We start from the raw sequence: 54,382 nt of genomic DNA on the forward strand, positions 1-54,382 counted from the left end.
CGAGGCATCGACCTGCGTGACCGGGGCCACGATGATGTTGGGGCTGGCGAAGGACACGCCGGCGCCGCCGAGGATCGCGTTGACGCCATTGTTCAGGAACAGGCTGCCGCCGCGCACGGCGCCCATCTCGGCATGGTCCAGGTCTTGTTCGAGGGGCAGGTTCTGGATGGTGAGGGACATGATGTAACTCCTTGGGTGGCTGGTCTGGCTTGGGTTAGAGAGCATCTGGTGTTGCGCTCGAGGTCATATACGCATGGGGTGTGCCAGCTGCTGTCGCAGCGGCAAAATGCGTAGCTAACCGGTTGAATTTAAATAAGAAAATGCGACGATGGCCGCGTGGCCATGCCGGTCTCCACGCCAGTGGCTGTACGCCAATCCCCAACACATCTCCCCTCTCTGTTTGCGCCCCGACGACATATCGGTCGGCGAGGGTCCGTGGATACCCACATTGACGGTGCTTTTCAGCTGCGTAAAAATAAATTCATAAATATGAATATCGCCTGGTATTGGCCAAGGTGGCCGACCAGGTCAACGCCGCACTGGAGACAACTTTATGAAGCCGAATTTCCGTCGCCGCCTGATGCTCTGCGCTGCCGTGCTGGGCGCAATGCCCGCACTGGCCTGGAGCGATACGTATCCGAACAAGCCGATCCGGATGGTGGTGCCGTTTGCCCCGGGCGGCGCGACAGACGTGGTCGCGCGCCTGATCTCGCAGAAGCTCGGCGAGGCGCTCAGGCAATCGGTGGTGGTGGAGAACCGGCCCGGGGCGAACGGCATTATCGGCACCGACGTCGTCGCGCGCGCCGCGCCGGACGGCTATACCTTGCTGCTCAACACGGCTGGCGCGCAGACGCTCAGCCCGCTGATCTACAAGGCCAGCTATGACCCGCTGAAGAGCTTCGAGCCGATTTCGCTGATCTCCAATATCGGCTTTGTGATGGTGGTGCATCCATCGGTGCCGGCCAAGTCCGTGCAGGAATTCGTCGCGCTGGCCAAGTCCAAGACCCGGCCGCTGAGCCTGTCGGCGGGCAGCAGCATGATCGAGCTGATCGGTGCGAGCTTCAAGGCGACCGCCGGCACGCCGGATGTGGTGAGCGTGTCTTATCGCGGCACCGGCCCGCAGATGCAGGCCGTGGTCGCCGGAGAAGTGGACATGACCATCGATCCGTTCAATTCGATGGCCATGATCAAGGCCGGCAAGCTGCGCCCGCTGGCCGTGCTGTCGGACAAGCGTTCGCCCGCGCTGCCTGATGTGCCGACGATGCAGGAGGCCGGCTACAGCGGCATGGCCTTCGGTTCATGGGCAGGCCTGCTAGCCCCGGCGGGGACGCCGAAGGACATCGTCGCGCGGCTGGGCAAGGAAGTGACCCGGATCGTTGCGCAACCCGACATCCGGGAAAAGCTGGCCGCCATCGACTACGAGGCCGTTGGCAGCACGCCGGAACAGTTCGCCAGGACCATTGCCGACGATACCGCGCGCTGGAAGAAGCTCGTGAAGGAGACGAACTACAAGGCGGGCTCGTAACACCTGGCGCCCGCGCCGCCCCGCATCGCCGCAAGCGTGCGTGTGCGCTCGTGCTGGACCTGACCTCGGTCATCATGGGTCCGGTCTGCCCTAAGGTGCTGGCCGATTACGGCGCCACGGTTGTAGTCCTTGAGCGAGGCGATGCCAATTGTCACGAAAAGTGGCCTACCGCACGCAAGCGGCAATGGGAGCTTGGAGCGCCCACAAACCATCGACTACGGTTAAAAGTCCGCATCGCTGCTTTGAGGGCTGACGATGGTGAGACGCAATGGGCGCCTGGTCCAGATTTTGGCGGGGCTGCTGGGCTTGTTGGCAGTGCAGGGCGCGCGTGCGTCCGATATCCCGTGCAACGCCCCGGTCGGCGGGCCGGGGGCGCGTTGCGAGGAACCCTACGGCGCAGGCGTGGGATGCGAAACGCATCCCGCCCAGGGTGTTCGCAAGGGCCACCTGATCTGCGAGTACACCATGCTGTCGCAGCGCTACGAGCGCATCTATGCGGAACAGCAGAGGATGCTGCAGAAGGGCAAGCTCCAGCCAGCCGATCTTGCGGCATGGCGCGCCCGGCGCGATGCATGCGATTCGGTGCGATGCCTGGATGGTGTCTTCCATCAGTTCTGGCGCCAGCGCGACGCCATGCCGCAGGCGGCGGGCAAGCCGGCCATGGCCCGGCAGGGTGCCGCGCAAACGCAGGGCAGTGCAAGACATGAGCCGGCTTCGCGGCCGCCCCCCGCGCCAGCGAAGGTGGCATCGCGCGAGACACCGGCCTCCGCGCCCGCGGCTGTGGTGGAACCCTCCGTTGCCGAGGCCTCCATCGCTCCCGATGCGCCGTTGGCACGCAGGGCGTCTGTCACCCATCCCATATCGACAGCGCACAAGGCCTCCGCGGTAACCACGCTGGAGATCTTCCCCGACGCCAACGTCGCCGCGGTGCCGGTTTCCCTGGTGACGCCCCCGCCGCGCAGCCCGCGCCGGCCGCCGCCCCTGGTGGTGGAAAGCCTGGTCTCCGGCCTTGCTGTCCTTGGCCTGGGAGCCGGCCTGGTATGGAAGCGCAGGCGGGCCGCGCCTCAGGCTGGCAGCGAAGCGACGCGCGCGCGGATGCCCCCGGTTATGAAGATCACGTATGGGCTGCTCCTGGTGAATGCCGTGCTGTTGCCATTCACGCTTGGCCTGCGGTAGGGCGTACTCGCACTGAAGCTCGGGCACCGGCCCGACGCAGGCGTCACCGGCGAATGCCGCTCGCAATCTTTTCATCTTCCGATCGAAAAGATTCACTTCTGCTGACAAATCACATCGGTCACGATTCCCCTGCTTGGGCACCATGCAATGCGCGCGGAGGCGCGCGCGATGCGCGTCGATTGGCGCGGGACTTCGGCTGAATGGATTCCGCGCGCCCTGTTCGAGGAAATTCAGATGCTCGCAAAGATCGTGGCGACGTACCGCTACTTCATGTCGGTGGTGCCATTCCGGCTGACGCCGGCCATCATCAGTACGATCGTGCTGATCACGCTGCTGCTGATACCGCCGCCCGCGGGCCTGAAGGCCAACGCCTGGGATCTGGTAGCCATCTTCCTGACCACCATTGTCGCCATCATTCTCAAGGTGATGCCGATCGGCGTCATGGCGATGATGGCCATCGTGATCGTGTCGCTCGCGCAGGTGACCTCGGGCTCGTCCAAGGGGGCCATCGCCGATGCGCTCAGCAGCTTCTCGAATCCGCTGATCTGGCTGATCGTCGTGGCGATCCTGATCTCGCGCGGGCTGAAGAAAACGGGCCTGGGCAACCGCATCGGCCTGATGTTCATCGAGCTGCTGGGCAAGCGCACCATCGGCATCGGCTATGGCCTGGCGATCTGCGAGCTGGTGCTGGCGCCCTTCACGCCGAGCAACACCGCGCGCGGCGGCGGCATCGTGCACCCCATCATGCGCTCGATCGCCGGCGCGTTCGACTCCGATCCCGCCAAGGGGACGCAGGGCAAGGTCGGCACCTATCTGGCTCTGGTCAACTACCACGCCAACCCGATCACTTCGGCCATGTTCGTGACCGCCACCGCGCCGAACCCGCTCGTCGTCGACTATGTGGCCAAGGCCACCGGACAGTCGCTGCACCTGAGCTGGACCACCTGGGCGCTGTGCATGCTGGTGCCCGGCCTGCTCTGCCTGTTCCTGATGCCGCTGGTCATTTTCCTGCTCTGCCCGCCGGAGCTGAAGGCAACTCCCAATGCCATCGCCTATGCCAGGGGCGAACTCGCCCGCATGGGTCCGCTAAGCGGCAAAGAGCGGGTCATGATGGGGGTCTTCGCCGTGATGCTGGTGCTGTGGGCCAATGTGCCGGCGATGATCTTTGGCCCAGCCTTCACGCTCGATCCGACCGTGGTCGCCTTTCTCGGCCTGTTCGCGTTGATCATCACCGGCACGCTCGACTGGGACGACGTGCTGTCGGAAAAGAGCGCCTGGGACACCCTGATCTGGTTTGGCGCCCTGGTGATGCTTGCCGAGCAGCTCAACAAGCTTGGCGTCATTGCATGGTTCTCGAACAACATGCGCGATGCCATCGTCGCCAGTGGCGTGGGCTGGCTGCCGACTGCCGCGGTGCTGGTGCTGGCGTTCGTGTTTTCGCACTACCTGTTCGCGAGTACGACCGCCCACATCAGCGCGATGATGCTGGCCTTCCTTACCGTCGGTGCGCACCTGATCCCACCGCCGTATGTCCCGCCGTTCATGCTGATGATGGCCGCGGGCTCCGCGATCATGATGACGTTGACCCACTACGCCACCGGCACCTCGCCGATCATCTTCGGCAGCGGCTATGCGACATTGGGGCAGTGGTGGCGGGTCGGCGCGGTGATGTGCGTGCTCGAACTGATCATCTTTACCGTGGTGGGTGGCGTCTGGTGGAAGATCCTGGGGTATTGGTAAGCGGGACGACGGTGGGTCGGCGCTTAACGAGCCTACCGCGCTGACCACGCGCCTCCATCGCGAATCGAGCCGATTGAGCCCGTAGCCAGCGCCAGCGCCGCCGCGGCGGCGAGCGCACCACTGTAGGCGTCGGCCGACGCGTTCTGCGCAAGCAGCAGCTGGTTCTGCGCCAGGTTTGCCTCCGTCACCGAACCCACGCCCTTGCGGTAAGCCGCGAACGCCGCGTCGTACGTGACCCGGGCCGCATCGGCCAGTGCCGTGGCCGCGTCATAGGCGGCCAGGCTCGATTCCAGCGCGCTCTGGCTGACCACCACCTGCCGCACGGATTCATCCTTCGCGCGGCTCAGCCGGGTCGAGGCGCTGTCGGCATCGTTGCGTGCCTGAGCCAGGACGGCGGAGCGCAGCCCGCCGTCGTAGATCGGGACCGTGACGCCAAGAAACACGCTCGCGCCATAGCGGTAGCCGTTCAAGTTGACCGTGGGCGGTTGCTGGCCGATCGGGGGTATCGCCGTAATTGCCGAGCCGCCCGAGGCATAGGACGTAAATGCCGACAGAAAGACCTTCGGCATGAAGCCGGCCTCCGCCGCCTGTACCCTGGCCTGGCTCGCGCGTTGCGCCGCATAGGCGCCCAGCACGTCGGGTCGCCGCGCGATCGCGGTGTCGACGATTTGCCCGACCGAACTGCGCAGCGCCGGCGACAGCGGACGCAGCGGCATCCCGGCAATGCGCGGACGGGACAGCGGGGAAATGCCGACGGCATTGACCAGTGCCAGGTAGGCGTCGGTCTCGGCGCCCTTTGCTTGCACCATGGCCAGGTTGGTCTGCGCCCGGTTCTGCGTGGCCTGGGCGACCTCGACCACGGTGCCGATGCCACGCTGGAATCGCGCCCTGGCCGCGGCTTGCACCGCGTCGGCATTGTCCACGGCCTGCTGCACCGTGCCGGCACGCGTGCGCGCGGCCTGGTAGCGATAGAACGCCGCGCTGACGTCGTGGATGATCTTCTGGTGCACGGCCGTGAACGCGATGTTGGCCGCCACCGAAAGCTGCTCCGCGGCATCGACCATGCCGGAGCGCTCGCCGAAATCGAACAGCAGCCATTGCAGCGACAGCACCGAGATGGCGCCGTGATTGGACGCATTCGCGCCAAGCGGCCCCAGCGCGGTCGCGGTGGAGCTGTGCCCGTTCTGGTAGCCGCCCATGGCAGCGGCCGAGATGTAGGGCAGGTAGCTGGCCCTGGCGATGCCGGCCGCCAGTGCCGCGTTGCGCGCGTCGTTCCAGGCGATGCGGGTCAGCGGGTTGGTGGACTCGGCCAGGTCGATCAGTTCGGGCAGCGTGTAGGCATGGGCCGGATCCAGCGCTGCGGGTGGGGAAACCGCAGCGAGCGCTGGGTTTGCCGGCAGCGTGTAGTCCGATGCCATGGCCGCCGTCTGGCCGGCGTCGCCCGGCACGATCTCGCCAGATGCCGTGGTGAGCGGCTGCCAGGGACGATCCGGCTGCGGCGGCGCCAGGTCGAGCGAGGCGGTGGCGCATCCCGCCAGCGCCAGCGTGCACAGGGTCAGCGCGGGCAGGGAATCAGGTTTGCGCATGGATCGGGTTGGGGGCAGCCGAGGCTGGCGCGTCGGCATGGGAGGCATCGAGTCGTCGGTCGATGATGGCGAACAGCGCCTGGCGGGCGAGGTCATCGTGAGAATCGGCGGGCATGGCTGCGCCGGGCTGAGCGGCTGCCAAAGGCGGGCCGCCTGGCTGCAGCCGGTTCAGGCGTTGCGCAAGCGCCGGGTCGCCGGGGAGTCGTTCGGCTAGCAGGAACACGGGGCCCGAGATCGCGTCGAGCGTGGCCAGCCGATCACGATGGATATCTGCCCGCTCCGGTGCCTGTCCGACGGATGCCGGTTCGTAATGGGCGAGGATCAGGTCCTGCGTGATCGCATCATGCAAGGCCAGCGCGGCCGCGGCGTGCTGCCGCCTTGCCGCGGGCTGCGGCGCATGGACGAGCGCATGCCATTGCGCTACCAGTGCCGCCAGAGCGGCTTCGATGCGGCCGGCTATGCTGACTGGCCAGACGTGCGTGAAAACAAGATAGACCGCGAGATTGCCCAGCACCACGCCGATCACGCGGTCGCGCGCGATGGTCAGGTCGAAGCCGGGCGCGGCGCCCTGCACCACGCACAGGTAGAACGCGAAGGCGATCTGGAAGCCCGCGTAGGCGATGCGCTGCGAGCCTTGCGCCACCCATGCGGAGATCCATGTCCCGGCGAACACGAGCAGCAGCAGGCCGCCGACGGATGACAGGCCGGGAACGACATACACGATCGCCGCCGTGCCGATCACCGCGCCGATCACGCAGCCGGCCAGGCGCAGCGTGAGCTTTTCCACGGTCTCCGCCATGGTCCCGAGCGATACGAGGTAGCAGGTGATGAAGCACGTATGGATGCCGGGCCAGTTGAGCTGCTGGTAGAGCAGGTAGCAGAACATCGCGGCCCCGGTGGTCTTGAGCGCGTAGCGCACATGGTCGGGGTTGGTGAAGGCGTCGGCGCTCAGGAAGCCGCCGTGCGCGGCTTCTGCGGCTGGTGCCGGCGGCGCTGCCGCACCGGCTTCGGCATAGCCTTCGGTCGCGGCGACCAGCTCTTGCACGACGGCCTGCTGCACCGGCGACAGGTTGTCCAGCGGCGTTGGCGGCAGGCCGATGTCAACGGGATAGCCGCCGGCGTCGAGCATGCGGGCCATCTCATCGAGGGTGCCGGCGATAGGCGCGGCGGTGGCCGCCGGCAAATGCGCGCCGGGCTGCCGACGCGCCACGTCCACGGCCAGCAGGATTGCCATGGTCGACGCCATGGCTTGTTGCAGCGCGCGCAGGTCCTGCGGGTTCACCGTGCCCTCGGCCTTTGCCAGCCTGAGCCATCCGGCGACGGGCTGGACGCCGTCATGGAGGGCCGCATGCAAGGCGTCCGCGTTGCCGCGCAGGGCGCTTGCCGCCACGCGCAGGCAATGGCCGAGCCGTTCTGTAGCCAGCCGGCGCGGCGACGGGCCCATCAGCAAATTGACGACGATGTTCACGCCAATCGGGATCGCTACCATCAGCCAGGCATAGAGCAGCGCGCGCGTGGCGATTTCCCCGCCGGGCACGAGCCCCAGTTCATCGAGTGCGAAGCCGATGATCATGGCGACGATGGCGCCGACCGGCCTCAATTTGCTGGCCGATGTCAGGAACAGCAGGGCCGCGGACAACACGGCCATGCACGCCACGCGGCGCATCGGATCGTCGATGCTGAAATCGGCGAGCCCCATTACCAGTGCGATGATCAGGCTGACCAGAACCAGCGCCGCCGCGCTCATGAGGATGCTCGTGGTGCGGTCGGCCCGGTTGATGAAGAAGATGACGTAGGCCGAGATGGCGGCTTCGGGCGTGCCGTACAGGCTTGTGACGAGGACGGTCAGCGTGCAACCGACGGTGATGCGCGTCGTGGCCGCGGTGCGGCCGGGGAACGGCGCCAGTAGGGCGCCGATATCGGCAAGGCCCAGGCGCAGCTTGTCAGCGGCAGGCTGCGCCATGCCGGATCTCGACGGTTGCGCTCGCGCCTACCCGGGCCAGCGTCTCGGGCGGGTCTTCCAGGCGGATCCGGACCGGGAAGCGCCTGGCCACGCGCACCCAGTTCACTGAGGGCTGGACGTAGGGTAGCGAGCGCGGCAGGTTCAGGCGGTCGGTGTCGGTAATGCCGATGCCGATGCCTTCCACCTTGCCGCGCAGGGCGTGGCCGCGATCGATCATCGAGTAGACCGTAGCGCAGTCGCCGACGTGGATGCCGGCCAGCGAGGTCTCGCGGAAATTGCCTACCGCGAACCATTCGCCCGTATGCACCAGCAGGAACAGGGACTGGTTGGGCAGCACGACTTCGCCCGACAGCACGGTCAGGCCGCTGACGCGCCCGGCATGCGGGGCGCGGACGATGGTGTCATCGAGCGCGCGCTGCGCGATCGCCAGTGCGGCCTCGCGCGCATGCACGGTGGCGGCGGCGTCGTCCTCATTGCCGATGGCCTGCGCCGTGGCGGCGCGCTGCGTATTGGCCTGCCGCAGCGACACGCTGGCGTCGCGCTGCGCCACCTGGGCCTGGTCGAGCTGCTGCGCGGGCACATAGCCGTCAGCCACCAGCGGCCGCAGCCGTTCGACGGTGCGTGCGGTCAGCGCGTAGTTCTGCTCGGCACGCCGCGTCTGCTCCGATGCGATCGACGCCGTGGCGCGTTCGGTGGAAAGCGTGCGGCGGCGCGTACCCAGCGCGGCCTGTGCGAGCTCAAGGTCCGCCCGCGCCTGCGCCACCACCAGTTGGTAGGGCACGGGATCGATTTCGAACAGCACGTCCCCCTTGGCCACGAGCTGGTTCTCGGTGACGTGGATCCTGGCGATACGACCGCCGACCGGCGATGCCACATGCACCATGTCGGCATCGAGCGCAGCATCGTCGGAAGACGGATAGCGGCTGGTGCGCTGGTACGCGTAGACGGAGAGCAGGACGGCCACCAGGACAATGGCCAGCGCAATCAGCTTGCCGCGCTTCGGACTGCCCTGTACGCCGGCCATTTTCATAGCAAGTGTCCCGTGCCTAGTAACCAGACGAGTTCCGCAAGGATGAGGCCGATCGCGGTATTGACCAGGAGCTGGGCGCGGACGATCTCTGCCCAGCCTGTCGCGACGAAGATCCGGTAGGACACGACCGCGCCCGCGATGCCGGCCAGCGCGCTCAGCAGCCAGAGCGGGAAGTAGGCGCCGAACAATCCGAATGACGGTGCACCGGCGCAACCATAAAGCGATGCGGCCAGCGCCAGAAGCGCAAGCGAGCGTGCCATGGAATCAGGGTCGAAATCGTCGCCGTAATATAGCAGCGCCGATTGTGCATTGTCCAAGTCGCAGGGCTCGCCGTACCGATGCTCGTGGCCACGCGCGGCCTGCTACAGTCGCTGCTGCGGCCACGACCGCGGCAGCCGCCACCGCAGCGGCTACGACACACCTTTTTCTGGGGACGCAGATGAACCGCAAGGGCTTGCAGGATGCCGCCGACTCCCTCGACGAACTCGCCGCGGGGAGGCAACCGGTGCCGGCCAGGGTGGCTGCCGGCGCCGCCGCGCTGGAGCGCGTGCATGCCGACTATCCGGGCTGGCGCGATGTCGGCGATGCGCTGTTCGGACTCAAGGCGCTGGCCGGTGGTTGCGCGATGGACCTTGACGCCAACGGCCGTCAGGGGGCCGGCCGGCTCGCCGATGTCGTGCGCAGCCTGCTCGACCAGATCTGAAGTCCGGCGCAGCAGCGCGACGGCTCTCTGCCGTTCTGCCAGCCACCGGCGTCGTCGTCTGCGGCCAGGGCGGCCGTGTTGAGGCACCGTTACGCAGTTGCAGCAGGTCAATGCAGGATCAGAGGGTTTTCCCCTGTGGTGACTGAGCGACGCCGGCGTCTCGCATTGCACAAATTTTCGTAAGAAAATGTTTGATACATGACGTATAAGGCACAAAAAATCTTCAAAACCGGCCGGTACTGGGTAACTACCTAGGGATGAACTTAGAGAGATTCCTCTAATCTCTCCCTCCTCGATGCGGCGCGCCTCTGACCGACGCGCCGTGGTCGAGGAAATTCAACTTCGGTCAGAACGCCATGGCGGCACATGGCGCCTTTCTGGCCGGTCGCTCTCAAGGAGAACCACGCATGTCCGCCTTCACGTCCGATCAGTTTGCGGCACTCCACAAGTCCAACCTGGCCAATCTGGCCATGATGTCCAGGTCGACCATCGACGGCTTCCAGAAACTCACTGAACTGAACCTGCAGACCGCCAGAACGGCGCTGACCGAAGGCCAGGAGAACCTGAAGGCCGTGCTGGCCGGCAAAGACCTGAGGGATGTGCTTGCGGTGCAGAGCGGCGTGGCCCAGCCGGCGGCCGAGAAGGCCATCACCTATGCGCGCCAGGTTTGCGAGATCGCCACGCAGGCGCAGGCCGAACTGGCCCGCGCGGTGGAAGAGCAATACGAACAGAATCACCGCAACCTGCAGGCCTTCGTCGACACCTTCGTGAAGAACGCACCGGCAGGATCGGAAGCGATCTCCGCGCTGCTGCAGTCGACGGTTGACGCCGCCGGCAACACCTATCGTTCGGCCCAGGCCATCTCGAAGCAGATGACCGACGTGGCGCGCAACAATCTTGCCGCCGCGGCAAACCGGGGCGCCTCCGACAAGGCCTGATCCAAGGCAACCGGACTGGCGCTCGCCAGTCGATGACGCCAGGCCGGATCGCACCGGCCTGCAGCGTTCACGTGGAGACCAGTTCGCAGAAGCGCTCGAGGTCGATATTGCCGCCGCTGATCAGGATGCCCACCCGCTTGCCCCTGAGCGCATCCGTCTGCTGCAAGGCCGCTGCCAGGCCCAGGCAGCCCGTGGGCTCGACGATCATCTTCATGCGCGACGCATAGAACTTCATCACCTCTGCCAGCTGGGCATCGGTCGCGGTCAGGATATCGTCGACATCGCGCTTGATGATGGCGAAGGTGTACTCGCCCAGGTGCTGGGTCTGCGCGCCATCGGCAATCGTCTTCGGCGTGTCGATATGCACGATCGAACCACTGCGGAACGATTGCTGGCCGTCATTGCCCGCTTCGGGCTCCACGCCATAGAGCTTGCATTGGGGCGCCAGCGCGCGCGTCGCCAGCGCCGTGCCGGACAGCAGCCCGCCGCCGCCCAGCGGGCAGAACAGCGCGTCCAGCGCGCCGACTTCCTCGAACAGTTCGCGTGCCGCGGTGCCTTGTCCGGCCAGGACGTCCGGATGGTCATAGGGCGGAATCAGCGTGAATCCATGTTCGCCGGCCAGGCGCCGCCCAATGGCCTCGCGGTCTTCGGTGTAGCGGTCGTAGCTCACGACGTTGGCGCCGTAGCCCCGGGTGGCCGCCACCTTGGCCGCGGGCGCATCGTGCGGCATCACGATCGTCGCGGGAATGCCCAGCAAGCGGGCAGAAAGCGCGATGCCCTGCGCATGGTTGCCCGACGAAAACGCGACCACGCCCGCGCGGCGCTGCTCGGGGCTGAATTTCGACAGGGCGTTGTAGGCGCCGCGGAACTTGAAGGCGCCCATGCGCTGGAAGTTCTCGCATTTGATGAACACTTGGGCGCCGAGCCTGTCATCGAGCGTGCGCGAGGTATTGACCGGCGTGCGATGCGCGACGCCGTCCAGCCGTTTGGCCGCGGCCTCGACGTCGGCGTAGGTGGGGAGATCCGGTGTGGTCATGGGAGGTTCCGTTCAGCGGGTAGCGGGGATTGAGCGAGTGGCCATGTGGCGTTGCGCAGATTGGATTTAAACAGTATGTCTATTATTGGAATAACCGTCAAGATTGGTGGAATTGAGTCACTTCGGATGCGTTGCCACCACGCGAAGTAGCGCCTGAGGCAGTTCAGGGACTGCTTGGGGGTGAATGCGCCCTTGTGGCGCGGGGTATCCTCGATATCGCATGCTAGGATGAACCCTTCCGCAGCCGCCGCCCCCCTCGGCCAATGACCACCCTGTACGCAACCCTCGGCGTCGAATCGGACGCTACCCTGGACGAGATCAAGCGCGCCTACCGCCGTGGCGCCATGAAGTGGCACCCTGACCGCAATCCTGGCCGCGAGGCCGAGGCGCATGCGGCCTTCCAGGAACTCCGCGACGCCTACGCCATTCTTTCCGACGCCGAGCAACGGCGCGTCTACGACGATGTATTCGCGCAGGAGATGCGCCGCTGGCAGGCCGAGCACGCGGAGCAGGAAGCGCAGGAGCAGGCGGCGCAGCGCGAAGCCCAGCGTATCGCGCAGGAGCATTACGAGAAGATGGTCGCGATGGCAATGCGCTTTGCCGGTAATGGCCACAATCGCGATGTCCTCTTCGGCGTGCTGCTTGGGCAGGATTGCGAGGCCGAGCTTGCCGCGCGTATCGCGGACAGCGTATGGGCCTTGCAGGAGTCGCGCAAAGCGCATGCGCAGGCCGCTGACGCTGACGCTGACGAGCCGGAGATGGCTCCGGAGGAACCGGCTGCCGCAGCGACACAGGCGGAAGACGCCAGGCGAAGCGATCGTCAACCGGGCGCGTTCGAGTCGTTCTGGCAGGGCTTGTTCGGTATTCGCTCCTAGCGCCCGGCTGAGCGCCGCCAGCCTTCCCGAACACCGTTCCGGACGCTTCTCCGCGCATTTCCCAGCCTGTTCAAGGATGACCGATGGATATTGGATTCCTCCTCGCACACCCCTGGTTTGGCACATGGGCAGCCGCCGTGGCCGCTGTGTTCGTCGCGCTGATCGTGCATCGCCTGGGCGGACTGCTGCTGTTGCGCCTGACCCGGCCGGCGCCGGTGCTGCATGCGATCGTCAGGAAAGCGCGCGCGCCGTCGATCGTCGTGCTGCCGTTGCTGGCGTTGCAGACCGTGTGGCAGGCGGCGCCGGACGAGTTGCGCTGGATCGACACGGTGCGCCATCTCAATGGCCTGTTGATGATCGCGGCGACGACATGGCTGGTGGTCCGCATCATCGCCGGCTTCGCGCAGGGCGTGATGGACCGGCACCCGGTCGATGTCGTGGACAACATGGGCGCGCGGCGCATCCACACGCAGACGCGCGTGTTGTCGCGCATTGCCATGACACTCGCCATCGTCATGGGTGCGGCCATGCTGCTGATGACCTTCCCTGGGGCGAGACAGGTCGGGGCCAGTCTGCTTGCTTCAGCCGGTGTGGTCGGGCTGATCGCGGGCTTCGCGGCCAAGCCCGTGTTCAGCAATATGATCGCGGGGCTGCAACTCGCGCTGACGCAGCCGATCCGGCTCGATGACGTGCTGATCGTCGAAGGCGAGTGGGGCCGCGTCGAGGAAATCACGGGGACATACGTCGTCATGCGGCTGTGGGACGAGCGCCGGCTCATCGTCCCGCTGCAGTACTTCATCGAGAAGCCATTCCAGAACTGGACGCGCAACAGCGCGCAGATCATGGGCTCGGTCTTTTTGCACGTCGACTACGGCATGCCGCTGGCACCGCTGCGCCAGGAACTGGAGCGCGTCGTGCACGCCGCGCCGGAGTGGGACCAGCGCTTCTTCAACCTGGTCGTCACCGAAGCCACCGAGCGCACCATGCAGCTACGCGTGCTGTGCACCGCGGCTTCGTCGGGGCTGGCGTGGGACCTGCGCTGCCGCATCCGCGAAGCGCTGATCGACTTCATGCAGCGCGAGTTCCCCGAGCACCTGCCGCGGCTGCGCTTCGAGCGCGATGCCGAGGCGCAGGCCGCCATGCCGGCTCGCGCCTTCAGCGAGGCCTGAGCATACCTCAGGGTTTGCGGCTCGCGTTGGCGGCGTTTGCCTTCCATTCCCGGAACACCGTGTCCAGGCACGCGGCCGACTTGCAGCCATCGCGCTTCGCACGGAATGCGGTGATATCCGTTTCGCTCAGTTGCCCCGTCTTGAGCATCCGCTGCTGATCGGCATAAATGCGTTGATACCCCATGGAAAACAGCGCGGATTCACAGATCAGGCGGTGCGATGGCATCTGGCTTGCCGGGGCTGCAGCGGGATCGCAGTCGATGTCCGTGGCGTACGCATTGCCGGCAAGCGCGAGGCTGCAGGCAGTGAGGCAAAGCAGGAGTTGGCGGAGCGGGCGGGGCATGACAGGGAATCGGCAATGGCCCGCTATGGTAAGGCCAAAACGCGCGGCCGGCGCGATGGCGGAATCAGCGATGCGCCGGCCCATGCAGCGGGTCGTCCAGGCTCAGGACGCCGCCACTACCCCACAAGCAATGCGTCCCCCCGCATTTCCGGTCGGCTGCGTCTTGTAGTCGTCCGGGTCCTTGTGCACGACCACGGCGCGGCCGATGACGCTGTTCGGGCCGGCGCCGACGGTCAGGTCAGGCAGCAGGAAACTCGCGCGCGCATTGCCGCTCGCGTCGGCCGTCAGGTTGTTCATGTCGCCGGCATGGTGGTCCGGCATGCTCATCTGCCCGTGCTGCTTGCCAGCCGGATTGAAATGCCCACCGGCGCTCATCGCGTCGGGCGCCGAGCAGTCGCCCTTTTCATGCACATGGAAGCCATGCGTGGTGTTGGGCGGCAGGCCGGTGACCGACGCCACCATCATCACGCCACCAGACTGCTGGGTGAAGGTGACCGTGCCGCCGGTGCTGGTGCCGCTCTTCGGCGTGAGCGTCGCGGTGGCCTTGGCACCGCCGCCACCACTGGCCGTCATCCCCGTACCGGCGCAGCCCGCCAGCGTCATCGCTACCGCTGCGGTGGCCGCCAGGCCGAAAAGTGCGCGTTTCATCGGAACTCTCCCTTTGACGTTATTGCGGAAGAAACAGTATAGGATGCGACGCCTGCGCACGGGCGCTCGTTGAGCGGCTTATCGGACGGTCGGACGGTCTTATGCGGCTAGCTGCGAGACGGGGCTTTGCTGCGGCGCGGCACCAAAATGCGGATGCCGCGCGAAGATGTCCGCGACCCAGTTGACAAAGACCCGCACCTTGGCCGACAGGTGGCGGTTCTGCGGGTACATCGCGGAGATCGGCAGCTCTTCGGTCTGCCAGTCGGTCAAGACCTCCACCAGGCGGCCGCTGGCCACGTAGGGTTCCGCCATGACGCGCGACAGGCAGGCCAGCCCATGCCCGGCCACCGCGCACTCGACATAGATTTCGCCATCATTGGTCGAGATCGCGGAGGGCAGCAGTATCTCGGTGCTTTCCCGGCCGCGCGTGAGTTGCCATGGCCATTCGCGCCCGGTGCGGTTGGACAGGTGGTTCACGGCCTTGTGCTGGGCCAGGTCGGCAAGTTCGTGCGGGGTGCCGAAGCGGTTCAGGTAGATCGGCGACGCGTAGAACGCCAGCTTGAGCTGGCCGACACGGCGCGCGACCATCGATTCGTCCACCGCGCCCACGCGCAGCACCACGTCGACGCCTTCCTGCAGCAGGTCGATCGGCTTGCCGTTGATGGTCAGGTCCAGCTTCAGTTCCGGATAGCTCGTGAAGAACTCCTGCAGGTTCGGGATCAGTGCGAGCCGGGCCAGCGCGGCGGTGGTGTCGACCGACAGCGTGCCCTTGGGCGATTTGTTATGGCGCGTCAGCGACTGCTCGGCCTCTTCCACATCGGCCAGGATGCGCACGCAGCGCTCGTAGTACGCCGCGCCGTCGCTGGTCACGCTGATGCGCCGCGTGGTCCGGTGCAACAGCTTGACCCCCAGGTGGGTCTCCAGGTTCTGGATCAGGCGGGTGAGGGTGGCCTTGGGCAGGTCGAGCGAATCGGCGGCACGCGCGAAGCTGCCCATGTCGACCACCCGGGTGAAGGCCTGCATTGAGACGAGACGATCCATGATGTGCTTCCGACCAATGTTTCCTGAGGGCTCGCCGAACGGGGCGACCTGACTGACGCTATGCGGGCTGGCCGCCGGGGATAGGCGCGTCGGGCGGTGTGACTGGCTGCCCGGCGCCTGCGACTGGGGCGCTGGCCGGCTGCGCCCGACAGGGAGGCGCAACCGCGAGAGCGGGAGTGAATCACATTTTCCAAGACCTTGTCATCCGTGGGGTCTCGGCGGGCCGATTATTCCAAACACGGAACAGTGCGTTGGCAATCCCTCGCTTTATCCCATCGGCGTCAATCACCATAATCCGTTCCATCGCAACACATGATAGGCGTGCCAATGGATTTCGGCACGCCCGCCAAGGTGCCCATGTCCCAGTCGCCCAGCCAACGTTCACCCGCCGCCCCGCCGGCTCAAGGCAACGGGTCGGCGCGCGTCGTGGAACACAGGATCGCCAGTGGCGAGCGCGAGATCTCGGTGTGTGTCTGCTACCCGCCGGGCTATCCAGGGCTGGCCGCCGAAGGCAGCGCGTTGCTGCCGTGGCTGGTGTACCTGCACGCCGGCGGGTTTGTGGACGGCGGCCTGGAGAAGACCCGGCAGCTGGTGCAGTCGCTGGCGGCGTCGGTGCCCGCGGTGGTGGTGACGCCGGCGTATTCGCTGGCGCCCGATCATCCGTTCCCGGCCGCGCCCGAAGACGCGTTCAGCACCGTGGAATGGGTGCTGCGCAACGCGCGCCGGCTGAAGGTGGACAAGACCCGCTTCGCGCTGGTCGGTGAGGAAGCCGGCGGCAACCTGGCGATCGCGCTGTCGCAAATGTTGCGCGACCGCTGCGCCGCGCAGCCGCGGGGGCAATGGTTGATCCGCCCCGTGACGGACCCGTGCCTGCAGCACGCGTCGTGCACGGCTGGCGGGCAGGTGCCGCTGGAAACCCTGCAGCGGCTGGCCTGCAATTATCGAGAATACCTGCCGACGCCGGCCGCCAGCGTGCATCCGTATGCCGCGCCGGCGCTGGCCTCGCGCCTGGCAGGGCTGCCGCGCACACTGGTGCAGGTAGCCGAAGTGGACGCGCTGCGTGCCGAAGGCGAAGCCTTCGCGGGGCGCCTTGCCAAGGCCGGCGTGCCGGCCGAGGCCATGATCATGCCCGGCGCCTGTGGCGACGGGGTAGAAGAGTCCCACGAGGATTGTCAGTCGTGGGTCGACGAAGGTGCGCGGTTCCTGCGGCGATGTCTGGCCGCGGCCGACGACACCTCATCCCGGCGCGAAAGCCGGACCCGGAACGAGCCTGCCGGCTGAGGCCTTCCGGGTAACACCGCCAGCCGGTACCGATGCCGCCAGGAAGAACTGCGCGGCATCCGGCAAACAGACTTGCTGATCTGTCCGACAAGTTCCGGACCGCAATTTGCGGCCCGGTGGGCGGCGTTCGCGCTTTTGCTTTCCCAGTTGAAGAAAACCCGCAACAGGAGTGAAGAAAAATGAGTATCCAGAATCGACGCACGTGGATCGCGATGGCGATCGTGATCGTCCTCGGCGCCGGCGTCGCCACCTCCATGCTGCGGCCGTGGCATGGCGGCGAGGCGCATGCCAATACGCCGCCGCCGGCCCCGACCATCGAAGTGGCGAGCGTGGTCGGCAAGACCATTACCGAATGGGACGAGTTCTCCGGACGCATCGAAGCGGTTGACCGCGTGGAGATTCGTCCGCGCGTCTCGGGCACGATCGAAACCGTGCATTTCCGCGAAGGTTCGATCGTGAAGAAGGGCGACCCGCTGTTCACCATCGACCCGCGTCCTTATGCCGCCGAAGTGGCCAAGGCCGAAGCCGCGGTCGCCGCGGCCCAGGTGCGCGCTGCGCACGCGCAGACGGAAAAGGCCCGCGCCCAGCGCCTGCTCGACGACAATGCGATCTCGCGGCGCGAGTTCGACGAGCGCATCAACGCGGCCAGCGAGACCTCGGCCGACGTGCGCGGCGCGCAAGCTGCGCTGGAAGTGGCGAGGCTGAACCTGAGCTATACGCGCATCGTGGCGCCGGTCACGGGCAAGGTATCGCGCGCGGAAATCACGGTTGGCAACCTCGTTGCGGCCGGCACGGCGTCGCCGCCGTTGACCACGGTGGTATCGGTGTCGCCGGTATACGCCAGCTTCGAAGTGGACGAGCAAAGCTACCTGCGCTACACCGCGCCCGGCGCCGGCGGCGGAAAGAATGGCCTGCCGGTATTCCTGGGGCTGGCCAACGAGGACGGCAATCCGCATGAGGGCAAGATCCATTCGGTCGACAACCGGCTTGATACCCGCAGCGGCACCATCCGCGTGCGTGCCGTGTTCGACAACGAGGACGGCCGCCTGCTGCCGGGACTGTATGCGAAGGTCAAGCTGGGTGGCGGCGCCCCGCACGATGCCGTGCTGATCAACGACCGCGCCATCGGCACCGACCAGGGCAAGAAGTTCGTGCTGGTGCTCGACCAGGCCAACAAGCTGGCGTATCGCGAAGTGGACCTCGGGCCGACCTATGAAGGGCTGCGCGTGATCCGCAAGGGCCTGAAGCCGGGCGAGAGCGTCGTCGTGAACGGCCTGCAGCGTGTGCGCCCAGGCGATACGGTGGCGCCGAAGCCGGTGTCGATGGCGTTCCGCAGCGAGCTGGAGCCGCGGGCTTCCGCGCCTGACCGCAAGCAGGCGTCCGCCGAGGCAGAAGGCAAGCCAGTGAGCTAAGCAGGCCGGGAAGTCCCCCGCTACAAACAGTCCCTCGCATTCGCTTCCCCTGATGTGAATGGCGCCCGCCACAGCGGGCCGCCAGGGGGGCTTCTTGCCCAAAAACAGGCCGAGAACCAAGATGAATCTCTCGAAATTCTTTATCGACCGCCCCATCTTCGCGGGCGTGCTGTCGGTGCTGATCTTCCTGATCGGCGCCATCTCGATGTTCAAGCTGCCGATTTCGGAGTACCCGGAAGTGGTGCCGCCCTCGGTCGTGGTGCGCGCGCAGTTCCCCGGCGCCAACCCGAAGGTGATCGCCGAGACCGTGGCCACGCCGCTCGAAGAGCAGATCAACGGCGTCGAGGACATGCTGTATATGAACTCGCAGGCCAACAGCGACGGCTCGCTCACGCTGACCGTGACCTTCAAGCTGGGCACCGACCCGGACAAGGCGCAGCAGCTCGTGCAGAACCGCGTGTCGCAGGCCGAGCCGCGCCTGCCGGAAGACGTGCGCCGCCTGGGCATCACCACGGTCAAGAGTTCGCCGGACCTGACCATGGTGGTCCACCTGGTCTCGCCGAACGACCGCTACGACATGACCTACCTGCGCAACTACGCGCTGATCAACGTGAAGGACCGCCTGGCGCGGATCCAGGGCGTGGGCCAGGTGCAGATGTTCGGCTCGGGCGACTATTCCATGCGCGTCTGGCTGAACCCGGAGAAGATCGCCGAGCGCAACCTGTCGGCGTCGGACGTGGTCAAGGCCATTCGCGAGCAGAACGTGCAGGTGGCGGCGGGCGTGATCGGCCAGTCGCCGACACTGCCCGGCACCGACCTGCAACTGTCGGTGAACGCGCAGGGACGCCTGCAGACCGTGGAGGAGTTTGGCGACATCATCGTCAAGACTTCGCCCGATGGCGTGGTGACGTACCTGAAGGACATCGCCCGCATCGAACTCGGCGCCTCGGAATACGCGCTGCGTTCGCTGCTGGACAACAAGTCCGCGGTGGCGATCCCGATCTTCCAGGCCCCTGGCTCGAACGCAATCCAGATCTCGAACGATGTGCGCAAGACCATGGAGGAGCTGAAGCAAAACATGCCGGAAGGCGTGGACTACAGCATCGTCTATGACCCGACGCAGTTCGTGCGCCACAGCATCGAGGCCGTGGTCCATACGCTGTTCGAGGCCATCCTGCTCGTGGTGCTGGTGGTGATCCTGTTCCTGCAGACGTGGCGCGCATCGCTCATCCCGCTGCTGGCGGTGCCGGTGTCAATCGTCGGCACGTTCGGCCTGATGCATGCATTCGGCTTCTCGATCAACGCGCTGAGCCTGTTCGGGCTGGTGCTGGCAATCGGCATCGTGGTCGACGACGCGATCGTGGTCGTGGAGAACGTCGAGCGTAACATCGAGGAAGGGCTGTCGCCGAAAGAGGCAACGTACAAGGCCATGCGTGAAGTCAGCGGCCCGATCATCGCCATCGCGCTGACGCTGATCGCCGTGTTCGTGCCGCTGGCGTTTATGACCGGCCTGACGGGCCAGTTCTACAAGCAGTTCGCACTGACGATCTCGATCTCGACGATCATCTCGGCCTTCAACTCGCTGACGCTGTCGCCGGCACTGTCCGCGCTGCTGCTGCGGGGCCACGACGCGCCCAAGGACTGGCTCACGCGCGGCATGGACAAGGTGTTCGGCGGCTTCTTCGCGCGCTTCAACCGCTTCTTCGGCCGCAGCTCCGACAGCTATGGCCGCGGCGTGAAGGGCGTGATCCGCCGCAAAGGCTCGGTCTTCGGCGTGTATGCGGTGATGCTGGTGGCCACCTGGGGCGTGTTCCAGATGGTGCCGAAGGGCTTCGTGCCGGCGCAGGACAAGCAGTACCTGGTCAGCTTCGCCAAGCTGCCGGATGGCGCCACGCTGGACCGGACCGAGGATGTGATCCGCCGCATGTCGGACATCGCGCTCAAGCATCCGGGCGTGGAATCCGCGGTGGCGTTCCCGGGCCTGTCGATCAATGGCTTCACCAACAGCCCCAGCGCCGGCATCGTCTTTGTCACGCTGGACCCGTTCGAAAAGCGCAAGAGCAAGGCGCTGTCTGGCGGCGCGATCGCCGCGGACCTGAACAAGCAGTACGGCTCGATCCAGGACGCGTTTATCGCCGTGTTCCCGCCGCCGCCGGTGCAGGGGCTGGGCACGATCGGCGGCTTCAAGATGATGATCGAGGACCGTGCCGCACTGGGCTATGACGCGTTGTTCGAGGCCACCAATGCCTTCATGGGCAAGGCACGCGCCACGCCTGAACTGGCCGGCATCTTCAGCAACTACCAGGTCAATGTGCCGCAGCTCGACGTCCAGCTCGACCGCACCAAGGCCAAGCAGCTTGGCGTGCCGGTCACCGACGTGTTCGAGACGCTGCAGACCTATCTCGGCTCGGCCTACGTGAACGACTTCAACAAGTTCGGCCGCACGTACCAGGTCAAGGTGCAGGCGGACGCGCAGTTCCGCCAGCATGCCGAGGACATCCTGCAGCTCAAGGCGCGCAGCACGAGTGGCGAGATGGTGCCGCTGTCGTCGCTGGTCAAGGTGAAGCAGGGCTTCGGCCCGGACAGCGTGAGCCGCTACAACGGCTTTACCGCGGCCGACATGAACGGCGGCCCGGCCCCGGGCTTCTCGTCGGGCCAGGCGCAGGCCGCGGCGGAGCGGATTGCCGCCGAGACGCTGCCGAAGGGCATCGGCTTCGAGTGGACCGAACTGACGTACCAGGACATCCTGGCCGGCAACGCGGGCGTGTGGATCTTCCCGCTGTGCGTGCTGCTGGTGTTCCTGGTGCTGGCCGCCCAGTATGAAAGCCTGACGCTGCCGCTGGCGGTGATCCTGATCGTGCCGATGAGCCTGCTGGCCGCCATGACGGGCGTGTGGCTCACGCGTGGGGACAACAACATCTTCACGCAGATCGGCTTCATCGTGCTGGTCGGCTTGTCGGCGAAGAACGCGATCCTGATCGTGGAGTTCGCCCGCGAGCTGGAGCACCACGGCCGCACCGTGGTGCAGGCCGCGATCGAAGCCAGCCGGCTGCGCCTGCGCCCGATCCTGATGACCTCGTTCGCGTTCATCATGGGTGTGGTGCCGCTGGTGGTGTCGACCGGCGCCGGCTCCGAAATGCGCCACGCGATGGGCGTTGCCGTGTTCGCCGGCATGCTTGGCGTGACCTTCTTCGGGCTGTTCCTGACGCCGGTGTTCTATGTCGCGCTGCGCCTGCTGGCCACGCGCAAGCAGCGCCGCGAAGCCCTGGAAAACAGTGCATCGGCCTCGCACGCCGTGCCGTCCGCAGAGTGATGGTGATCGATATGAATAACGTGATGACGCAATACCTGCCAAGGTTGGCAACACTGGCCGCAGCGCTGGTGCTGGCGGGCTGCTCGCTGGCGCCGACCTACAAGGTGCCCGAGACGCCCACCGCCGCGACCTTCAAGGAGGCCGATGCCGCGGCCACTGAAGGCGCGCAGTGGAAGACCGCGGCGCCGGCCGAAGGCCAGCATCGCGGCGACTGGTGGAAGATCTTCGGCGATGCCGAACTGGACCGGCTGATTGAAGCGGCCAACACCTACAACCAGGATCTTGCCGCCGCGGCGGCGCGGCTCAAGCAGGCGCGCGCGTTCACCGGCGCCACGGAAGCGGACCTGTATCCGCAACTGAGCGTGGGCCTGGACCCGACCCGCGCGCAACCGTCGGCGGCATCGCAGGGGCTGCCGGACGGGACCCGTGTCGCACCGCAAACCGTGCTCAAGGCCCGTGCATTCGCCAGCTACGAGCTGGACCTGTTTGGCCGCGTGGCCAGCAGCGTCAACGCGGCGCGCGCCGAAGAGCAGGGCGCCGAGGACCTGTATCGCTCGGTGCAGCTCGCACTGCAGGCCGATACGGCGCAGGCGTATTTCGCGCTGCGTACGCTCGACAGCGAACGCGAACTGCTCAACGCTACAATCCAATTGCGTGAAGATGCGCTGTCGTTGCTGCGCAAGCGCTACCAGGCGGGCGAGACGACGGACCTGGACCCAGCCCGCGCCGAAGCCGAACTCGGCACGGCGCGCGCCGACCTGGCCGGCGTCGAGCGCCGCCGCGCCAACCAGGAGCATGCGCTGGCCGTGCTGACCGGCGCGTCGCCGTCGCAGTTCGGCCTGGCCGCGAAGCCGTTCGACACCGCACCAGTGGCCGTGCCCGCGGGGCTGCCGTCGGAACTGCTCGAACGCCGTCCCGATATCGCGGCGGCGGAGCGGCAGATGTCGGCGGCCAATGCCCGCATCGGCATCGCGAAGGCTGCGTTCTTCCCGCGCATTTCGCTGACGGCGCTGTTCGGCTTCGAGTCGGCGGACCTGTCGAACCTGTTCAAGTGGTCGTCGCGCACGTGGGCGCTCGGACCGCTCGTGGGCTCGACGATCGCGCAAACGGTGTTTGACGGTGGCCGCAACAGCGCCAACCTGGCCGGCGCGCGTGCCGGGCATGAGGAAAGCGTCGCGCGCTACCGGCAGACCGTGCTGGTGGCGTTCCGGGAAGTTGAAGACAGCCTGGCCGATGTCCGCTGGCTCAGCCAGCAATCCACGGCGCTCGACGGCGCACTGGCTGGCGCAAGGCGGGCCCAGCGTATTTCGCGCAGCCGTTATGACGCGGGTGCGGTGGACTACCTGACGGTCATCGACGCCGACCGGACGGTGCTGCAATCGCAACGCGACGCCAACGCCGTGGCTGGATTGCGGGCCGCGGCCACGGTGGCGCTGGTGCGCAGCCTGGGCGGAGGATGGGGGCCCGTTCCGGCATCCGAAGCGGTGGCTTCCGCGCGCTGACAGCGGCGGTCGTCCCGGAGGCGGCGGGGTGGCGCGATGCAATCGGTTCACTACACTGAAAGCAATGCGCCACGCCACCGAACGTGCGTGGGCCTCACGCCTCCATGCGACGACACAAGACGCTGTTCTGGATCCTGATTGCAGCCGCCACGGGCGCTGCGGCATTGTTCGTGCCACTGCCGTGGGCCGACACCACGCGCATTCGCAATGAGGTCGTGATTGCGCGGCCGCCGGCGGCGGTGTTCGACTACGTGTCCACGCCGGGCAACTGGCCGGCGTGGCACCCGTCTTCGCTGGGCGTGGCGGGTGCCACCGATCACTCGCTGCGACCCGGCGAGCGCGTGACCGAGACCTTCGTGGTGGCGGGACGCAGCGGCGTGGTGGTGTGGACCGTGACGAAGAGCGATCCGCCCCGGGCGTGGCGGATCGAAGGCGAGATCGCTGGACGCAAGGCCGGCACGGTTGCCTATACGCTGACCCCGGCCCTGACGCCTTCGCTCACGCCGAGCGAGGAAAGCACGCGCTTCGAGCGGGAATTCAGCTACCAGTCGCCCACCTTGCTGTTCGTCCTGCTCAACCGCCTGATGCTGCGCCCGCGCATCGAGGCGGAATCGGCGGAAGCCGTGAGGCGGCTCAAGGCAAAGCTCGAAGCCTCGCGTTGACCGGGCGCCACGCGCCTTGCGCCGCGCCAGGATCCGCACTAAGTTGAAATTACCCTCCTAGCCGGCCGCGGCCGGCCGCAGTCCGCAGGGATCACATTGCCGGCTCCGTTGCGCGGCTGGCTGGTGGTCTGCGGTGCGGCGTGACGTGATGACGTGGTGACGTGGTGACCCGAAAACGCCAAATGAGAACCCTCCATCTTCCGATGCATGCCGCACAGGTACGCGCTGTGAGCCTGGCACTGGCGGCGGCGCTGGCCTTGTGTGCAGCCACGGCGTTGCGGGCCCAGCCGCAGGAAACCGGATCGATCACCGTGGGCGGATCAGCGCATGTGCGCGGGCCGGTGACCGTGCACGGCACGCTGATCGTCGCGGGACGGGTGCATGCGCGCGGCCCGCTGTCCGCCGCCTTTTTTTCCGGCCCCGCCACGGTGCGGGGGCTGCCCTATGCGGCGGGCTATCTCAAGGTCTTCAACGGACCGCTGACGGTGCATGGCAACCTCGTGATCAAGGGCGACCTCAATGTCGACGGGCCCATTTCCGTCGATGGCCCGCTGGAAGCGAACGGCGGCATTGAAGCGGATGGCCCGATGCAGGAGCGCGAGTACGCACGCTGACGCGCGCGCATGGCCACGGCAGTGGTGTCCGGGGCGGCCCGTATTGCACAATACAGGCCTCGGATCACAACCCACCCCGGAGCCACGTCATGGCGAAGCAGGACATATTCGGCCTCAGGACCATTGCGCTGTTCGAAGCGGCCAAAGGCGCGCTGGTGATCGTGGCTGGCCTGGGTCTGGTAGCGTTTCTCCACCGTGATGCGCAGGCGCTGGCCGAATCGATCATCATGCGGCTGCACGTCAACCCGGCCAGCCGCTACCCGACGATTTTCCTGGCCTTGCTGTCGCACCCGAGCGATGCGCGCCTGTGGGCCATCGGCGGCTCGGCTGCGGTGTACGCGCTGATGCGCTTTGCCGAAGCGTGGGGACTGTGGCACCGGCTGGCCTGGGGCAATTGGCTGGGCGTGTTTTCCGGCGGCATCTACCTGCCCCTGGAACTCTACGAAGCGCTCGTGCATCCGACCTGGATACATGCAGGCCTGGCTGTGGCGAACCTGCTGGTTGTGCTGTACCTCGTCAAGGGACTGGCGCGCCACGAAGTCCAATCCTGACAGCCGAAGGCCGGGGAACAAGCCGGTCCAGGCCAAAGAGCGGGCTTCCGAAGACGCCCGCTCTTTCATTGCGACGCCGAGATGCCGCGCGTGTCAGGCCGGAACCTGCGCACCCGTTGCGGCGGTCTCCTTCGCATGGAGGCCCCTTGCCGTGGCCACGTGCGCCGCCAGTACCGGGCGCAGGACCATCATGGCCAGGCACGCGGCGGTGAGGTCCATGGCGGCGACCGTGTAAAGCACGGTTGACCACGTGCCGGTGGCCTCCATCAGGAGGTTGCCGATCGGGACGAACAGCGCGCCGATGCCCTTGGCCGTGTAGAGCACGCCGTAGATCTTGCCGATGTGCTTGGTGCCGAACGCATCGCCGGCCAGCGCCGAGAACAGCGAATACACCTCGCCCCAGGCCAGGAACACTACGCCGGACAGGATCAGGAACGCATACGGATTGCTGCCGAAGTACCCGAGCGCGATGATGCCCAGGCCCTCCAGCGTGAACGCGATGACCATAGTCTTCTCGCGGCCGATATTGTCGGAGACCCAGCCGAACAGCGGACGCGAAATGCCGTTCATGATGCGGTCCAGCATCAGTGCGAGCGGTAGTGCGGCCATTACGAAGAAGTGCAGGTCGACCTTGAACTCCTTCACGCCGAGGTCCTTCGCGATGACGCCGAGCTGCGCGACGGCCATCATGCCGCCGGTGACAACCAGCACGAACATCACCAGCATCAGCCAGAACAGCTTCGTGCTCATGGCTTCCTTGAGCGTGTAGTCGCGCGTGGCCTGGACCAGCTTCTGCGACGCCCTGACTTCATTGGCCTTGGGCGAGCGCAGGAACCATGCCGCGACAAAGGCGAGCGATCCTTGCAGGATGCCGAAGAACAGGAAGGTGGGCTGGAAGCCGGACGACTCGATCATCGCCGCGATCGGGAGAATCGTTGCCGCGGAGCCCGCGCCATAGCCGCCTGCCGTCAGGCCCACGGCGAGGCCGCGACGATCCGGGAACCACTTGAGCGCATTGTTGATGCAGGTCGCGTAGATCGAGCCAACGCCAAGACCGCCGACGGCCGCGCCGATGTAGAACCCCATCAACGTGGTGGCCTGTGAATTGATGATCCACGCCGCGCCGATGAAGATCGCGCCGAACGCGACCATCATGCGCGGGCCGAACTTGTCGATGAAGTAGCCCTCGATCGGCGCGAGCCAGGTCTGGACCAGCACGAGCACCGTAAAGGCAATCTGGATGCTGGCGCGGGACCAGCCATAGGTCTCCTGGATCTCCGGGACAAACAGCGTCCACGCGTACTGGATGTTCGCCGTGGCGATCATGCAGACGACGCCGACCAACAGCTGCATCCAGCGCGTACGTTCGGAACCCTGCTGCGGGCGCAGGGCTGCTGCCGAGGGATTATTCATTGCGCGCTCCTGGCATCGGTTGATTCAGGTTGATTCAGGCGGTTCAATGGCGCGGGTCTGCATCGGCAGGCGGAATTCCGGGGTCTGGCGTGGGTCGCTGTCATTTTCATGTCTCCTGTTCCATCGGCTTATCGGTTTGGGTATTTCTGCATTTTCAGGACGTGAAAATACCCTGGCTCTCCGGTATATGTTCCGGCTGCCGAAAATGGATAAAAAGGGATTTTTCAGATCGACCGATCTGGTTTCGGATAAGTGGCTGGATCAATGTCTGTTCGTACCTCCGAAAAATTGCTTGCTTATCGCCAGATGACAGAATTGTCATGTTTCCCTTGTGCCGGAGCGCCTGGCGCCAGGCATTGGGATACACAGTATGTGATATATCATGTAAGTCAAGGTAAAAGAGACATCCATGTGTTTATATGAATGTATTTATTAGGAGATGTTATGGAAAAGGCGATTGAAGCGTGTCCGGAATGAGCCGCTGCGCAAAAAAAAGCCCGCAGGCTGGGCAAGCGGGCTGAGGCGCGTGTCCGACTCCACCACGAATCGGCGACACGTATTGCGCGGATGGAAATATAAAGCTGTGATGCGGTTCGATTGATTATTGGATTATATTTTTGTGAAGTTGTATTGGGGTTTTCTCTTGGTATTTCGGCGATCGGCTCTCACATGGACCGGCGGCGCAGCGCCGGTATGACGAGCGCCGTACTGGCGGCGAGCACGATGGCCAGCAGCGCGGCGGCGCCGACACTGCCGCCGCCGCCTTCGGGCTCGGCTACGGCATTGGCGCCTCCGCCCTGGGCGGGTGCGTTGTCGGGCGCGGACTCGCGCCAGGACAGGTCCACCAGCACCGGGTCATGGTCGGACGCACGCCAGGCATCCGGCGCGTAGTAGCGCTGCTGCTGGGCAGCGCTGCGATATGCTTGCGCATAGGCAAAGGCCGCGGGTTCGTCGGCATTGACATGCCAGATGCTGACGCTCCGGATGCGCCTGGCAAGGGCAGCGTCGGCCAGCGCGTAGTCGAGGTAGCCCGCCTGTCCATCGAATACATAGGTGTAGGCGTCGCGTCCGGCCAGCCTTGCCACCATGTCTTCGTATCCCTCTTTTGCCAGCAGTCGGATCGGCTCTTCCCGGGCGTAGCTGTTGAGGTCGCCGATCACCAGCGTGCCTTCGGCAGCGACGCCGGTCGGCGCGGTCTTGAGCCAGCCGGCCAGCGTCCGGGCCGCGCGCGAGCGGGCCGCGTTCCAGCAGCCCTGGCCGTCGGCCTGGTCGCGCTCGGGTCCCTCGGCATCCGCGCAGCTCTTGGACTTGAGGTGGTTGACCGCGACGGTGAATGACCGCGAGGGATTGCCGACTGGCGCGAATGTCTGCGCGAGCGGTTGCCGGCTGCGTGCTTCCAGCACTGTGGTCGCCGGTGTGCCAAGCGGCATCACGGTGCGCCGGTGATAGAGCAGCGCGACCGAGATGGCATCCAGGCCAAGCCTTGGCGTGCCGGGTTCGACGGCGCGCCAGTCCGGGCCTAGTTGGGACGCAAGGCGCTGCACGGCGCTACGCGGACCAAAGCCGTTGTTCTCCACTTCCATCAGGCCGATCACGTCTGCGTCGAACGCGCGCAGTGCCGCGAGCAGCTTGGCTTCCTGTCGCGCGAAGTCGGCCGCGTTGCGTGCGCCACGGTTGTCGGGCGCATCGAAGCCGCCGCCCTGGCCATTGCCGTTGAAGTAGTTGAGCACGTTGAACGCGGCGACGCGCACGTCGGTGCCGGCGGCGCGTGTGGGGGCGGGCTGGCGTGGATTGGCGGAAGTGAACCGGATCGGCGCCGCACCGGGCACAGGCTGCACGCGCCAGTTGCCGTAGCGTTTCTCCAGCACGCCGCGCAGGCCGTTGACGGTGTCGCCGGCACGCACCGGGTTTGCGGCGCTCAGTGCCGGCGCGGGGTAAGGAACGGTCGCGGGGTTCTGCTGGATGGACCCATCGTCGAGCACCAGCCGGTTCAAGGCATTGTCTCCCGCAGCCTGCGCGGCACCTTCACGCGGCGCGGCGACTGCGGTGGGAATGTGCAGGCGCCCGTGTCCGAGCAGCAGGCTGCCATAGCGGCCCAGGTCATGCGTGTCGTTGACGGTCAGCGTTTGCGGCACGGTGACCAGCATCCCCTCGAGCGCCCTCGGTGACATGTCGTTGGGGAAGGGCAGCGCGAGACTGGCCGGCGTGACCGAGCGCCCGGAAGCGCAGACCGATGGCAAGCCCGACAAGGCCAGTTGGGTCTGTCCGTAGCGCTCCTCCACGGTGCCGGCCAGCCGCAACAGGTCGCCGGCGCGTGCAGCGTAGCGCGGCGCGTAGACGAACAGGCCCTCGGATACGCCCGCTCGATGCTGTCGCTGCGCGTCGGCCTGCTGGACAAAGAAGCCCATGAACCCATCGGGACCGCTGTAGTCGGCCGTGACCACCGCCTCGATCTCCACCAGCTTGCCCGCCAGCGGGGAAGTGGCCGATGCCGCCCGCACGTCGGCAATGAAGGTGGACGGCGCACCGCATGGCGCGGCAGCAGCAAGGGCAAAGGTGGCGTGGCCGGCGAAAAACAGTCCGGCCTTCATGGCATTCAGCGGTTTCATCGACATGGCGGTTCCTCACGGATTCAACGGAAGCCGCGATGCTACGGTGCGCGAGTAACGAAAGGATTGCGGCCACACGACCCGCGCGCTTGATCGTGCTAAGGTAGTGTCATCCCGCCGGCACGCGTCGGCAGCCCCCCAACCACACACAGGGACATCATGATCAAGGAAATCGCGCAAATCACCGTCAAGCCTGGCAGCGAAAGCCAGTTCGAGGAGGGCGTTGGCAAGGCCAGGCCGCTGTTCCTGCGTTCGCGCGGTTGCCATGGCGTGCAGTTGTTCCGCTCGATCGAGCAGCCGCAGCAATACACGCTCGTGGTCGAATGGGAAACGGTCGAAAACCACATGGTGCATTTCCGCGAAGCGCCTGAATTCCAGGAGTGGCGCGCTCTCGTCAGCGACTGCTTCGCGGCGCCGCCGCAAGTCGGCCACGTATCCAAGGTTCTCTGAGCCGGCCCCCGATGCCCACGCCTCAGGAGCGGCCCCGCCATTTCTCCATGCTGCGCGAGCTGCAGCTTGCGGACGTGTTCACGCTGGGCAATGCGGCCTGCGGGATGGCATCGGTGTTCTTCGCCATGTTCTACGTGGCCACGCCGACGCCGTCGCATTTCCTCACGGCGGCCGCGCTGGCGCCGCTGGCCTTCATCTTCGACGTGCTGGACGGGCGCATCGCGCGCTGGCGGCACCAGCATTCGGCGCTCGGGCGCGAGCTGGATTCGCTGGCCGACATCATCTCGTTCGGCGTCGGCCCGGCCACGCTGGCGTTTGCCGCCGGCATGCGCGGCGGCTGGGACCTGGCGGTGCTGATCTTCTTTGTCTGCTGCGGCGTCAGCCGGCTCGCGCGTTTCAACGTCACCGCGGAAACGCTGTCGGCCGGCAGCGACAAGGTCAAGTATTTCGAAGGCACGCCGATTCCCACCAGTGTGCTGCTGACCGGCGTGCTGGCCTGGTGCGCCGCGCAGCAACGCCTCGACGTGGCGCTGCCCGGCGGTTCATGGACCATCGGCCCGGCGGACTTGCACCCGCTGGTGCTGCTGTTCGCGCTGTCGGGGTCGCTGATGGTCAGCAAGACCCTGAGGATCCCCAAGTTCTGACGCTGTGGCGCGCCGCGCTCAGCCGTTAGCGGCTTGCGGCGCGGCCGCATTGCCTGATGTCGCGGCACGCCTGGCGAACAGTGCCAGCAGCGCCGCGACGAAGCACGCTGCGCCCGCGGCATACAGCGCCGGCGTATAGGTCAGCAGCAGGGTACGGCTCAGGCCCGCGCCGAACGCCGCGGTGGCCGCGCCGATCTGGTGGGCGGCAAAGATCCAGCCGAAAACCATCGGCGCACGGTCGCGGCCGAAAGCGGTGGCGGCCAGCTTGACCGTGGGCGGTACGGTGGCGATCCAGTCCAGTCCGTAGAACATCGCGAAGATCGACAGGCCGTACAGCGTGAAGGTTGAATGCGGCAGCCAGAGCAGTGACAGGCCGCGCAGCCCGTAGTACCAGAACAGCAGCTTGCGGCTGTCATAGCGGTCCGACAGCCAGCCGGACAGGATGGTGCCGACAAAGTCGAACGCGCCCATCATGGCCAGCGCCGAGGCGGCCGGCACGGGGCCCATGCCGAAGTCTCCGCAGAGCGCGATGAAGTGGGTCTGGATCAACCCGTTGGTGGACAGGCCGCAGATGAAGAAGGTGCCGGCCAGCACCCAGAACGCCTGGTTGCGCATGGCCTCGCGCAGCACGACGAAGGGGCCGCGCAGCGTGAGCGGGGCGGGCGGTGCGGCAGGGGCAACGGCGACCGCGGCGGGCACCTCCCCGAATGCGGCCAGACCGACGTCGGCGGGGCGGTTGCGCATGAGCGCGGACACCAGCACGGCCAGTACCGCGCAGCCAACCAGCACCGGCAGCACGGCCACGCGCCAGCCCATGTGTTCGATCAGCCAGGCGGCGGCCGGCAGGAACGCGAGCTGGCCGGTTGCCGAGCTGGCCGTGAGCAGGCCGATCACCAGACCGCGCCGCGCGCTGAACCAGCGATTGGCCACGACGGCCGCCAGCACCAGCGCGGTCATGCCGGAGCCGATGCCGAGCATCACGCCCCATGCCAGGAACAACTGCCACAATTGTGTGACGACGGTGGCCAGCGCCATGCCGCCGGCAATCAGCGCCAGCGCTGCGCAGACTACGTTGCGCACGCCAAAGCGCTCCATCAGGATCGCCGAGAATGGGGCCATCAATCCGAACAGCGCGAAACGGAAGGCCAGGATCGATGAAATCTGGTCCGTGTTCCATCCCATTTCGCGCGTCAGCGGCTTGAGGAAGGCACCGGGCAAGCCAAGCGCGGCGGACGTGGTCAACATGACAAGGAAGGTGACGGCGGCGATGAGCCACGCATAGTGGATGCCGCGCCGGTCGAGCCGGCTGGAAATTGCCTGGGCGAACATGGGGTTTCTCTCTGTCAGGGGCGCTTGCCGGCGCCCGGGGTGCCTCGGCCCATCGGCGTTCTGGCGGGGGCGCGGAGAACGGTGATTCGGGTCGTTCCGGAAGGGCTGGCGGTTAGCTGGAGGACGGCCCGAGCAGCCGTTGACGGACGGCATCCAGGATGTTGTCCGACAGGGTGTCGCCTTTCACGGCGCGCGCCAGCGTGACCGCACCGACCAGCATGGCCATGCGAATCAGCGCTTCCTGGCGGCGCGTGTCCGCGTTGTCGCTGGCCACGGTCGATTCCATGTCCTTGACCAGGGAGCGGAATCCCTCCAGGTAAGCCCGCCGTACCGGCTTGTCCGCCGGCTCCCTTGCCACGTCGCTGGCCAGCGCCGCGGCCGCGCAGCCGTGGCCGGGATCGGCGCAATGGGCCTGCGTCAGGTACGGCTCGATCAGGCTGGCCAGAATGGTTTGCGGGTCGCCGGCGGCACGCTCGATCCGGCGTTCCCAGCGCGCGGCCGATTCCTCGAACGCGCGTTTGCAAGCTTGCGCCGCGAGGGCGTCCTTCGATGCGAAATGCCCATAGAAGCCGCCATGCGTCAGCCCCGCGCCCGCCATCAGTTCGGCCACGCTGACCCCATTGAGCCCCCGTTCGCGGAACAGCCGCGCCGACGCCTGTTCAATGGCCTCCCGATTCTTGTCGACCTGTTCCCGTGATGCGCGCGCCATCTGAAGACCCTCGAAAATTGATGTTTGACGCAGTTTAGATGATGGTCATAATTTGTTCAATAAATGTTGATGGTAATTTAAGTCGATGTGAGTGGCTCGAAATGTGCATACATATGAAGCCGTCTTCAGCGCGTTGAAGGGATTTCCCGTATTGTCTCGGTTGATCCGTGCCGGGCAGAGCCCGGCCGCAACCCGACTCGCGCCGTGTCCAGTCCCGCTCCTCTCCAAACTGCCTCAACCCCGGCGCCAGCCGCCATGGGCTCGCCTGCCATGACTGCTCGCGAGCGCCGCGGCATGGCGGCCATCATGATCGCCGTGGCGCTGGCCACGCTGGACACGGCGATTGCCAATACCGCGCTGCCTTCCATTGCCGCGGACCTGAACGCGACGCCCGCGGCATCGGTCTGGGTCATCAACGCCTACCAGCTCGCGATGGTGGCCACGCTGCTGCCGTTCGCGGCGCTGGGCGGCATTCTCGGGCACCGGCGCGTCTATATCGGCGGCGTGACGCTGTTCATTGCGGCCTCCGTGGTCTGCGCACTGGCTTGGTCGCTGCCATCGCTGGCGGCGGCGCGTGTGCTGCAGGGCATCGGGGCCAGCGCGATCATGAGCGTCAATACCGCGCTGATCAGCGCGATCTTCCCGATCCAGCGGCTGGGCCGAGGGGTCGGGCTGAATGCGCTCGTGGTCGGGGTGTCATTCGCGCTCGGGCCGACCGTGGCTTCGGTGATCCTGTCCTTCGGCACGTGGCCGTGGCTGTTTGCCGTCAATCTTCCGATCGGCCTGCTGGCGCTTGGTATCGCGCGTGGCGCGCTGCCGCAGACGCCGCGCAGCCGGCACGGGTTCGACCGCGTGGCCGCGCTGCTGAACGTGGTGGCATTCGCCGCGCTGATCTTCGCGCTGGGCGAGGGCGCCCAGCGTGCGCCGCTGGCGGAGTCGCTGGCCGCGGCGGCGATCTTTGTCGTGGCGTTCGGCCTGCTGCTGTGGCGCGAGCGCGGCCACCCCGCACCGATGCTGCCGGTCGACCTGTTCCGCCGGCCGATGTTCGCGCTGTCGACGCTGACCGCGATCTGTTCGTTTGCGGCGCAGGGGCTGGCCTTTGTTTCGTTGCCGTTCTATTTCCAGCACGTGCTCGGGCGCGGCCAGGTGGAAACCGGATTCCTGCTGACGCCGTGGTCCGTGGTGGTGGCGCTGATGGCCCCGATTGCCGGCCGGCTTTCCGATCGCTATCCGCCGGGTCTGCTGGGCGCCGTCGGGCTTGCCGTGATGAGCGCGGGCATGGCGTCGCTGGCCTTGATGCCGGCCAATCCGAGTTCGCTGGAGATCGGCCTCCGCATGTGCATCTGCGGCGCGGGCTTCGGCTTCTTCCAGTCGCCGAACCTCAAGGCACTGATGGCCAGCGCCCCGCGTGAGCGCAGCGGTGGCGCCAGCGGCGTGATCGCGACCGCACGGCTGCTGGGCCAGTCCACGGGCGCTGCGCTTGTGGCGCTCAGCTTCGGCCTTGCGGGCGACCATGGGCCGGGACTCGCCCTGGCGCTGGGCGCCGGGTTTGCAGGCGTCGCGGCCATTGCCAGCGGCCTGCGGCTGGCGATGCCCGCGGTCAAGCATTGACTGGCTGAGCTGCAAGCCCTGAACGGCGGCGGCAAGCGGCAAAGTCGCCGTCGGCCTAGAATCACCCATTCCACTGCAGGCATCCTCTTCACGCGGCGCGACCACGCGTCGTGCGCAGATCCGCAAGACAAGGTATCCCCATGAGCCATCTGTTCGATCCTCTCGATATCGGCAAGCTGAGCCTGTCCAACCGCATCATCATTGCGCCGATGTGCCAGTACTCGGCGCAGGACGGCAATGCCGGCGACTGGCACATGATTCACCTCGGCTCACTGGCCGTGTCCGGCGCGGGGATGCTGATCCTCGAAGCCACGGCGGTATCGCCGGAAGGCCGTATCACCGCGGGGGACCTGGGCCTCTACGATGACGGCAACGAGGCAGCGCTGGGGCGCGTACTGGGAGCCGTGCGCGCGCACTCGCCCATTGCCGTGGCGATCCAGCTCGCGCACGCCGGGCGCAAGGCGTCGAGCCAGCGGCCGTGGGAGGGCGGCAAGCAGGTCCGGCCCGACGCGCCCGAGGGGTGGCAAACCGTGGCGCCGTCGTCCGTGCCACATGCGCAGGACGAAGTGCCGCCGACCGCGCTGGACCGCGCGGGCATGGTCAAGGTGCGCGATGATTTCGTCGCGGCCGCGGTGCGTGCGGTGCGGCTCGGCATCCAGGGCATCGAGATCCATGGGGCGCACGGCTACCTCTTGCACCAGTTCCTGTCGCCGCTGGCCAATCATCGCGATGACGCGTACGGCGGCAGCCTGGAAAACCGCATGCGTTTCCCGATCGAGGTCTTTGACGCCGTGCGTGCGGCCGTGCCCGCGGACGTTCCCGTGTGGATGCGCATATCCGCCACGGACTGGGTGCCGGGCGGCTGGGATATCGACGGTACGGTGGCGCTGTCGAAGGTGCTCAAGACGCGCGGCTGTGCGGCCATCCATGTCACCACAGGTGGCGTGTCGCCAGCGCAGGCGATCAAGCTGGGGCCGGGCTACCAGGTGCCCTACGCCCAGCGCGTGAAGGCCGAGGTGGGCCTGCCCACCATCGCCGTGGGCCTGATCACGGAACCCGAGCAAGCCGAGGCCATCATCAACGGCAACGAGGCCGATGCGGTGTCGCTGGCCCGCGCGATGCTGTACGACCCGCGCTGGCCGTGGCATGCCGCCGCCAGGCTGGGCGCGAGCGTGGCGGCGCCCAAGCAGTACTGGCGCTCGCAGCCACGTGAACTGAAAGACCTGTTTTCGGACGCAAGCTTCGGCCAGCGCTGAGCCATCTCCATTCGAAGCCGAAATAGGAAGAGGAGGCCCCATGAAACCCCGTGTCACTCTGATTACGCTCGGCGTCGATGACCTGGAGCGCTCGCTGCGCTTCTATCGCGACGGGCTGGGCCTGCCGACCGAGGGCATTATCGGCACGCAGTTCGAGCATGGCGCGGTGGCTTTCTTCGACCTGCAGCCCGGCCTCAAGCTGGCCATCTGGCCACGCGCGAGCCTCGCCCACGACACCGGCCTGCCGCTGTCCGTCCGAGCTGCGGCGGGCGCTTCCCTGGCGCACAACGTTGGCAGCCAGGGCGAGGCCGACGCGGTGATGCTGCAGGCAGCAGCAGCCGGCGCCACCATCGTCAAGCCGGCGCAGGCGACCTTCTGGGGCGGCTACGCCGGCTATTTCGCGGACCCGGACGGCCATCTCTGGGAGATCGCGTGGAACCCGCAGATGCTGCCGGCAGACTGATCGCGGGCGAAAGTGCGGGGCACGGCGCAAGACCGGTGCGCGCACTATAGTGGTAGCGGATCCTACGCGGGGCATAGACGGAGGGAAGGCACCATGAAGGCTGGCAAGACATCGCTCGGGCGGGCGCGCCGACTCGCCGAGGCGGCTCTGGCGGGGGCTGTGCTTATCGGCCTGGCCCCGGCCTCGCACGCGCAGTTGGGTGACGTGCTCAAGAACCCCATGGGTGGCGGCGGCGCGGAAAGCGCGGCCGGCGCACTGGGCGGACTGGGGAGCGGCCTTTCGCTGCAATCGCTTTCCTCGGGTAGTCTGGGCAACGTTACCGGGCTGCTCGACTTCTGCATCAAGAACAACTACCTGGGCGCGGGCGGGGCGGATTCGGTCAAGGACAAGCTGATGGACAAGCTTGGCGGGCCGTCCAAGGCCTCGACCGATAGCGGCTATGGCAACGGCACGAGAGGCATTCTCCAGGACGGCCACGGCAAGACACTGGACATCAGCGGCAGTGGCCTGAAGGCGAAGGCCACCGAACAGGTATGCGAGAAGATACTTTCGCAGGGCAAGTCGTTCCTGTGATTTTGCGCATCGCACCAACGATTTACCTTATTTCGCAGGGATTTCCATGATTGCCACTTGGCTTTGAAGTGGCAATCATGGACCGCAACAGACAGCAAGGCATTGCGCCAGGGCGTCCCCCAAGAAGCAGCCTGGCGGCAGCACGATGTAGACCCATAAAAACATCCGGGGCAAGACCCTACGGGAGACATCCATGCAAGTCTATGACGGCCTCTTGTACCTGACCGCGATGGTGCTGGTGTGCTTGTACGTCTATCTTGGCGTACTCACACGGAGCACTGCGCTTCGGCTGGGATCCCCGGCCATCGTCGCTGTGCTGGTCCTCGCGTATTCCATATCGCCGATGCACGCCGCGGGATAAGTCCGCGCAGCGCGTTCGCAGTGGGCGGCCGGCATGGATCGCTGATCGCCCAGCATCAGGGAGCGCCTCGTCGATGGCAGCCGCCATGCGACGAGCCTTTCTGCTGACTTCATCAACGGCGGCGCTGCCAGCCATCATCGCGGGAACCCCACAGAACAATCGCCATCAGCGCGTAGTCCCGCACCCATGCACGCTTCGCAATAATTCACTTGCCTCACCCAGAACCACCGCGCCCCCGCTAGCAAATTCGCTCTCCGCGCCCTCAGGCATTCCCCGATCCGCCCGGCAAATCGTCGGATACGACGAGTAACCCTCACCGGACCCTGTCCAGAATTTTTCCGACACCCGCGCTTTGGCCCGGGTCCATGGACAAGAAATCGGAGACAAGAGCGAATGAGTGCAACCTATCAACGGGGCCGGGCATGGGTCGTTACCGTGCTGCTGTTCCTGTTCGTCGTGGTCAATTTCCTGGACAAGATCAGCGTCGGCCTCCTTGCCGGCCCGATGATGGACGAACTGGGCCTGACGCCGACCCAGTTCGGGGTGGTCGCCAGCAGCTTCTTCTGGCTGTTCGCCGTGGCCGGCGTGGCAGGCGGCTTTGTGGCCAACCGCGTGTCCTGCACCGTGCTGCTATTGCTGATGGCCATCGCCTGGTCGGTGTTCCAGCTGCCACTGGCGTGGTCGTCGAGCCTGGCGGTGCTGATCGCCGCGCGCGTGCTGCTGGGCATTGCCGAGGGACCGTCCACGGCCATTGCCATTCACGCGGCCTACAAGTGGTTTCCCGATGATCGCCGCACGCTGCCCGTGGCCTTCTTTACGCAAGGCGGCGCCACCGGCCTGATCCTGGCCGGCATCACCATCCCTTACGTCACGGCGCATTGGGGCTGGCGCGCCAACTTCTACGTGCTGGCCGCGCTGGGCGCCGCCTGGACCGTGCTGTGGCTATTGTTCGGCGGCGAGGGCAAGGTCGACCAGCCTTCGGCCGACACCGCGGGCCATCCGCGCGCGCCTTACCGCGCCTTGCTGGGCGACGCCACGGTGCTGGGCTGCTTCCTGCTGCGCTTTGTCGCGTACTGGAGCCTGGCGCTGTCGCTGACGTGGTTCGCCGCTTACCTGCAGCGCGGACTTGGCTTCGATCATGCCACCTCGGGCCGGTTGTTCGCGGTGATCATCGCGGTGAACATGCCGGTGACGCTCGGCGTGGCATGGTGGTCGCAGCGCATGCTGCACCGAGGCATACCGTCGCGCATCGCCAGAGGCCGCCTGGCCGCGCTGATGCTCGTGGGCGCCGGGGTCTGCCTGGCCGCGCTGTTGTCGCCCGGCCTGCTCACCTGGCAGCGCGTGGCGCTGCTGGCGGCAAGCTGCGCGCTGGCGCCGTCGATCTATTCGCTGGGCCCGGCGATGCTGGCCGAGGTCTGCCCGCCGGCACAGCGCGGCGCGCTGCTGTCGATCGACGCTTCGATCTCGTCGATCGCCGGCATCCTGGCGCCGCTGGTGACGGGCTACCTGGTGCAGAACGCCACCGGCGCGCATGGCTACGAGACGGGCTTCGCGGTGTGCGGCGTACTGATGATCGTGGGCGGCTTTGCCGGTGCGGCCATGATCAACCCGGAGCGCTCGAAGCTGCGGATGGCCGGCTTGCAGCAGCATGCGACCGCGGCTGCGGCCGCGCATCCGGCGCACGCATAGTGTTGGAAGAGGCGCCGCGCGGACGTCGGCCCCTATGCCAGGGCTCGCGGGCGCCGACGCCGCGCCGATATACTTCAGGCTCCGCCGGGCCGTGGCGCCCGCTAATCTCCGGAGCAATTCACGATGATGCCTGCCGCATCGAGCTGGTTCGCCTGGGCCGCGCTGTCCGCGGTGTTCGCGGCCCTGACCGCGATCTTCGCCAAGGTAGGCTTGTCCGGCATCGATTCCGACATGGCCACGCTGGTGCGCGTGGTCATCATCTTCGTGGTGCTGGCCGCGTTCGTGGCGGCTACCGGCAAGTGGATGGACCCGTCGACGTTCTCGGCCCGGAACTGGATCTTCCTCACGCTGTCGGGCCTGGCGACCGGCGCCTCCTGGGTCTGCTACTTCCGTGCGCTGAAGATTGGCGATGCCTCCAAGGTGGCCCCCGTCGACAAGTTCAGCCTGGTGCTGGTGGCACTGTTCGCGGTGCTGTTCCTGGGCGAACGGCCTGCCCCGCGTGAATGGCTCGGCATCGGCCTGGTCGCCGCCGGCGTGATCGTGCTCAGCCTGCGGCGATAACCGCGCCTGCGCAACGGCGAAGGCCCTTCAACCGTTTGTGCGAAGCCAGGCCGCAGCGGGAACCGGCCAGCCGGGCCAGGCGGAGGCGTCGGGACGCCGGTGGTCGGACTTGCCGGGCAGCAATTGCGCCAGCTCCACGCCAAACAGATTGGCGCACGCGTTCGCGAATGCCGCGGCGGAGCGCAGGCCCGACTGGGTGGCAAGCAAATCGAGCCGGGGGGGCGTGGGGTCAGGCCTGGCCTCGGACAGCGCCAGCAGGTAGAACGCCCGCGCCGCGCGCTGCTCGCGCACTAGCGGATGCAGCGCTTCGCCTTCGGCAAACAGGCGCGCACGGACCAGCCGCTGTGCGACTTGCCAGTCTTCGCCGAGCCGCGCGGCGTTCCAGTTGACGGCCGGCTGTTCGAATACCAGCCGAGCAAGCGCGCGGGACCAGTGCTTGTCATGATGGATCGCATTCATGCGCGGGCAGACCGCATCGGGCACGGCCTCGAACGTCATGGCGCATGCCTGGCCCGGGGGGGATTGCAACTCGCAGTCGAAATATGCAAACGCAGGTACCACAAAGGGATCGCCAGGCCGCACGTCGCGCCGTGCATTGGCGTCGCGCAGCCGCGCCGCGCCCTGCTGGGTTTCCACGCGCACGGCGAACGGAAAGCGCAGGCGGGTAATGCGGACGGGGTTGCGGCTGACAATGGGCATGCGGGCAGTGGCTGGAGCGCAGCCGGTTACTGTCGCAGCATTCGACGGGCCGCGCAACTGTCGGCGCATGCCGCCCGATCGCCCGCTTACAGTTCGGACAGCCCGAAGTGACGCAGCCGTGGCAGGTCGGTCACGCGAATGGTCTGGTACGCCAGGTGCACCAGGCCCTCGTTGGCCAGCCGCCGCAACGCCTGGTTGACCCGCTGGCGCGACAGGCCGGTCAGCAGCCCGATTTCCTCCTGCGACAGTTCCAGCACGGGACTGGTGCGCGGATACAGGGACGGATGGAAAAGCTGCGCGATGGCCTGGGCCACGCGCGCATCGGCGCTGAGCAGGCGGTCGTTCTGCACGGTGGCAATGAACTGCCCCATGCGCTCGTTGAGCTGCGTGACCACGAAACTCGAGAATGGCAGGCTCTGGGCGAGCAAGGTGTTGAACACGGGCTCGGGCACCAGCAGCACGCGCGAATCGCGGATGGCGATCACGTCATAGCGGCGCAGCTCGCGCTTGATCACGCTGCCTTCGCCGCACCAGCCCCCCGCGGGCACGCCGGAAAACGTGCAGCCACGGCCGTCCGGCGTGTACACGGCCAGCTTGATCAACCCGCTGTCGACGCCGATCCAGTCGCGCGACGGTTCCCCGCGCCGGGCGATCAGGGCGCCGGCGGCGAATTCCTGCAGTATCGTGCTGCGCGCGGCCAGGGCCTGATGCTCCGGTGCAAGGGCATGGAACCAGGCATGGCCCGCCAGTGGCGAGGTGGGCGGGGAACAGTCGGATGCGGTCATCGAAGGCGGGTTGGGCAGTCAGGAAAGGAGGCCTTGCGTGACCATGGCCCGGGCCGTGTAAGAATCCTGTAAGCCTTGCCTGGCGCGGGTTTCCGGGCGATTTGTCATCCGGATGACAGACCCCGGGCGTGTGCGATGATAGCCTTGTGCACGAAAAAGTAACAGCGCCCCGGTACAGAAGAGTTCAGCGGAGACACAAGCAATGCCCACAGATTTCGACAGCGGCCTGGGCCGCAACGCGGCCAATTTCGTGCCGATTACCCCGATCGATTTCCTGGTCCGCGCGGCCGAGGTGTATGGCGACAGGCTGGCCATCGTGCACGGCCCGGTACGCCAGAACTGGCGCGACACCTACGCACGCGCGCGGCGCCTGGCCAGTGCGCTGGCGCGCGCCGGTGTCGGCAAGGGCGATACCGTGGCGGCGCTGCTGCCCAATACGCCGGCCATGGTCGAAGCGCACTTTGGCGTACCGATGGCGGGTGCCGTGCTGAACGCCCTGAATATCCGCCTCGACGCCGCCAACCTGGTGTTCATGCTGCGCCATGGCGAGGCACGCGTCCTGCTGGCCGATACGGAGTTCGCCGACCTGGCCCGGCAGGTGTCGCTGGAAATCCCGGGTTTGAAGGTCATCGCCGTGGAAGACGCGCTGGGGCCACAGGCCGAGCGCTTTGGCGATACCGATTACGAGTCCTTCCTCGCCTCCGGCGATCCGGATTACGCATGGACGATGCCGGCCGACGAGTGGGACGCCATTGCGCTGAACTACACCTCGGGCACGACCGGCGACCCCAAGGGCGTGGTGTACCACCACCGCGGCGCGGCCATGAACGCGATCTCGAACATCCTCGAGTGGGACCTGCCCAAGCACCCGGTCTACCTGTGGACGCTGCCGATGTTCCACTGCAACGGCTGGTGCTTCCCGTGGACCGTGGCCGCGCGCGCGGGCCTCAACGTCTGCCTGCGCAAGTTCGAGCCGCGCCTGGTATTCGACCTGATGCGCGAGGAGGGCGTGACGCACTACTGCGCTGCGCCGATCGTGCACACCGCACTCGTCAATGCGCCGCCGTCGTGGCGCGAAGGCCTGCGCGGTCCCGTGCGCGGCATGGTGGCCGGCGCACCGCCGCCTGCCGCGGTGCTGGCGCAGATGGAAGCGATGGGCTTCGCGCTGACCCATGTGTATGGCCTGACCGAGGTGTACGGCCCGGCCGCGGTATGCGCGGAGCAGGACGACTGGAGCAGCCTTTCGCAGGAAGAGCGTGCCGTGAAGAAGGCCCGGCAGGGCGTGCGCTACCACCTGCAGTCCGGCGTGGCGGTGCTCGATCCGGATTCGATGCAGCCGGTGCCGGCCGATGGCGAGACCATCGGCGAGATCATGTTCCGCGGCAACATTTGCATGAAAGGCTACCTCAAGAACGAGAAGGCCACGCGCGAGGCGTTCGCGGGCGGCTGGTTCCACACCGGGGATCTCGGCGTATGCATGCCGGACGGCTACATCAAGATCAAGGATCGCAGCAAGGACATCATCATCTCGGGCGGGGAAAACATTTCCAGCGTCGAGGTGGAAGATGCGCTCTATCGTCATCCGGCCGTGCTGGCCGTGGCAGTGGTCGCGCAGCCCGATGCGAAGTGGGGCGAGACGCCTTGCGCGTTCGTGGAGTTGAAGGAGGGCGCCAGCGCAACCGCCGACGAACTGATGGCGCATTGCCGCACGCTGCTGGCGGGCTTCAAGGTGCCCAAGGCGGTGTACTTCGGTCCGCTGCCCAAGACCTCGACAGGCAAGATCCAGAAGTTCGAATTGCGCCGCAAGGTCAAGTCGGATGCCGCGATCGACGTCTGACACGGCGGTCAGGAGAAGGCGGCCTCTTCGGCGGCCTGCCGGCCGGCAATCAGCCGATCGATGACCTCGCGGCCCCACGCCAGCCCCGCGCGGCTGGCGTCGGCGGCGCAGGCAAAGCGCACGCCAGCGTCCGGGTCCACGAAGGGCAGGGCGTGGCCGTGCTGCCAGATGCGCGCGCGCAGCGTCCACCAGCCATCGTGCTGGCCCCCGTAGCGCAAGGCTACGATATGGATGCGGTAGCCACGATAGCTGTCGCTATGCTCGTGTGATCCGCTCGGCATGGCTGCTGGAATTCAGCGCAAGCTCGCTGCCTGCTGCGGCACGGCGCCAGGCCTGTGCCACTCCTGCGAGATATCGGGGAACACCTCGCATTCGCCGCGCACGATATTCTCGATCGTGGCGCAGACGCCCGCGGTGCCGCGGGGCCCCACGCAGACCAGGCTGCGCGGATGGTCGGTGTGCTGCGGGATTGCGTAGACGTGCATACCCTCCCGGAACAGAGGGTGCCTGGACAGGCGCTCGTTCATCAACTCGACAAAGCGCTGCGGACTGACGACCGGCTTTTCCATAGCGGACTCCTGCGGCGCTGCCGTCGGGCGCATCTTAGGTGCACGGGGGCCGGCAAACGCGGTAGTAAAGGCCAGGAATATTTCGGGCAATGGCATGAGCCCCGCAGGATCGGGGTGGCCGGAGGAACGTGGAGAAAAAATGCCTCCACGTTGCCACTGCCAACGATTTCAGATTAGGCGATGCGCCCGGCGGAGAAAAGTTGCCGGACGCCACAGGTCACGACGGCCGCACTTCTCCGGCGGCGCGTGGCCCGTCGAGCATGTAATTGCCTGCCGCCCAGCAGGCGGCTTCCGCTTCGGCTTCGGAGTGGTAAGCCGAAGTGGCTTCGATGGTGCAGTCAGCATCCGCCGCGCCGCAGTGCTCTTCCATCACGATGCGCCAGGTGTACAAGCCGGGCGGATCTTCCAGGACATGGAGCACGAGGGTGCGGTGGCTGTCGGCGAGGGTGAGGGGCGCGGTCGACATGACGGTCTCCGATGACGGCGACGCCTAGATGCTAGCAATTGCGCGCGCCCAATACCAGCGTGGACGGGCTTCCTGGAGGGGCCTCGTGCAGCGCCGTGCATCTTCCGCCGCCGCGCGGTTTCCAGTATCGTCTGCTCCGGGGCGCCGGGTGGCGCCCGCTTCTCCGGACCCGCATGCCCATCTCGCCTCAACTTGCCGAACTGGTTGCGTCGCTGCGCGCACACTATGACACCGCCATCCTGCCGCACTGGACCGGCAAAGGCTGGAACGCCGACCTGCTGCTGCCCTATGAAGCGCTGGATGGCGCCAGCGGCGATGCCCTGCCGCCGGTGCGTTACCGGGCCATGGCCTGCGCGCGCCAGATCTATGTGTTTTCGGCCGCGGGCCAGCTCGACCACGCCGATACGCTGTTCGGTTCGCTGCAGGCCTACTTCAGCACCGGCGACGGCGGCTGGATCTACAGCGTCGATGCGGCAGGCATGCCGCTGGACCCGACGCGCGACCTTTATACGCATGCCTTCGTGATCTTCGCGTGCGCGCACTACTACGCCTGCGGCGGCAACGAGGACGCGTTGGCCATCCTGCAGGAAACGCGCGAGCTGGTCGAACAACGCTTTGCCGACGGTTTCGGGCTGTACCACGCGGCGCTATCGGAGTTTTACAAGGACAAGGGCGCGGGCGTGCAGCAGAACCCCATCATGCATTTGACCGAGGCCTACCTTGCGGCGCTGGAGGCTACCGGCGACCAGTGGTATGCCGTGCGTCTGCGCGAGATCGCCGCGGCCGTGCAGGGCCGGTTCGTGGATCCGGCCAGCGGTTGCATCGCCGAGCTGCCGCAGGAGACGGCGGGCAATCGCATCGAGCCCGGCCATCAGTTCGAGTGGTTTTCACTGGTCGCGGGCAACCCTGCGCTGTTCGAGGGCGCGCCGCTTGGCGCTTCGCTGCAGCGCGCCTTCGTTTTCGCGCAGGCGCATGGCGTAATCCCCGGCACGCTGGGCGTCAGCGCCGCGCTGAATGCCGATGGCAGCCTGCTCGATGGCACCGAGCGCATCTGGGCGCAGACGGAGTTCGCTCGCGCACTGGCCGTGGATGGGACACCAGAATCCCTGGCGACGCTGGAGGCCCAGTTGCGCCAGTACCGTAGCCGTTTCCTGCACGCGAGCGGCTGGCACGAATGCCTGGCCCCGTCCGGCGAAGTGGTGCGGGCCGAAATGCCGTCCACGTCGCCGTACCACCTCGCTACGGCATACGAGGCGCTGGACGAACTGGCGCAGCGCTAGCCGGCAATGCGGCGGCTGGCGGCGCGCAAATCGCTCTTCTGCAGCAGCCGCAGCAAGGTCTCGGCCGGCTGGCTCAGCCGGCGTGCCGACAACGAAATGAACTCCACCTCGGGCAGCGTCGGCAGGCGCTCCCAATTGAGCGGCGGCGCCACGCCTTCGCCGTAGAGATAGCGCGAGCGTACCGTCAGCCCGAGGCCACCGCGGGCAGCGGCAAGGCACCCGGAATGGCTGCTGCTACTGCAGACCACCTGCCACTGGCAGCCCGCCTTGGCCAGGGTATCGAGCACGACCGAGCGCGTCACGCTCGGTTCGTGCACCAGGATCAGCGGCAATGGCTGGGACAGGTCCACCAGGGTCCCGGGGCGTGCGAGCCACTCCAGCGAGCCGCGAAACAGCGGTACGCCGCGGCGGTCGCCCTGGCGGCGCTTGCCGAGCATCAGATCGAGCGCGCCGGCATCCATCAGTTCGTACAGCTTGCTGGTCATGGCGATGGTGATTTCCATCTCCACGTCGGGATGCGTATTGCGGAATGCCGACAGCACGCCCGACAGCGGCCCCTGCGCCAGGTCCTCCGAAGTTCCGAGCCGGACACGGCCGCGCAACCGGGGCGCGGTGAACTGCGACTCCGCGCGTGCAATCGCCTCCAGGATCAGCCGCGCATGCACGAGCAGGGCTTCGCCGTCGGGCGTCATCGACAGCGAGTGCGTATCGCGGATAAACAGGCGGCGCCCGACGCTTTGCTCCAGCCGCCGGATATGGTCGCTGACGCTCGACTGCGACAGGTCCAGCTGCCGGCCGGCCTCGGAGAAACTGCGCGAGGCCGCCACCGTGGCGAAGGTCTGGATCCAGACAGGGTTGAGCATGGGAATGTTGTCATCGGAGAATACGATGGCAGTCAGTATATCTGGCAGGGTTCCCGATTGGCTGGCGGTAGCTATGATCGATTCCATGACACGGCTGCCAAGGCCTTGCGGATCGTCTCCCGCCTGCACGCCGTGCCAAGCACATGCCTCGCCCCCCCCATGAGCCAAGCTTCCACTACTCCCTCTCTCAAGGCCATGTTGTGGATCGTCGCTGCGGGTTTCTTCATGCAGACGCTCGATACCACCATCGTCAATACCGCATTGCCGTCGATGGCGCACAGCCTCGGGCGCAAGCCGCTGGACCTGCAACCGGTGGTGGTGGCCTACACGCTTACCATGGCCATGCTCACGCCGGCGTCCGGCTGGTTGGCGGACCGCTTCGGCACGCGGCGGGTCTACTTCAGCGCCATCCTGATCTTCGTGCTGGGGTCGTTGTTCTGCGCCGGCGCGCAGACGTTGCCGCAACTGGTGATCGCGCGCGTGGTGCAGGGCATCGGCGGCTCCATGCTGCTGCCAATCGGCCGGCTCGCCGTGCTGCGCAATGTATCGGGCGAGCAGTACATCGCCGCGCTGGCCTTCGTCTCGATCGCCGGACAGGTGGGCCCGATCTTCGGGCCCGTGCTGGGTGGCTGGCTGGTACAGCACGTCTCCTGGCACTGGATCTTCCTGATCAATGTGCCGGTCGGCGTGGTCGGCCTGCTGGCCGTACGCCGCTACCTGCCCGGGGGCGACACGGCCGGCGCGCCGCCGTTCGACCGGATTGGCTGCGGACTGCTGTCGCTGTGCATGGTGGCGTTCTCGCTCGCCCTGGATGCGCAGGCGAGCCACGCTGGCTGGAACGCGGGGCTTGCCGCGCTCAGCGTGGCCGCCGCGCTGCTGTATATCCCCCATGCGCGCCGCAGCCGCGCGCCACTGTTCCGGCTGGCGCTGTTCCGCGAGCCGAATTTCAGCGTGGGGCTGGCTGGCAATCTCGTCTGCCGCATCGGTTCCGGCGCGGTGCCGTTCCTGCTGCCGCTGCTGATGCAAATGCAGCTTGGCTACTCGCCGTTCCACGCCGGCCTGATGCTGCTGCCGGCCGCGCTGGCGGGGACGCTGTCCAAGCGCTGGATCGTGCCGCTGGTGACGCGCTTCGGCTATGAGAAGTTCTTGCTGGTAAACACGGCGCTGGTGGGGGCGTCGATCGCATCGTTCGGGGCGATGTCGCCGGGTTGGCCGCTGGCGCTGTCCATTGCTCAGCTCGCGCTGTTCGGCGCGACCAACTCGATGCAGTTCGCGGCGATGAACAGTGTGACGCTCAAGGGCCTGAGCGTAGAGGATGCAGGAAGCGGCAACAGCCTGTTTTCGATGGTGCAGATGCTGGCCATCGGCCTGGGCGTGACCGTGGGCGGCGGACTGGTGACGATGTTCAGCGCGCAGTTCGGGGAGGCCGGTCCGGCCTTCCGGTTGGCCTTTGTCGTGGTGGGCACGATCACGCTGCTGTCGGCGCTGGTGTTCCGGCGGCTCGATGTGGCGGAACTCGGCAAGGGAAGGCGTGCGGCACGCGCTGCCGCGCGCACGCCATGAATGCGCCGCAATCAGGCCGCGTTGGTCTTGCGTCCCACGTTGCGGATCAGCTGCGTGACACGCGCCTGGTACTGGTCGAAGAACTGGTTCGCCTGCTGCTGGGTGTCAACGGGCCGGACCACGGTGCGTCCCTCCGCCTCCAGCTTGGCGCGTAGTTCAGGCTTGCTCAACGCTTCGCCGATAGCCTTGCGCAGCACCGTCACGCGATCGGCGGGCGTGCCTTGCTTGACGAAGTAGCCGCCGCTGATCATGTATTCGAAGTCAGGTACCGTCCGGCTTTGGGAAATCGGCGCAATGTGCTTCAGCGATGTGGGCAGCGTCTTGGAGAAGCTGGTCAGCACCTTCAAGCGGCCTTGCTGCTGCATGGCGTCGAAGCTCGACTGGTAGGGCAGGATCGCAAAGTCCACTTCGCCGCCTGCCAGTCCTTGCAGTGCCGGCGCGGCACCCTTGTACGGCACGTGCAGGAAGCTCAGGCCCAGGCGAGCGCCCAGCGCATCGCCCATCAGGTGGTAGATGGAGTCGATGCCGACGGTCGCGTAGGTCAGCGGCTTGCCCTTGTTCTGCTTCGCGTAGTCGATGAACTTGTCGAGCGTATCGGCGGGGATGCCGTTGCGGACCATCAGCACGATGTTGGCGTCGCTGATTGGCGCGGCCAGCATGAAGTCCTGCGGCTTGTAGCGTGCGGCCGGGTTGAGCAGCGGGGCCAGGAAGACCTCGTTGATCGAGCCATGGAAGAAGGTGTAGCCATCGGCCGGCGCGGCCAGTACCTTGTTGGCCCCGATCAGTCCGGTGCCGCCGCCGTAGTTCTCGACCAGCACCTGCTGCTTGACGCTCTTGCTGATCGATTCACCGAAGATGCGTGCGGACGTGTCGCTGGCGCCCCCGGCCGGGTAGGGCACCACGAGCGAGAGCGGCTTGGTCGGAAAGCTGTCGGCCGCGAACGCAGGCAGGCCGCCGAGCGCGGTGCTGCCTGCGGCGAATCCTGCGTATTGGAGAAAGCGGCGGCGGTTGAGCGAATGCATGGTTGTCCCGTTCTTGGTTTGTTTTCAGGCTGGTGGTTGGTTCAGGCCAGGCAGCTCTGCGCCAGGTGCGCCCAGAATGCGGCGCCCACGGGCAAGGCCTTGTCGTTGAAGTCATAGAGCGGGTTGTGGACCATGCAGCCGCCATCCTCGCCCAGGCCGTTGCCGAGCCTGACGTAAGCGCCGGGGCGATGTTCGAGCATGTAGGCGAAGTCCTCGCTGCCCATGACCGGCGGGCGCTCCACGACGTTGGCCGCACCCACCAGCCGGATGGCGGCCTCGCGCGCGCGTTCGGTCTGCGCGGCATGGTTGACCAGCACCGGATACTTGCGTTCGTAGACGACCTCGGACTGCAGGCCGAAGCTCTCGGCCTGCGCGCTCACGAATTGCTGGATACGCGCTTCGACGAGCGTGCGTACCCGCGGATCGAGCGTGCGCACGCCGATCTTGATCAGCGCGCTTTCCGGCACGACGTTGTAAGTGGCGCCGGCCTGGATCGAGCCGACTGTGATCACGGCGGACTTGAGCGCATCGATTTCGCGGCTGACGATGGATTGCAGCCCCAGCACGATGCTGGCGGCGCACTGCATGGGGTCGATGCCGTGATGCGGCATGGCGCCGTGCGCGCCACGTCCGCGCAGCGTCACCGTGGCGCGGTCGAACGAGGCCATCGCGGGGCCGGTGCTGATGCCGATCTGGCCCACAGGCAACCCCGGGGAGTTGTGCAGCGCGTAGATTTCGTCGCACGGGAAGCGCTCGAACAAGCCATCCTCCAGCATGCGCAGCGCACCGCCTTCGTTTTCTTCCGCGGGCTGGAAGATGAGGTTCAGCGTGCCATTGAAATCGACGGACTCGGCCAGGTAGCGGGCCGCGCAGAGCAGGATGGCCGTATGGCCATCGTGCCCGCATGCATGCATCTTGCCGGGGAGGGTGCTCGCATAGTCCAGGCCGGTCTTCTCCTGGATCGGCAGTGCGTCCATGTCGGCGCGAATGCCGAGCGCCTTGGTCCCTGATCCCTTCTTCAGCTTGCCGACAAGGCCGGTGGTGCCCAGGCCGCGATGAACCTCGTAGCCCCATGCCATGAGGCATTCGGCGACGAGATCGCTGGTGCGGCGCTCCTCGAAGGCCAGTTCGGGATGTGCGTGAATCCTGCGGCGGATATCGACAAATTCCGGCGAAAGGGCCTGGATGGACTGCCGCAGGTCTGCAAGGCTGGATGGGTTCATGGGTTCGGCGAATGGGATCGTGTTCGTATTCTCGCTGCGCCGGCCCGCGGCATCCATGACAACAATTGCGGTAAAACGTTGTGTATATTGCAACGATCGCGAGACGAGGAGGGGAGAAAGATGGATGATGTCCTGGACCGCAAGCGTGCGCTGTGCCTGCTACAGATCATCGAGACCGGCTCGGTGCGCGGCGCGGCCGATGTGCTGGAACTGGACCCGTCAGTGGTGAGCCGCGCCGTGGCAAAACTGGAGCAGGACACCGGCCTGGCGCTGCTGGAGCGGCGTGGCCGGGGCGTAGTGGCGACGGATGCGGGGCGGCTGCTGGCGCTGTTCGCCAGGCGTCAGCAGGATCTGAGCGACACGTTCCTGGCGGAGGTCAATCACCTCAAGAACGCCCAGCGCGGCCACGTGGAAGTCGTTTTCGGCGAGGGCTTTATCGATCTGGTGCTGGAGCCGGTGCTGCGGGGGTTCCAGCACAAGTACCCGGATGTCACGTACAACATCCGCGTGGCGGGAACGGAAGAGACCGTGCGTTGCATCCTGGAAGACCTGGCGCATATCGGCCTGGTGTTCCAGCCGCCGGACGACGTGCGGCTTCGCTCGCACTATTCACGGCTGGCACCGATCCGCGTGCATGTGCGCAAGGACCATCCGCTGGCACGCAAGCGGGGCGCGCTGACGCTGGCCGACCTGGCGCCGCACCAGGGCGCATCCCTGACGGAATCGTTCGGCGTGCGCAAGCATATCCAGGCGGCCGAGGTCGAAGAGCACATCACGCTGAACCATATGCTCACCACCAACTCGTTCAAGGTGCTGTGGGAATTCGCCGCGCTCGGGCTGGGCTACATCATGACGCCGCGCTCGGTGCCGTTGAAGGGCGCGCAGTTCGATGATCTGGTGTCGTTGCCGCTTGCCAATCCGATTTTGAACAACAGCCGCATCCATGTGATTACCCGGACCGGGCGGCCGCTGTCACCGGTGGCGGACCGGCTGCTGCGTCATGTGGTGAAGGCGTTCCCGCGGGTTTGAGGCGATGGCTCGTTGCTACTCGTTGACGCCGTTCTCGCGCAACAGACGCTCGCATTCGTCGAGCATGTCGTGCGCGAACGCGGACTGGTAGTTCGGGTCCAGCGCTTCCATCATTTCGTGCGAGGCATAGAGCCCCGCTTCGCGCGACAGCGTCTGCGCCAGCTGGCGCGCGAACTGGTCGCTCAGTTCCGAGAGCAGGCGGCGCTCCGACAGGGCGAGTTGCAGCTTCGAGCGTGACAGCCATTCCCCCGCCAGCGTGGCGCCCTGCGCATCGGTGAGCCACTTGCCGTGTTCGTAGTAGGCGGACAGCCGCTCGGCCGTCAACGCAAACACGAGAGCCTTGCGGGTGTTGAAATCGATCTTCAGAAGCGGCGCTGCTTTCATGTTCATGGTGATGAGCGTGGTGCGGCTCAGCCTTGCGCCGATGGCTGCGTGATGCGGGCGAACGTGGCCTGGAGCCACGCGCCGATGGCGGCGATTTCTTCCATGCATACCGAATGGGGCATGGCATAGGTGTGCCATGACACCGGAATCCGGCGTGCCTGGAGGAAGTCGCGGGCCTGTTCGCCAAGCTGCAGCGGCACGACATCATCCTGCGTGCCGTGGGCGGCGAAGACGGGGATGGCAGCGTTGGCGGCGGTCGCTTGCGCTGCCAGCGTGTCCGGAGCCGGGATATACGTGGATAGGGCGACGATGCCTGCGAGCGCGTCCGGATGGGTGATGGCGGTGGTGTAGGCGATTGCGCCGCCCTGCGAAAAGCCGGCCAGCACGATGTGGTCCGTCGAGATACCGCGTGCATTCTCGCGCGCGATCAGCGCCCGGATCCGCTCGCACGACACCCGGATGCCCGTTTCATCGGCACGCCGTCCGGCTTCGTCGAACGAGTAGATGTCATACCAGGCCGGCATGAGATAACCGCCGTTGCAGGTGACGGGAATGGCCGGTGCATGGGGAAAGATGAAGCGCACGCCTGGCATGTCTCCCAGGCCAAGCTCGGAAACCACCGGCACGAAGTCATTGCCATCCGCGCCCAGGCCGTGCATCCAGATCACGGTGAAAGCGGGATTGGGCGCGGTCTCGATCTCGATCGCGGGCAGCAGTTCGTTCATGGGGGCTCCTGTGTGACGGTCCGCCAGCCGGCTTGCGCGGCGGGCAGCGCGAGTATCGCACAGGTCGGCACGCGTTCCCGCGAGCCGTGCGGTGCTATCAATGACCGGCGGAGTACGAGGGACTCCGCCGTGGGTCAGGCAATTTGCCCCGCATGCTGCCGCGCTAGGCGGCCGAGGGCACGATCGGGACGGTGGTCAGTCCTGGCGCGACACGCGGTGCCGAGAAGGTCTCGATGGCAGCCGGCGCGGCGGCGCGGCGCTTGTCCACCACGTCCTCGACGCCCTTGGTCGCCACGTCTTCCAGGAACGCGACCATGTCGCGATAGTAGGCGACCTGCATTTGCGCCTCGAGCAGGCGTCGCTCAGCCTGGAACAACGTCAGCCTCATGTCTTGCAGTTCCCTTTCGGCAATCTTTTCCGGGGTCGGCGGACTGAACCAGTTTGCGAGCCAACGCATGGCATTTCCTCCAATGCTGTTCAACAGCGAAGAACCGATGCTTTTGCCATGAGAACAAATATAGACAAGAAATCGGGAAAAGAATCTCAGCCTGCCCATGCGTAGCGCCTCGCCCACAAGGATGATTGCCGCGATGCGCAGACTCGGTTAGATTGTCGGGCCCCGATCGAGGCGGTCCCTGCGGCCAAGCATGAATGCGATCACGGGCGCCCAGTACGCCTCCATGTGCTCGGCCAGGATAGCCGCGTCATGCGGCATGCCATCAAACAAGACCAGTTCCTGAAGATTCGCAGCCGCCTGCGCAAGACGTTCCGCATGGGCCAGTGGAAGGACCTGGTCGTCGCGGCTGTGCACGAGCATCAGCGGCAATCCGATCCGGCGCAGGCGCGCCGCGTTGTTCCACGGATCCGGCAGCAGCCACGCCAGCCGCGCGGGCACACGGCCGGTCTGGACGGCGGCGGCACGCGCGGAACTGAAACCCGAGGCGATGATCATCGCGTCAGGGGCCGGCGTGAACCCCCGCGCGACATCCAGCAACACCCCGGACCCCAGCGAGTGGCCGAGAACGTAGTGCCGCGTTGCGTCCGGCGTTGCCGCCCGGAACATTCGATAGGCTGCGCGTGCGTCTTCACGCAGGTGCCTGACGCTGGGGCGTCCGCTGCTCGCGCCGTAGCCACTGTAATCGAATATGAAGCTGCTGATGCCAGAATGCGCCAGCATGGCTTGCACGGGCGCCCAGTCGGACAGGCATTCGTCGTCGCCGTGGCACACCATCAGCGCCGGTGCCTGCCCGTGTTCCGCTGGCGCGTAAGCGGCATGGAGCAGGCGGGCGCCGCTGCGAAACGTGCTGTGTCGCAGCGTGGCATCGGGTTGATCCGGCCCCGGGGGCGCAATGCTAGGCGTGACGAACGCCTCGCCTTCGACTGCGCGGAACAGCAGGTGGCGTGCAAGCCCGGCCAATACGGCAATGCCGGCCGTACTGGCCAGCCAGCGGGGAAGCGGAGAATGGCGAGGAGGCTGCATGGTTGCCGGTGTGCTCGGATGCCCGTCAAGGCTATCAGGTGTCGCGCAATTGGCACAGCCAGAAGTGTGAGGCGATCGACCTGCACAGGCTCGCCCGTCATCGGAACATCCGCTATCAGGCCGATAGAAAAGTTTTTCCTTGACTATCTACCTAGTAGTAGATAGCATTGGGGTCATGGAAGCGCTGCTCCACCGGCAAAGAAAAGAAAGGCCGGTTCTGCAACGGGACCATCGCAATACCGTGAAAGCGGTCTTTTTTTAGGTCAGGTCATCTATCTACTAGTAGATGCGAGATCGAAGAGAGACCCCAGCAGAGAACCGATTCCGCGACGCCCCAGGGGAAGGTCGCCAGCCAAGGAGCCCATCATGAATGCCAAGTTCGCCAAGACCATCATCACTGCCGCAACCCTTGCCGCCGCGCTCGCCAGCGGTGTCGCCCAGGCTTCGGGCCCGCGCGACAGCCACTTCGCCGGCGACAAGTACGGCTACAGCTTCCGCGTCGGCAAGACCGATCCGTTCACCGACGGCGCCAAGGTTGGTAAGTTCGACCCATACACTGATGGTGCCAAGGTCGGCAAGACCGACCCGTACACGGACGGCGCCCGCACTGTAGCGGGTCTGGATACGCGCGGTGTGTCGGCCACGCCGGCGCGCAGCGTTGATCCGTACCTGGACGGCGCCAAGGTTGGCAAGTTCGACCCGTACACCGACGGTGCCCGCACTGTAGCGGGTCTGGATACACGCGGCGTATCGGCCACGCCGGGCCGCAGCGCGGATCCGTATCTGGACGGTGCCAAGGTTGGCAAATTCGACCCGTACACCGACGGCGCGCTCGCCTGAACGTCTGCCGGCCCTAGCAGGCCGGCGGCTTTTTTTCGCCACGGAGGCCAGGTCCATGCATGACCTGGCTGGCCGCAATGGAGTCCATCATGAATGTGCGTGACAGTATCCTTCTGCTCGGCGGATGGTTGCTGGTCTGCGTGACGAGTGGCTCGATGATCACCTTCGCCGCGCAGGTCCTGCCAGGTTAAGCCGCCTGATTGAACCGATTTACCATGGCACGCCCCGGTTACGCCGGGGCTGTGTCCGTCGGGGCATCGGCAAATCCAGGTTCACGGGTCTCCCGGCACCGGTCCTAAGGGATTACCCGCGCCTTCAGGCGTTCTCCTTGAGCGTCTATCTTCATGTAGATAAACTGGCCTCATGAAAACGCAAACCGTACGAGAGCAACTGCTCGAGCACACGCTCGTCCTGATTCGGCGCCGGGGCTTCAATGGCTTCAGCTACCGGGACCTGGCCGAACTGGTCGGCGTCAAGACGTCGAGCATCCACTATTACTTTCCGACCAAGGACGATCTCGTCCTGGAGGCCGTCAAGACATATAGCGCGGCCATGTCCGAACGCCTGCGGTCGATCGATACCACGCTGCCCGTGACCGAGCAGGCCGCCATCTACCTAGCCCCCTTCCGCGCCAGCTGCGGTTCGGACCAGATCTGCCTGTGCGGCATGCTGTCGGCCGAGACCTTGTGCCTGCCCGAGTCCGTCCACGAATTGCTGCAGACTTTCTTCCTGATGAACGAGCGGTGGCTGACTGGCTTGCTGGAACGTGCCCAGCCGCAACGGACGACGCCGTTCCCGGTGCCGCCTGCGCGCCTGGCACAGGTCGTGTTCGGTTCGCTAC

The 54,382-nt window shown here is 66.3% G+C and carries 55 protein-coding genes and 1 pseudogene (1 of these 56 cut by a window edge); 31 read left to right on the plus strand and 25 right to left on the minus strand.

Annotated elements, in window-relative coordinates:
* A partial coding sequence (locus AC3FKG_RS18010; protein WP_488743760.1) for a hypothetical protein occupies positions 1–180 on the minus strand: 180 nt, incomplete at its 3' end.
* Positions 181–553: 373 nt separating this feature from the next.
* Between AC3FKG_RS18010 and AC3FKG_RS18015 the strand changes: the two genes are divergently transcribed.
* The 4 genes and pseudogenes from AC3FKG_RS18015 to AC3FKG_RS18030 all read left to right on the plus strand — a co-directional run bounded on the left by AC3FKG_RS18015 (position 554) and on the right by AC3FKG_RS18030 (position 4,441).
* Positions 554–1,525 carry a Bug family tripartite tricarboxylate transporter substrate binding protein gene (locus AC3FKG_RS18015; protein ID WP_488743761.1) on the plus strand — a complete coding sequence of 324 codons (972 nt, stop codon included), beginning with the start codon at positions 554–556 and terminating at the stop codon, positions 1,523–1,525.
* A 50-nt stretch (positions 1,526–1,575) separates the two neighbouring features.
* Positions 1,576–1,656, plus strand: a pseudogene (locus tag AC3FKG_RS18020) (CoA transferase); the annotation flags it as partial.
* Positions 1,657–1,780: 124 nt separating this feature from the next.
* Positions 1,781–2,701, plus strand: coding sequence for a GntR family transcriptional regulator (locus AC3FKG_RS18025; RefSeq protein ID WP_483714527.1), 921 nt, complete (start codon positions 1,781–1,783; stop codon positions 2,699–2,701).
* Positions 2,702–2,935: 234 nt separating this feature from the next.
* On the plus strand, positions 2,936–4,441 hold the full coding sequence (locus AC3FKG_RS18030) for a DASS family sodium-coupled anion symporter (RefSeq protein ID WP_483714144.1): 1,506 nt from the start codon (positions 2,936–2,938) through the stop codon (positions 4,439–4,441).
* Between the two features lie 32 nt (positions 4,442–4,473).
* Here AC3FKG_RS18030 and AC3FKG_RS18035 read toward each other — a convergent pair whose 3' ends face one another.
* The 4 genes from AC3FKG_RS18035 to AC3FKG_RS18050 are packed head-to-tail and all read right to left on the minus strand — an operon-like array spanning position 4,474 to position 9,280.
* Positions 4,474–6,027: a TolC family protein gene (locus AC3FKG_RS18035; protein WP_488743762.1), complete on the minus strand. Its 1,554-nt coding sequence runs from the start codon at positions 6,025–6,027 to the stop codon at positions 4,474–4,476.
* Positions 6,014–7,990, minus strand: a complete 1,977-nt coding sequence (locus AC3FKG_RS18040; RefSeq protein WP_488743763.1) for an FUSC family protein — start codon at positions 7,988–7,990, stop codon at positions 6,014–6,016. The genes AC3FKG_RS18035 and AC3FKG_RS18040 overlap by 14 nt, the downstream gene beginning before the upstream one ends.
* Entirely contained in the window at positions 7,971–9,020 is a 1,050-nt protein-coding gene (mdtN, locus tag AC3FKG_RS18045; protein WP_488743764.1) for a multidrug transporter subunit MdtN, read from the minus strand. Before mdtN ends, AC3FKG_RS18040 begins: the two co-directional genes overlap by 20 nt.
* Positions 9,017–9,280 (minus strand): YtcA family lipoprotein, encoded by a 264-nt coding sequence (locus AC3FKG_RS18050; RefSeq protein WP_483714150.1) that lies wholly within the window; start codon positions 9,278–9,280, stop codon positions 9,017–9,019. Before AC3FKG_RS18050 ends, mdtN begins: the two co-directional genes overlap by 4 nt.
* Before the next feature lie 179 nt (positions 9,281–9,459).
* Here AC3FKG_RS18050 and AC3FKG_RS18055 point away from each other — a divergent pair, with 179 nt between their 5' ends.
* Together AC3FKG_RS18055 and phaP are read left to right on the plus strand one after the other, a co-directional pair.
* Complete coding sequence (locus AC3FKG_RS18055; protein ID WP_488743765.1) at positions 9,460–9,723, plus strand: hypothetical protein; 264 nt, start codon at positions 9,460–9,462, stop codon at positions 9,721–9,723.
* Between the two features lie 407 nt (positions 9,724–10,130).
* Positions 10,131–10,661 (plus strand): TIGR01841 family phasin, encoded by a 531-nt coding sequence (gene phaP, locus AC3FKG_RS18060; protein WP_483714154.1) that lies wholly within the window; start codon positions 10,131–10,133, stop codon positions 10,659–10,661.
* 67 nt (positions 10,662–10,728) lie between these two features.
* Here the strand turns inward: phaP and AC3FKG_RS18065 are convergent, their stop codons facing one another.
* Positions 10,729–11,697 carry a threo-3-hydroxy-L-aspartate ammonia-lyase gene (locus tag AC3FKG_RS18065; RefSeq protein WP_488743766.1) on the minus strand — a complete coding sequence of 323 codons (969 nt, stop codon included), beginning with the start codon at positions 11,695–11,697 and terminating at the stop codon, positions 10,729–10,731.
* Positions 11,698–11,960: 263 nt separating this feature from the next.
* Here AC3FKG_RS18065 and AC3FKG_RS18070 point away from each other — a divergent pair, with 263 nt between their 5' ends.
* Positions 11,961–12,572, plus strand: a complete 612-nt coding sequence (locus tag AC3FKG_RS18070; protein WP_488743767.1) for a J domain-containing protein — start codon at positions 11,961–11,963, stop codon at positions 12,570–12,572.
* Positions 12,573–12,655: 83 nt separating this feature from the next.
* Positions 12,656–13,741, plus strand: coding sequence for a mechanosensitive ion channel family protein (locus tag AC3FKG_RS18075; RefSeq protein WP_488743768.1), 1,086 nt, complete (start codon positions 12,656–12,658; stop codon positions 13,739–13,741).
* Positions 13,742–13,748: 7 nt separating this feature from the next.
* Here the strand turns inward: AC3FKG_RS18075 and AC3FKG_RS18080 are convergent, their stop codons facing one another.
* From AC3FKG_RS18080 to AC3FKG_RS18090, 3 genes are all read right to left on the minus strand, one after another.
* Entirely contained in the window at positions 13,749–14,168 is a 420-nt protein-coding gene (locus AC3FKG_RS18080; protein ID WP_488743769.1) for a hypothetical protein, read from the minus strand.
* A gap of 18 nt (positions 14,169–14,186) precedes the next feature.
* Positions 14,187–14,732 carry a superoxide dismutase family protein gene (locus AC3FKG_RS18085; RefSeq protein ID WP_488743770.1) on the minus strand — a complete coding sequence of 182 codons (546 nt, stop codon included), beginning with the start codon at positions 14,730–14,732 and terminating at the stop codon, positions 14,187–14,189.
* 99 nt (positions 14,733–14,831) lie between these two features.
* Positions 14,832–15,773, minus strand: coding sequence for a LysR family transcriptional regulator (locus AC3FKG_RS18090; RefSeq protein ID WP_483714161.1), 942 nt, complete (start codon positions 15,771–15,773; stop codon positions 14,832–14,834).
* Positions 15,774–16,130: 357 nt separating this feature from the next.
* Between AC3FKG_RS18090 and AC3FKG_RS18095 the strand changes: the two genes are divergently transcribed.
* From AC3FKG_RS18095 to AC3FKG_RS18125, 7 genes are all read left to right on the plus strand, one after another.
* On the plus strand, positions 16,131–17,054 hold the full coding sequence (locus AC3FKG_RS18095) for an alpha/beta hydrolase (RefSeq protein WP_488743848.1): 924 nt from the start codon (positions 16,131–16,133) through the stop codon (positions 17,052–17,054).
* Between the two features lie 179 nt (positions 17,055–17,233).
* Positions 17,234–18,466, plus strand: a complete 1,233-nt coding sequence (locus AC3FKG_RS18100) for an efflux RND transporter periplasmic adaptor subunit (RefSeq protein WP_483714163.1) — start codon at positions 17,234–17,236, stop codon at positions 18,464–18,466.
* Positions 18,467–18,587: 121 nt separating this feature from the next.
* Positions 18,588–21,779 (plus strand): efflux RND transporter permease subunit, encoded by a 3,192-nt coding sequence (locus AC3FKG_RS18105; RefSeq protein WP_488743771.1) that lies wholly within the window; start codon positions 18,588–18,590, stop codon positions 21,777–21,779.
* Positions 21,780–21,790: 11 nt separating this feature from the next.
* Entirely contained in the window at positions 21,791–23,281 is a 1,491-nt protein-coding gene (locus AC3FKG_RS18110) for an efflux transporter outer membrane subunit (protein ID WP_488743772.1), read from the plus strand.
* 104 nt (positions 23,282–23,385) lie between these two features.
* Positions 23,386–23,943: an SRPBCC family protein gene (locus AC3FKG_RS18115; RefSeq protein WP_483714166.1), complete on the plus strand. Its 558-nt coding sequence runs from the start codon at positions 23,386–23,388 to the stop codon at positions 23,941–23,943.
* A gap of 182 nt (positions 23,944–24,125) precedes the next feature.
* Positions 24,126–24,557: a hypothetical protein gene (locus AC3FKG_RS18120; protein WP_488743773.1), complete on the plus strand. Its 432-nt coding sequence runs from the start codon at positions 24,126–24,128 to the stop codon at positions 24,555–24,557.
* 89 nt (positions 24,558–24,646) lie between these two features.
* Positions 24,647–25,108, plus strand: coding sequence for a DUF2127 domain-containing protein (locus tag AC3FKG_RS18125; protein ID WP_483714169.1), 462 nt, complete (start codon positions 24,647–24,649; stop codon positions 25,106–25,108).
* A 93-nt stretch (positions 25,109–25,201) separates the two neighbouring features.
* Here AC3FKG_RS18125 and oxlT read toward each other — a convergent pair whose 3' ends face one another.
* Both oxlT and AC3FKG_RS18135 read right to left on the minus strand, forming a co-directional pair.
* The gene (oxlT, locus tag AC3FKG_RS18130; protein WP_488743774.1) at positions 25,202–26,521 is read right to left on the minus strand and encodes an oxalate/formate MFS antiporter; all 1,320 of its coding nucleotides are present in this window, start codon (positions 26,519–26,521) and stop codon (positions 25,202–25,204) included.
* 665 nt (positions 26,522–27,186) lie between these two features.
* Positions 27,187–29,136: an ExeM/NucH family extracellular endonuclease gene (locus AC3FKG_RS18135; protein ID WP_488743775.1), complete on the minus strand. Its 1,950-nt coding sequence runs from the start codon at positions 29,134–29,136 to the stop codon at positions 27,187–27,189.
* Between the two features lie 153 nt (positions 29,137–29,289).
* Between AC3FKG_RS18135 and AC3FKG_RS18140 the strand changes: the two genes are divergently transcribed.
* Together AC3FKG_RS18140 and AC3FKG_RS18145 are read left to right on the plus strand one after the other, a co-directional pair.
* Entirely contained in the window at positions 29,290–29,580 is a 291-nt protein-coding gene (locus tag AC3FKG_RS18140; protein WP_483714173.1) for an antibiotic biosynthesis monooxygenase family protein, read from the plus strand.
* Between the two features lie 11 nt (positions 29,581–29,591).
* Positions 29,592–30,224, plus strand: a complete 633-nt coding sequence (locus AC3FKG_RS18145) for a CDP-alcohol phosphatidyltransferase family protein (protein ID WP_488743776.1) — start codon at positions 29,592–29,594, stop codon at positions 30,222–30,224.
* A gap of 18 nt (positions 30,225–30,242) precedes the next feature.
* On the opposite strand, the gene AC3FKG_RS18150 is transcribed toward AC3FKG_RS18145, so the two are convergent.
* Together AC3FKG_RS18150 and AC3FKG_RS18155 are read right to left on the minus strand one after the other, a co-directional pair.
* Positions 30,243–31,553: an MFS transporter gene (locus tag AC3FKG_RS18150; RefSeq protein ID WP_488743777.1), complete on the minus strand. Its 1,311-nt coding sequence runs from the start codon at positions 31,551–31,553 to the stop codon at positions 30,243–30,245.
* 112 nt (positions 31,554–31,665) lie between these two features.
* The gene (locus AC3FKG_RS18155; protein ID WP_488743778.1) at positions 31,666–32,262 is read right to left on the minus strand and encodes a TetR/AcrR family transcriptional regulator; all 597 of its coding nucleotides are present in this window, start codon (positions 32,260–32,262) and stop codon (positions 31,666–31,668) included.
* 270 nt (positions 32,263–32,532) lie between these two features.
* Here AC3FKG_RS18155 and AC3FKG_RS18160 point away from each other — a divergent pair, with 270 nt between their 5' ends.
* The 7 genes from AC3FKG_RS18160 to AC3FKG_RS18190 all read left to right on the plus strand — a co-directional run bounded on the left by AC3FKG_RS18160 (position 32,533) and on the right by AC3FKG_RS18190 (position 38,776).
* Positions 32,533–33,873: an MFS transporter gene (locus AC3FKG_RS18160; RefSeq protein WP_488743779.1), complete on the plus strand. Its 1,341-nt coding sequence runs from the start codon at positions 32,533–32,535 to the stop codon at positions 33,871–33,873.
* A 140-nt stretch (positions 33,874–34,013) separates the two neighbouring features.
* A complete protein-coding gene (locus tag AC3FKG_RS18165) occupies positions 34,014–35,129 on the plus strand; it encodes an NADH:flavin oxidoreductase/NADH oxidase (protein WP_483714178.1) in 1,116 nt (371 codons plus the stop codon).
* Between the two features lie 40 nt (positions 35,130–35,169).
* Complete coding sequence (locus AC3FKG_RS18170) at positions 35,170–35,592, plus strand: VOC family protein (RefSeq protein ID WP_488743780.1); 423 nt, start codon at positions 35,170–35,172, stop codon at positions 35,590–35,592.
* A 93-nt stretch (positions 35,593–35,685) separates the two neighbouring features.
* Positions 35,686–36,165 carry a DUF2501 domain-containing protein gene (locus tag AC3FKG_RS18175; RefSeq protein ID WP_483714180.1) on the plus strand — a complete coding sequence of 160 codons (480 nt, stop codon included), beginning with the start codon at positions 35,686–35,688 and terminating at the stop codon, positions 36,163–36,165.
* A 193-nt stretch (positions 36,166–36,358) separates the two neighbouring features.
* Positions 36,359–36,526 (plus strand): hypothetical protein, encoded by a 168-nt coding sequence (locus AC3FKG_RS18180; protein ID WP_483714181.1) that lies wholly within the window; start codon positions 36,359–36,361, stop codon positions 36,524–36,526.
* A 393-nt stretch (positions 36,527–36,919) separates the two neighbouring features.
* A complete protein-coding gene (locus tag AC3FKG_RS18185; protein ID WP_488743781.1) occupies positions 36,920–38,215 on the plus strand; it encodes an MFS transporter in 1,296 nt (431 codons plus the stop codon).
* A 123-nt stretch (positions 38,216–38,338) separates the two neighbouring features.
* Positions 38,339–38,776, plus strand: a complete 438-nt coding sequence (locus tag AC3FKG_RS18190) for an EamA family transporter (RefSeq protein WP_483714184.1) — start codon at positions 38,339–38,341, stop codon at positions 38,774–38,776.
* A 27-nt stretch (positions 38,777–38,803) separates the two neighbouring features.
* Here AC3FKG_RS18190 and AC3FKG_RS18195 read toward each other — a convergent pair whose 3' ends face one another.
* Positions 38,804–39,475, minus strand: a complete 672-nt coding sequence (locus AC3FKG_RS18195; RefSeq protein WP_488743782.1) for an AraC family transcriptional regulator — start codon at positions 39,473–39,475, stop codon at positions 38,804–38,806.
* Positions 39,476–39,561: 86 nt separating this feature from the next.
* Positions 39,562–40,260 (minus strand): Crp/Fnr family transcriptional regulator, encoded by a 699-nt coding sequence (locus AC3FKG_RS18200; protein WP_483714186.1) that lies wholly within the window; start codon positions 40,258–40,260, stop codon positions 39,562–39,564.
* 202 nt (positions 40,261–40,462) lie between these two features.
* Between AC3FKG_RS18200 and AC3FKG_RS18205 the strand changes: the two genes are divergently transcribed.
* On the plus strand, positions 40,463–42,097 hold the full coding sequence (locus AC3FKG_RS18205) for an acyl-CoA synthetase (protein ID WP_488743783.1): 1,635 nt from the start codon (positions 40,463–40,465) through the stop codon (positions 42,095–42,097).
* 8 nt (positions 42,098–42,105) lie between these two features.
* Here AC3FKG_RS18205 and AC3FKG_RS18210 read toward each other — a convergent pair whose 3' ends face one another.
* The 3 genes from AC3FKG_RS18210 to AC3FKG_RS18220 form a co-directional block, all read right to left on the minus strand.
* The gene (locus tag AC3FKG_RS18210; RefSeq protein WP_483714188.1) at positions 42,106–42,378 is read right to left on the minus strand and encodes a hypothetical protein; all 273 of its coding nucleotides are present in this window, start codon (positions 42,376–42,378) and stop codon (positions 42,106–42,108) included.
* 12 nt (positions 42,379–42,390) lie between these two features.
* The gene (locus tag AC3FKG_RS18215) at positions 42,391–42,666 is read right to left on the minus strand and encodes a hypothetical protein (protein WP_483714189.1); all 276 of its coding nucleotides are present in this window, start codon (positions 42,664–42,666) and stop codon (positions 42,391–42,393) included.
* A gap of 217 nt (positions 42,667–42,883) precedes the next feature.
* Positions 42,884–43,132 carry a hypothetical protein gene (locus AC3FKG_RS18220; protein WP_483714190.1) on the minus strand — a complete coding sequence of 83 codons (249 nt, stop codon included), beginning with the start codon at positions 43,130–43,132 and terminating at the stop codon, positions 42,884–42,886.
* A gap of 173 nt (positions 43,133–43,305) precedes the next feature.
* Here AC3FKG_RS18220 and AC3FKG_RS18225 point away from each other — a divergent pair, with 173 nt between their 5' ends.
* Positions 43,306–44,412 (plus strand): AGE family epimerase/isomerase, encoded by a 1,107-nt coding sequence (locus AC3FKG_RS18225; protein WP_483714191.1) that lies wholly within the window; start codon positions 43,306–43,308, stop codon positions 44,410–44,412.
* Here the strand turns inward: AC3FKG_RS18225 and AC3FKG_RS18230 are convergent.
* The gene (locus AC3FKG_RS18230) at positions 44,409–45,275 is read right to left on the minus strand and encodes a LysR family transcriptional regulator (protein WP_488743784.1); all 867 of its coding nucleotides are present in this window, start codon (positions 45,273–45,275) and stop codon (positions 44,409–44,411) included. The genes AC3FKG_RS18225 and AC3FKG_RS18230 overlap by 4 nt on opposite strands.
* A gap of 159 nt (positions 45,276–45,434) precedes the next feature.
* Between AC3FKG_RS18230 and mdtD the strand changes: the two genes are divergently transcribed.
* Positions 45,435–46,838: a multidrug transporter subunit MdtD gene (gene mdtD, locus AC3FKG_RS18235; protein ID WP_488743785.1), complete on the plus strand. Its 1,404-nt coding sequence runs from the start codon at positions 45,435–45,437 to the stop codon at positions 46,836–46,838.
* Positions 46,839–46,849: 11 nt separating this feature from the next.
* Here mdtD and AC3FKG_RS18240 read toward each other — a convergent pair whose 3' ends face one another.
* Positions 46,850–47,860, minus strand: coding sequence for a Bug family tripartite tricarboxylate transporter substrate binding protein (locus tag AC3FKG_RS18240; protein ID WP_488743786.1), 1,011 nt, complete (start codon positions 47,858–47,860; stop codon positions 46,850–46,852).
* Between the two features lie 41 nt (positions 47,861–47,901).
* Entirely contained in the window at positions 47,902–49,083 is a 1,182-nt protein-coding gene (locus AC3FKG_RS18245) for a M20 aminoacylase family protein (RefSeq protein ID WP_488743787.1), read from the minus strand.
* Between the two features lie 120 nt (positions 49,084–49,203).
* Here AC3FKG_RS18245 and AC3FKG_RS18250 point away from each other — a divergent pair, with 120 nt between their 5' ends.
* On the plus strand, positions 49,204–50,112 hold the full coding sequence (locus AC3FKG_RS18250) for a LysR family transcriptional regulator (protein ID WP_488743788.1): 909 nt from the start codon (positions 49,204–49,206) through the stop codon (positions 50,110–50,112).
* A gap of 15 nt (positions 50,113–50,127) precedes the next feature.
* Here the strand turns inward: AC3FKG_RS18250 and AC3FKG_RS18255 are convergent, their stop codons facing one another.
* From AC3FKG_RS18255 to AC3FKG_RS18270, 4 genes are all read right to left on the minus strand, one after another.
* Positions 50,128–50,496, minus strand: a complete 369-nt coding sequence (locus AC3FKG_RS18255; RefSeq protein WP_483714496.1) for a hypothetical protein — start codon at positions 50,494–50,496, stop codon at positions 50,128–50,130.
* A 26-nt stretch (positions 50,497–50,522) separates the two neighbouring features.
* Positions 50,523–51,221, minus strand: a complete 699-nt coding sequence (locus AC3FKG_RS18260) for an alpha/beta hydrolase (protein WP_488743789.1) — start codon at positions 51,219–51,221, stop codon at positions 50,523–50,525.
* A 163-nt stretch (positions 51,222–51,384) separates the two neighbouring features.
* The gene (locus AC3FKG_RS18265) at positions 51,385–51,678 is read right to left on the minus strand and encodes a hypothetical protein (RefSeq protein WP_483714197.1); all 294 of its coding nucleotides are present in this window, start codon (positions 51,676–51,678) and stop codon (positions 51,385–51,387) included.
* 147 nt (positions 51,679–51,825) lie between these two features.
* On the minus strand, positions 51,826–52,701 hold the full coding sequence (locus tag AC3FKG_RS18270; protein WP_488743790.1) for an alpha/beta hydrolase: 876 nt from the start codon (positions 52,699–52,701) through the stop codon (positions 51,826–51,828).
* A gap of 366 nt (positions 52,702–53,067) precedes the next feature.
* Here AC3FKG_RS18270 and AC3FKG_RS18275 point away from each other — a divergent pair, with 366 nt between their 5' ends.
* From AC3FKG_RS18275 to AC3FKG_RS18285, 3 genes are all read left to right on the plus strand, one after another.
* A complete protein-coding gene (locus AC3FKG_RS18275) occupies positions 53,068–53,541 on the plus strand; it encodes a copper resistance protein CopQ (RefSeq protein WP_483714199.1) in 474 nt (157 codons plus the stop codon).
* A 59-nt stretch (positions 53,542–53,600) separates the two neighbouring features.
* Entirely contained in the window at positions 53,601–53,732 is a 132-nt protein-coding gene (locus AC3FKG_RS18280; protein WP_483714200.1) for a hypothetical protein, read from the plus strand.
* Positions 53,733–53,904: 172 nt separating this feature from the next.
* Positions 53,905–54,382, plus strand: partial view of a TetR/AcrR family transcriptional regulator gene (locus AC3FKG_RS18285; protein ID WP_483714201.1) — the 5' portion only. 89 nt of this gene lie beyond the right edge of the window; only the first 478 of its 567 coding nucleotides appear in the window; its start codon is at positions 53,905–53,907; its stop codon lies beyond the right edge, outside the window.

It is taken from the genome of Cupriavidus sp. 22TCCZM04-2 (genome assembly GCF_057798895.1).

Coding starts and splice junctions, on each gene's coding strand:
- AC3FKG_RS18015 (WP_488743761.1), top strand. CDS start 554: ATGAAGCCGAATTTCCGTCGCCGCCTGATGCTCTGCGCTGCCGTGCTG.
- AC3FKG_RS18025 (WP_483714527.1), top strand. CDS start 1,781: ATGGTGAGACGCAATGGGCGCCTGGTCCAGATTTTGGCGGGGCTGCTG.
- AC3FKG_RS18030 (WP_483714144.1), top strand. CDS start 2,936: ATGCTCGCAAAGATCGTGGCGACGTACCGCTACTTCATGTCGGTGGTG.
- AC3FKG_RS18035 (WP_488743762.1), bottom strand. CDS start 6,027: ATGCGCAAACCTGATTCCCTGCCCGCGCTGACCCTGTGCACGCTGGCG.
- AC3FKG_RS18040 (WP_488743763.1), bottom strand. CDS start 7,990: ATGGCGCAGCCTGCCGCTGACAAGCTGCGCCTGGGCCTTGCCGATATC.
- mdtN (WP_488743764.1), bottom strand. CDS start 9,020: ATGAAAATGGCCGGCGTACAGGGCAGTCCGAAGCGCGGCAAGCTGATT.
- AC3FKG_RS18050 (WP_483714150.1), bottom strand. CDS start 9,280: ATGGCACGCTCGCTTGCGCTTCTGGCGCTGGCCGCATCGCTTTATGGT.
- AC3FKG_RS18055 (WP_488743765.1), top strand. CDS start 9,460: ATGAACCGCAAGGGCTTGCAGGATGCCGCCGACTCCCTCGACGAACTC.
- phaP (WP_483714154.1), top strand. CDS start 10,131: ATGTCCGCCTTCACGTCCGATCAGTTTGCGGCACTCCACAAGTCCAAC.
- AC3FKG_RS18065 (WP_488743766.1), bottom strand. CDS start 11,697: ATGACCACACCGGATCTCCCCACCTACGCCGACGTCGAGGCCGCGGCC.
- AC3FKG_RS18070 (WP_488743767.1), top strand. CDS start 11,961: ATGACCACCCTGTACGCAACCCTCGGCGTCGAATCGGACGCTACCCTG.
- AC3FKG_RS18075 (WP_488743768.1), top strand. CDS start 12,656: ATGGATATTGGATTCCTCCTCGCACACCCCTGGTTTGGCACATGGGCA.
- AC3FKG_RS18080 (WP_488743769.1), bottom strand. CDS start 14,168: ATGGGCCGGCGCATCGCTGATTCCGCCATCGCGCCGGCCGCGCGTTTT.
- AC3FKG_RS18085 (WP_488743770.1), bottom strand. CDS start 14,732: ATGAAACGCGCACTTTTCGGCCTGGCGGCCACCGCAGCGGTAGCGATG.
- AC3FKG_RS18090 (WP_483714161.1), bottom strand. CDS start 15,773: ATGGATCGTCTCGTCTCAATGCAGGCCTTCACCCGGGTGGTCGACATG.
- AC3FKG_RS18095 (WP_488743848.1), top strand. CDS start 16,131: ATGTCCCAGTCGCCCAGCCAACGTTCACCCGCCGCCCCGCCGGCTCAA.
- AC3FKG_RS18100 (WP_483714163.1), top strand. CDS start 17,234: ATGAGTATCCAGAATCGACGCACGTGGATCGCGATGGCGATCGTGATC.
- AC3FKG_RS18105 (WP_488743771.1), top strand. CDS start 18,588: ATGAATCTCTCGAAATTCTTTATCGACCGCCCCATCTTCGCGGGCGTG.
- AC3FKG_RS18110 (WP_488743772.1), top strand. CDS start 21,791: ATGAATAACGTGATGACGCAATACCTGCCAAGGTTGGCAACACTGGCC.
- AC3FKG_RS18115 (WP_483714166.1), top strand. CDS start 23,386: ATGCGACGACACAAGACGCTGTTCTGGATCCTGATTGCAGCCGCCACG.
- AC3FKG_RS18120 (WP_488743773.1), top strand. CDS start 24,126: ATGAGAACCCTCCATCTTCCGATGCATGCCGCACAGGTACGCGCTGTG.
- AC3FKG_RS18125 (WP_483714169.1), top strand. CDS start 24,647: ATGGCGAAGCAGGACATATTCGGCCTCAGGACCATTGCGCTGTTCGAA.
- oxlT (WP_488743774.1), bottom strand. CDS start 26,521: ATGAATAATCCCTCGGCAGCAGCCCTGCGCCCGCAGCAGGGTTCCGAA.
- AC3FKG_RS18135 (WP_488743775.1), bottom strand. CDS start 29,136: ATGTCGATGAAACCGCTGAATGCCATGAAGGCCGGACTGTTTTTCGCC.
- AC3FKG_RS18140 (WP_483714173.1), top strand. CDS start 29,290: ATGATCAAGGAAATCGCGCAAATCACCGTCAAGCCTGGCAGCGAAAGC.
- AC3FKG_RS18145 (WP_488743776.1), top strand. CDS start 29,592: ATGCCCACGCCTCAGGAGCGGCCCCGCCATTTCTCCATGCTGCGCGAG.
- AC3FKG_RS18150 (WP_488743777.1), bottom strand. CDS start 31,553: ATGTTCGCCCAGGCAATTTCCAGCCGGCTCGACCGGCGCGGCATCCAC.
- AC3FKG_RS18155 (WP_488743778.1), bottom strand. CDS start 32,262: ATGGCGCGCGCATCACGGGAACAGGTCGACAAGAATCGGGAGGCCATT.
- AC3FKG_RS18160 (WP_488743779.1), top strand. CDS start 32,533: ATGACTGCTCGCGAGCGCCGCGGCATGGCGGCCATCATGATCGCCGTG.
- AC3FKG_RS18165 (WP_483714178.1), top strand. CDS start 34,014: ATGAGCCATCTGTTCGATCCTCTCGATATCGGCAAGCTGAGCCTGTCC.
- AC3FKG_RS18170 (WP_488743780.1), top strand. CDS start 35,170: ATGAAACCCCGTGTCACTCTGATTACGCTCGGCGTCGATGACCTGGAG.
- AC3FKG_RS18175 (WP_483714180.1), top strand. CDS start 35,686: ATGAAGGCTGGCAAGACATCGCTCGGGCGGGCGCGCCGACTCGCCGAG.
- AC3FKG_RS18180 (WP_483714181.1), top strand. CDS start 36,359: ATGCAAGTCTATGACGGCCTCTTGTACCTGACCGCGATGGTGCTGGTG.
- AC3FKG_RS18185 (WP_488743781.1), top strand. CDS start 36,920: ATGAGTGCAACCTATCAACGGGGCCGGGCATGGGTCGTTACCGTGCTG.
- AC3FKG_RS18190 (WP_483714184.1), top strand. CDS start 38,339: ATGATGCCTGCCGCATCGAGCTGGTTCGCCTGGGCCGCGCTGTCCGCG.
- AC3FKG_RS18195 (WP_488743782.1), bottom strand. CDS start 39,475: ATGCCCATTGTCAGCCGCAACCCCGTCCGCATTACCCGCCTGCGCTTT.
- AC3FKG_RS18200 (WP_483714186.1), bottom strand. CDS start 40,260: ATGACCGCATCCGACTGTTCCCCGCCCACCTCGCCACTGGCGGGCCAT.
- AC3FKG_RS18205 (WP_488743783.1), top strand. CDS start 40,463: ATGCCCACAGATTTCGACAGCGGCCTGGGCCGCAACGCGGCCAATTTC.
- AC3FKG_RS18210 (WP_483714188.1), bottom strand. CDS start 42,378: ATGCCGAGCGGATCACACGAGCATAGCGACAGCTATCGTGGCTACCGC.
- AC3FKG_RS18215 (WP_483714189.1), bottom strand. CDS start 42,666: ATGGAAAAGCCGGTCGTCAGTCCGCAGCGCTTTGTCGAGTTGATGAAC.
- AC3FKG_RS18220 (WP_483714190.1), bottom strand. CDS start 43,132: ATGTCGACCGCGCCCCTCACCCTCGCCGACAGCCACCGCACCCTCGTG.
- AC3FKG_RS18225 (WP_483714191.1), top strand. CDS start 43,306: ATGCCCATCTCGCCTCAACTTGCCGAACTGGTTGCGTCGCTGCGCGCA.
- AC3FKG_RS18230 (WP_488743784.1), bottom strand. CDS start 45,275: ATGCTCAACCCTGTCTGGATCCAGACCTTCGCCACGGTGGCGGCCTCG.
- mdtD (WP_488743785.1), top strand. CDS start 45,435: ATGAGCCAAGCTTCCACTACTCCCTCTCTCAAGGCCATGTTGTGGATC.
- AC3FKG_RS18240 (WP_488743786.1), bottom strand. CDS start 47,860: ATGCATTCGCTCAACCGCCGCCGCTTTCTCCAATACGCAGGATTCGCC.
- AC3FKG_RS18245 (WP_488743787.1), bottom strand. CDS start 49,083: ATGAACCCATCCAGCCTTGCAGACCTGCGGCAGTCCATCCAGGCCCTT.
- AC3FKG_RS18250 (WP_488743788.1), top strand. CDS start 49,204: ATGGATGATGTCCTGGACCGCAAGCGTGCGCTGTGCCTGCTACAGATC.
- AC3FKG_RS18255 (WP_483714496.1), bottom strand. CDS start 50,496: ATGAAAGCAGCGCCGCTTCTGAAGATCGATTTCAACACCCGCAAGGCT.
- AC3FKG_RS18260 (WP_488743789.1), bottom strand. CDS start 51,221: ATGAACGAACTGCTGCCCGCGATCGAGATCGAGACCGCGCCCAATCCC.
- AC3FKG_RS18265 (WP_483714197.1), bottom strand. CDS start 51,678: ATGCGTTGGCTCGCAAACTGGTTCAGTCCGCCGACCCCGGAAAAGATT.
- AC3FKG_RS18270 (WP_488743790.1), bottom strand. CDS start 52,701: ATGCAGCCTCCTCGCCATTCTCCGCTTCCCCGCTGGCTGGCCAGTACG.
- AC3FKG_RS18275 (WP_483714199.1), top strand. CDS start 53,068: ATGAATGCCAAGTTCGCCAAGACCATCATCACTGCCGCAACCCTTGCC.
- AC3FKG_RS18280 (WP_483714200.1), top strand. CDS start 53,601: ATGACCTGGCTGGCCGCAATGGAGTCCATCATGAATGTGCGTGACAGT.